At 42.9% G+C, this 55,439-nt stretch carries 45 protein-coding genes; 6 read left to right on the forward strand and 39 right to left on the reverse strand.

The window, feature by feature from the left end:
* Positions 1-262 precede the first annotated feature (262 nt).
* Positions 263-1,522 (forward strand): M16 family metallopeptidase, encoded by a 1,260-nt coding sequence (locus GQF01_RS02955; RefSeq protein ID WP_202556026.1) that lies wholly within the window; start codon positions 263-265, stop codon positions 1,520-1,522.
* 195 nt (positions 1,523-1,717) lie between these two features.
* Here the strand turns inward: GQF01_RS02955 and GQF01_RS02960 are convergent, their stop codons facing one another.
* The 11 genes from GQF01_RS02960 to GQF01_RS03010 form a co-directional block, all read right to left on the reverse strand.
* Positions 1,718-2,098: a VOC family protein gene (locus GQF01_RS02960; protein WP_161405399.1), complete on the reverse strand. Its 381-nt coding sequence runs from the start codon at positions 2,096-2,098 to the stop codon at positions 1,718-1,720.
* Between the two features lie 484 nt (positions 2,099-2,582).
* On the reverse strand, positions 2,583-3,482 hold the full coding sequence (locus GQF01_RS02965; RefSeq protein ID WP_161405400.1) for an alpha/beta fold hydrolase: 900 nt from the start codon (positions 3,480-3,482) through the stop codon (positions 2,583-2,585).
* A gap of 626 nt (positions 3,483-4,108) precedes the next feature.
* Positions 4,109-5,077 carry an aldo/keto reductase gene (locus tag GQF01_RS02970; RefSeq protein ID WP_161405401.1) on the reverse strand — a complete coding sequence of 323 codons (969 nt, stop codon included), beginning with the start codon at positions 5,075-5,077 and terminating at the stop codon, positions 4,109-4,111.
* Between the two features lie 695 nt (positions 5,078-5,772).
* Entirely contained in the window at positions 5,773-6,255 is a 483-nt protein-coding gene (locus GQF01_RS02975; protein WP_202556028.1) for a hypothetical protein, read from the reverse strand.
* Positions 6,256-6,505: 250 nt separating this feature from the next.
* Positions 6,506-7,300: a class I SAM-dependent methyltransferase gene (locus GQF01_RS02980; protein ID WP_161405403.1), complete on the reverse strand. Its 795-nt coding sequence runs from the start codon at positions 7,298-7,300 to the stop codon at positions 6,506-6,508.
* Between the two features lie 238 nt (positions 7,301-7,538).
* A complete protein-coding gene (locus GQF01_RS02985) occupies positions 7,539-8,315 on the reverse strand; it encodes a hypothetical protein (protein WP_161405404.1) in 777 nt (258 codons plus the stop codon).
* Between the two features lie 342 nt (positions 8,316-8,657).
* Positions 8,658-8,966, reverse strand: a complete 309-nt coding sequence (locus tag GQF01_RS02990) for a hypothetical protein (RefSeq protein WP_161405405.1) — start codon at positions 8,964-8,966, stop codon at positions 8,658-8,660.
* Positions 8,967-9,648: 682 nt separating this feature from the next.
* Entirely contained in the window at positions 9,649-10,086 is a 438-nt protein-coding gene (locus tag GQF01_RS02995; RefSeq protein ID WP_161405406.1) for a hypothetical protein, read from the reverse strand.
* Between the two features lie 207 nt (positions 10,087-10,293).
* Positions 10,294-10,806: an AAA family ATPase gene (locus tag GQF01_RS03000; RefSeq protein WP_161405407.1), complete on the reverse strand. Its 513-nt coding sequence runs from the start codon at positions 10,804-10,806 to the stop codon at positions 10,294-10,296.
* Positions 10,807-10,951: 145 nt separating this feature from the next.
* Positions 10,952-12,427 carry an amidase family protein gene (locus GQF01_RS03005; protein WP_161405408.1) on the reverse strand — a complete coding sequence of 492 codons (1,476 nt, stop codon included), beginning with the start codon at positions 12,425-12,427 and terminating at the stop codon, positions 10,952-10,954.
* 345 nt (positions 12,428-12,772) lie between these two features.
* Positions 12,773-13,174, reverse strand: coding sequence for a MerR family transcriptional regulator (locus GQF01_RS03010; RefSeq protein ID WP_202556030.1), 402 nt, complete (start codon positions 13,172-13,174; stop codon positions 12,773-12,775).
* Positions 13,175-13,279: 105 nt separating this feature from the next.
* On the opposite strand from GQF01_RS03010, the gene GQF01_RS03015 reads away from it, so the two are divergent.
* Positions 13,280-14,167: an SDR family oxidoreductase gene (locus GQF01_RS03015; protein WP_161405409.1), complete on the forward strand. Its 888-nt coding sequence runs from the start codon at positions 13,280-13,282 to the stop codon at positions 14,165-14,167.
* 157 nt (positions 14,168-14,324) lie between these two features.
* Here the strand turns inward: GQF01_RS03015 and GQF01_RS03020 are convergent, their stop codons facing one another.
* The 9 genes from GQF01_RS03020 to GQF01_RS03060 form a co-directional block, all read right to left on the reverse strand.
* A complete protein-coding gene (locus GQF01_RS03020; protein ID WP_161405410.1) occupies positions 14,325-15,560 on the reverse strand; it encodes a family 1 glycosylhydrolase in 1,236 nt (411 codons plus the stop codon).
* 35 nt (positions 15,561-15,595) lie between these two features.
* Positions 15,596-16,417 (reverse strand): carbohydrate ABC transporter permease, encoded by an 822-nt coding sequence (locus tag GQF01_RS03025; protein WP_161405411.1) that lies wholly within the window; start codon positions 16,415-16,417, stop codon positions 15,596-15,598.
* Positions 16,418-16,429: 12 nt separating this feature from the next.
* Positions 16,430-17,326, reverse strand: coding sequence for a carbohydrate ABC transporter permease (locus tag GQF01_RS03030; protein WP_161405412.1), 897 nt, complete (start codon positions 17,324-17,326; stop codon positions 16,430-16,432).
* Between the two features lie 110 nt (positions 17,327-17,436).
* Positions 17,437-18,699 (reverse strand): ABC transporter substrate-binding protein, encoded by a 1,263-nt coding sequence (locus tag GQF01_RS03035; RefSeq protein ID WP_161405413.1) that lies wholly within the window; start codon positions 18,697-18,699, stop codon positions 17,437-17,439.
* Between the two features lie 127 nt (positions 18,700-18,826).
* A complete protein-coding gene (locus GQF01_RS03040; RefSeq protein WP_161405414.1) occupies positions 18,827-19,855 on the reverse strand; it encodes a LacI family DNA-binding transcriptional regulator in 1,029 nt (342 codons plus the stop codon).
* 177 nt (positions 19,856-20,032) lie between these two features.
* A complete protein-coding gene (locus tag GQF01_RS03045; RefSeq protein ID WP_161405415.1) occupies positions 20,033-25,315 on the reverse strand; it encodes an S-layer homology domain-containing protein in 5,283 nt (1,760 codons plus the stop codon).
* A gap of 72 nt (positions 25,316-25,387) precedes the next feature.
* Positions 25,388-26,209, reverse strand: coding sequence for a carbohydrate ABC transporter permease (locus GQF01_RS03050; protein ID WP_202556032.1), 822 nt, complete (start codon positions 26,207-26,209; stop codon positions 25,388-25,390).
* A 23-nt stretch (positions 26,210-26,232) separates the two neighbouring features.
* On the reverse strand, positions 26,233-27,102 hold the full coding sequence (locus tag GQF01_RS03055) for a carbohydrate ABC transporter permease (protein WP_161405417.1): 870 nt from the start codon (positions 27,100-27,102) through the stop codon (positions 26,233-26,235).
* 84 nt (positions 27,103-27,186) lie between these two features.
* The gene (locus GQF01_RS03060; RefSeq protein ID WP_161405459.1) at positions 27,187-28,515 is read right to left on the reverse strand and encodes an ABC transporter substrate-binding protein; all 1,329 of its coding nucleotides are present in this window, start codon (positions 28,513-28,515) and stop codon (positions 27,187-27,189) included.
* 289 nt (positions 28,516-28,804) lie between these two features.
* Here GQF01_RS03060 and GQF01_RS03065 point away from each other — a divergent pair, with 289 nt between their 5' ends.
* A complete protein-coding gene (locus tag GQF01_RS03065; protein WP_161405418.1) occupies positions 28,805-30,595 on the forward strand; it encodes a sensor histidine kinase in 1,791 nt (596 codons plus the stop codon).
* Complete coding sequence (locus GQF01_RS03070; RefSeq protein ID WP_161405419.1) at positions 30,588-32,147, forward strand: response regulator; 1,560 nt, start codon at positions 30,588-30,590, stop codon at positions 32,145-32,147. The genes GQF01_RS03065 and GQF01_RS03070 overlap by 8 nt, the downstream gene beginning before the upstream one ends.
* Positions 32,148-32,333: 186 nt before the next feature.
* On the opposite strand, the gene GQF01_RS03075 is transcribed toward GQF01_RS03070, so the two are convergent.
* Genes GQF01_RS03075 through GQF01_RS03085 form a run of 3 tightly spaced genes read right to left on the reverse strand, consistent with a single transcriptional unit; the run spans position 32,334 to position 36,006 of the window.
* Positions 32,334-33,449 (reverse strand): Ger(x)C family spore germination C-terminal domain-containing protein, encoded by a 1,116-nt coding sequence (locus GQF01_RS03075; RefSeq protein WP_235958878.1) that lies wholly within the window; start codon positions 33,447-33,449, stop codon positions 32,334-32,336.
* A 20-nt stretch (positions 33,450-33,469) separates the two neighbouring features.
* Positions 33,470-34,567 (reverse strand): GerAB/ArcD/ProY family transporter, encoded by a 1,098-nt coding sequence (locus tag GQF01_RS03080; RefSeq protein WP_161405421.1) that lies wholly within the window; start codon positions 34,565-34,567, stop codon positions 33,470-33,472.
* Between the two features lie 20 nt (positions 34,568-34,587).
* On the reverse strand, positions 34,588-36,006 hold the full coding sequence (locus tag GQF01_RS03085; RefSeq protein ID WP_161405422.1) for a spore germination protein: 1,419 nt from the start codon (positions 36,004-36,006) through the stop codon (positions 34,588-34,590).
* A gap of 496 nt (positions 36,007-36,502) precedes the next feature.
* Here GQF01_RS03085 and GQF01_RS03090 point away from each other — a divergent pair, with 496 nt between their 5' ends.
* On the forward strand, positions 36,503-37,666 hold the full coding sequence (locus tag GQF01_RS03090; RefSeq protein WP_202556036.1) for an alpha/beta fold hydrolase: 1,164 nt from the start codon (positions 36,503-36,505) through the stop codon (positions 37,664-37,666).
* 118 nt (positions 37,667-37,784) lie between these two features.
* On the opposite strand, the gene GQF01_RS03095 is transcribed toward GQF01_RS03090, so the two are convergent.
* The 15 genes from GQF01_RS03095 to GQF01_RS03165 all read right to left on the reverse strand — a co-directional run bounded on the left by GQF01_RS03095 (position 37,785) and on the right by GQF01_RS03165 (position 52,903).
* On the reverse strand, positions 37,785-38,516 hold the full coding sequence (locus tag GQF01_RS03095) for a YheC/YheD family protein (protein ID WP_161405423.1): 732 nt from the start codon (positions 38,514-38,516) through the stop codon (positions 37,785-37,787).
* 29 nt (positions 38,517-38,545) lie between these two features.
* A complete protein-coding gene (locus GQF01_RS03100) occupies positions 38,546-39,469 on the reverse strand; it encodes a CapA family protein (protein ID WP_328803388.1) in 924 nt (307 codons plus the stop codon).
* Between the two features lie 66 nt (positions 39,470-39,535).
* Complete coding sequence (locus GQF01_RS03105; protein WP_161405425.1) at positions 39,536-40,264, reverse strand: GNAT family N-acetyltransferase; 729 nt, start codon at positions 40,262-40,264, stop codon at positions 39,536-39,538.
* 216 nt (positions 40,265-40,480) lie between these two features.
* Entirely contained in the window at positions 40,481-40,645 is a 165-nt protein-coding gene (locus tag GQF01_RS03110) for a hypothetical protein (protein WP_161405426.1), read from the reverse strand.
* A 460-nt stretch (positions 40,646-41,105) separates the two neighbouring features.
* The gene (locus GQF01_RS03115; protein ID WP_161405427.1) at positions 41,106-42,032 is read right to left on the reverse strand and encodes a phosphotransferase family protein; all 927 of its coding nucleotides are present in this window, start codon (positions 42,030-42,032) and stop codon (positions 41,106-41,108) included.
* Between the two features lie 168 nt (positions 42,033-42,200).
* Entirely contained in the window at positions 42,201-42,752 is a 552-nt protein-coding gene (locus GQF01_RS03120; RefSeq protein WP_161405428.1) for a GyrI-like domain-containing protein, read from the reverse strand.
* Positions 42,753-42,804: 52 nt separating this feature from the next.
* Positions 42,805-44,256: a serine hydrolase domain-containing protein gene (locus tag GQF01_RS03125; RefSeq protein ID WP_161405429.1), complete on the reverse strand. Its 1,452-nt coding sequence runs from the start codon at positions 44,254-44,256 to the stop codon at positions 42,805-42,807.
* A 328-nt stretch (positions 44,257-44,584) separates the two neighbouring features.
* On the reverse strand, positions 44,585-45,316 hold the full coding sequence (locus GQF01_RS03130) for a glycerophosphodiester phosphodiesterase (protein WP_161405430.1): 732 nt from the start codon (positions 45,314-45,316) through the stop codon (positions 44,585-44,587).
* A gap of 24 nt (positions 45,317-45,340) precedes the next feature.
* Positions 45,341-46,186, reverse strand: coding sequence for an ABC transporter permease (locus GQF01_RS03135; protein ID WP_161405431.1), 846 nt, complete (start codon positions 46,184-46,186; stop codon positions 45,341-45,343).
* 18 nt (positions 46,187-46,204) lie between these two features.
* Entirely contained in the window at positions 46,205-47,125 is a 921-nt protein-coding gene (locus tag GQF01_RS03140) for an ABC transporter permease (RefSeq protein ID WP_161405432.1), read from the reverse strand.
* Entirely contained in the window at positions 47,122-48,108 is a 987-nt protein-coding gene (locus tag GQF01_RS03145) for an ABC transporter ATP-binding protein (protein ID WP_161405433.1), read from the reverse strand. Before GQF01_RS03145 ends, GQF01_RS03140 begins: the two co-directional genes overlap by 4 nt.
* Positions 48,101-49,093, reverse strand: coding sequence for an ABC transporter ATP-binding protein (locus GQF01_RS03150; RefSeq protein WP_161405434.1), 993 nt, complete (start codon positions 49,091-49,093; stop codon positions 48,101-48,103). The genes GQF01_RS03145 and GQF01_RS03150 overlap by 8 nt, the downstream gene beginning before the upstream one ends.
* A gap of 29 nt (positions 49,094-49,122) precedes the next feature.
* Positions 49,123-50,676 (reverse strand): ABC transporter substrate-binding protein, encoded by a 1,554-nt coding sequence (locus GQF01_RS03155; RefSeq protein ID WP_161405435.1) that lies wholly within the window; start codon positions 50,674-50,676, stop codon positions 49,123-49,125.
* Positions 50,677-50,724: 48 nt separating this feature from the next.
* Positions 50,725-52,191, reverse strand: coding sequence for an alkaline phosphatase family protein (locus GQF01_RS03160; RefSeq protein WP_161405436.1), 1,467 nt, complete (start codon positions 52,189-52,191; stop codon positions 50,725-50,727).
* Positions 52,169-52,903, reverse strand: a complete 735-nt coding sequence (locus GQF01_RS03165; protein WP_161405437.1) for a 2-phosphosulfolactate phosphatase — start codon at positions 52,901-52,903, stop codon at positions 52,169-52,171. Before GQF01_RS03165 ends, GQF01_RS03160 begins: the two co-directional genes overlap by 23 nt.
* 169 nt (positions 52,904-53,072) lie before the next feature.
* Between GQF01_RS03165 and GQF01_RS03170 the strand changes: the two genes are divergently transcribed.
* Complete coding sequence (locus tag GQF01_RS03170; RefSeq protein WP_161405438.1) at positions 53,073-53,963, forward strand: LysR substrate-binding domain-containing protein; 891 nt, start codon at positions 53,073-53,075, stop codon at positions 53,961-53,963.
* 42 nt (positions 53,964-54,005) lie between these two features.
* Here the strand turns inward: GQF01_RS03170 and GQF01_RS03175 are convergent, their stop codons facing one another.
* Positions 54,006-54,152: a hypothetical protein gene (locus tag GQF01_RS03175; RefSeq protein ID WP_161405439.1), complete on the reverse strand. Its 147-nt coding sequence runs from the start codon at positions 54,150-54,152 to the stop codon at positions 54,006-54,008.
* Between the last annotated feature and the right edge of the window lie 1,287 nt (positions 54,153-55,439).

The raw sequence follows: 55,439 nt of genomic DNA on the forward strand, positions 1-55,439 counted from the left end.
GTTCAAACACCATTACAGGTTAACAAAAGACATTCCATAAAGTACACGACTTTATTATAAACTGAATAACGTCATGATGGGTATGTCCCCTTCGTAACGTCAACAATGTTTCGTAAACATCTATATTGAAGAGTGCATGATTCTGATTTCCTCATTCGACTCGAACATACCAACGCTCCTACAGGTATGAACCAAAATAGTGTAATATAGATATATATTAGCACGGAAGCCAGACACGAAGGTTCCCTCCGGAAAATTCATAATGAAAAAAGTAAAGGGGGATCTGCGCATGGAGACCATGACATTAAAAAATCATTTACAAGTCGTGCTGAAGCCAGATTCGTCTTCGCGCAGTGCGGTCTTTGCCTACGCGATTAAAGCAGGATGCAACACGGAAGTAGGCGTCCCTGCCGGGACTGCTCATTTTCTCGAACATATGCTCTTTAAAGGCAGTGCCACGAAAACGGCAAAAAAGATTAACCAGGACGCCGCGGACCTCGGCACGCTTCCCAATGCCTATACCTCGGAGGATGAAACCAAGTACTACATCCAGGTGCAAAGCAAGTACGGCATGGAGGCGCTGGACCTTCTATCGGACTTTTTTTGGCAACCGGCGCTCCCAGAAGAAGAAATCGAAAAAGAAAAGCAGGTCATCATTGAAGAAATTCATATGTATGCCGATCAACCGTCTTCGGTTTCCGGCGAGGTGCTCGAAGGTCTGTTGAAGCGAAGCTCGCTTCTGGGTACTAAGAAAAGCGTGCAGAAGATCCAGCGCTCACATCTCCTTCAGTTTTATAATTCGCACTATCACACAGGCGATGTGATCTTTGTAGCGACGGGCAATTTTGATGAATTTGCGGTGCTCTCTTATTTGGAACGCCTACAAGTTCATCAGCCGAAGGATCGTGCCGAGCAGGAGAGGCGTGAATATGATCTGCAGCAAAAAGAGGCGGTTGTCAAACGCAGCGTCAAACAGGCGCATATTTCATGGGCAATTCCCGTAGCAGGTTACGGGAGCAGCGACGAGCCGGCGCTTGAAATTATTGCCACGATTTTAGGAGCGCATGGGAATGCGTCTTCTCGTTTGTATGATGAGATTCGTGAAGAAAAGGGACTCGCGTATGCGGTCGATGTGGATTACGAGTCTTTTTATGACCACGGCTACCTTTTGGGATATATGGGACTGTCGGCAACTTATGTAAACGGGGCAAAGGAAATTCTGTTTAAGCACCTAGCGGATCTGGAGACAAGTCTCGTCAGTGCTGCGGAGCTCCGCCGCGCCATTGCCTGTTTGACCGGACAGCTGGTAATCGGTATGGATGATGTGCTCGCTCAAAATGATTCTCTGAGTTATAGCACACTGTATGGACTGGAGTTTGATGTTGATGCTTTCGTAGCCAAAGTAGAGGCGGTGACCGCGGATGAGGTACTGCGGGTGGCGCAGAAATATGCCTTGGCTGAGAATGTCTATGTGGCATCCGTGGTGCCGAAGACATGGAGCGCAATCGAACAACTTTCTTAAAACCCTGTTAAAATTCGGTGTGATTTTTCGCTCCCATCAAAATTGCCGACGATAAATAAAGTGAAAGATAGCTGTAGCAATTTTCTGGGTTCCATTTTCAAAGTGACGCTATGCCCATGACGAAACTGCCGAATCCTAGTCTATATAAAGAAGTTGACTCTCCGTAACGGAAGTCAACTTCTTTACTAATTTTATTTACTTATTAGGTCTTTGAAGAAACTCGATCCATTCCTTCTCGGGTCCGTAAATAAAGAAATATTTAATCCCCGACGGCATAATTGCGATCTCTTGGCTAATGAATTCTACGCCGTTATGCTTGAGCTTATCCCACTCCGCTTGTATGTCAGAAGAGGATAACGCCACGTGGTGCACGATGCCTTCGGACGGCAATCCGTCCTTAAAGCCGCTAATCAACTCTAGCTCTGCCTCGTTCTCGACGCCATAACCCAGAAAAGCCGCCTCAATTCCATAAGCTTGAACCCTATCTTTCAGCTCTAGCCCGATTATCTCCGTATAAAACCGTATGGAAACGTCTATGTCTTTCACCTGAAGTCCTACGTGATCGATCCTTTTCATGCGATGTTTTCCTCCAATTCATTCGTTATTGTATATAAATTTCGTTCGTCTGTAAGAGGCAGAAGCGGATGCGATCCTGAGCGCTCGCTATGCGGATATACCCTGGGAATTGCGTAACGTCTTCGTTGACAGGCAACACGCGGCATCAATAGCTCCGAAGGATTTGACCATCTTCCACCAGTACCCGTACCATAACGTGTCCCCGGAATGAATCATTTGCTTGTCGGCGGGGCCGTACGATTCCAAAGAAAAAAAGCTCGTTTGCCTCACATAACTTAGCGGTCAAATAATAAAGCAGATTGATGACGATGGCGATGTTCTCGAATTCAAATTTAATGCCCGCCCATGGCAGTTTAGGAATATTCACGAGAACATTTCCTTTCTATTTGAAGCGCTAAAGTGCATCAATGAAATTTTTGAACAGCTACGGCGTCCTCCTCACCTCCTCTCCCGATTATCTTTTTTATGTGAATCATATAGCAAATTAATTTAAGTTAATGAAATCTTTAATCGATCCGGCAAATTCGCGAGGTTTCTCGATATGACTCATGTGTCCACTCTGTTCGAAGATAATAAGCTGCGATCCGGAAATCGCTGCATGCATCTCCTTAGCCCACCTTGGACTGCAGATAAAATCGTATTCTCCGACAAGGATAAGTGTTGGTATACGAATCGAATTCATAACAGGTCGAATATCCCAGATCTCAGGTTTTCTATTCGGAACAATGGTAGCGTCCAAGCTGGCATGCCATGATGCGAATCCCTCCGGAGGATTCCGGTAGTCACCAAAATAGGCGGGTAGGAGCCGCTGCAAGACGCCCATGAACGATGCTCTGTCCCGAAGTGAAACGACTCCCGTCGCTACATCCATCCAGGCACGCTTGGCTTCCTGAGCTTCCGGACGATCGGGCCAACGCTGCGCAAAAAGCTCGATGCCCCGTGTGGCTTCCATACCATGTTCAGGTCCGGTAACCGGCGCCCCGTCATAGACGATCACCCCTCCGAGTTCATTGGGGTAATCCAAGGCAAATTGCAGACCAACGAAGGCGCCGTGCGAATGTCCCAGAAAGTAAGGACGCTTAGTCCCCATATGCTGAATCAGCTTGCGGGCAAAGCCAACATAGCGCGAAACGCTGTAATCTCCATCAGGTAATACACCCGATTGGCCCGTGCCGACAGGTTCGAGATAAACAACTTTCATGAACGTTTCCAACAAGGGCAAACGTAAATATTCCCAATGAAAACCTGGACCACCGGGATGGACAATGCAAACAGGTCCGCTGCCGGCAACGTGGTACTTCTGTAAAATGCCGTCAATCGTCACTTCATGCGAGCCTGGCGCGAGTGGTGAAGAACTTGGATGCTTGGATAATTGTTCGTTCAATGTTAGCCCTTCTCTCTTTGTTTATGATCGTAAGTAGATCCCCAATTTGCAAACTTCTCCCGTCCGCTACTCACAACATAAAATTCAGAAAACTTTAACCAACTCGTATTCTGACATTGATTGCAATTCACTTTCTTTACGCTATTAGATTAGCGTGTCCAGGACGTTTTGAACAGTACGCACAATTTTGTATGAACAGATACTTTTTGTGCGATAGGATAACTTTTGATCCTTCTGTTCATTCGTGTTGTGATGCCTCCAGTGACGATAAGTACCTGAATGTAATCTTTATTTTTTAGTGTTTCAGCTTCCCTATAAACTTCGAAACTAATTGATTCATCAGAACTCTTAGCATTATCAAGGTTATTAAAAAAAATTTTAACAGTGAAAAATACATTGCTTTTTCCATCATCAAATTCCAACTTTCAGAGGAAATCTATTTTCACTCAGATTGAACAAAGCTGCCCGTTAGGTGAGTACATGGCAACTGAATCGTCGGATATCATTTATCGGCACTAGATATTACTTGAAGCAATAGTCAGAGGCGATCGGCCCAAAGAGAATAGAAATAAGGCGTGATCATCCGATCCGCCTTAATCTTTCAGTCATATTAAAAATCGGGTTACTTATCTGTTGTATCCGAAACGTGTTCCTGCTAATGAACGCCATACATCTTCGCACTTCAACAGAGTCTCGGCATCCAGCGGTTGCCCCTCAATCGAGGCAATATTCTGCTCGATTTGGGCTAATCGGCTTACTCCAGAAATGATACTCGTCACGGATTCTTGCGCGGCGCACCACTTCATCGCAAGTTGCAGGATACTCAATCCACATTCCGCAGCAATTTGAGTAAGCTTGTCTACTGCGGCAAAATTCTCATCTGACCAGTACCGGTTAAAGTATGTTTCATTATTGGCAAATCGAGTATTTTCCGCAGGCTGACCCGGCTTATGTTTACCAGCCAGTAACCCCCCGGCAATAGGGTTATAGATGACCATGCCCACGTCATGCGCTTTTAAAAAAGGAACGAGTTCTGTCTCTATGCCGCGGGTAATAGGGTTATAGACATTCTGAGTGATTATGGGTGCGATATAATTACGTTTGTCGCAGATAGACAACATATCAGCGATTTGCCAAGCGGCATAGTTGCTGACACCAATATATCGAATTTTCCCCGCTTTTACCAAAGTAGACATCGTTTCAAGTGATTCTTCGAGGGTTGTATCGTTGTCAGGCGCATGCATATAGTAGATGTCGATATAATCAGTATCCAATCTCATTAAGCTAGCATCAACAGCAGATAGAATATTTCGGCGACTTAATCCCGCGTTATTAGGGTTTTTACCCATAGAACCGCGTACCTTTGTCGCAAGAATAATCTCATCACGCCTCCCTTTGAGACCTTTGCCGACGATCTTTTCGCTTTCACCCTGATTATACGAGTTTGCAGTATCAAAAAAATTAATGCCATGCTCAAATGAGTAATCCATGATTTTAAGACTATCAGCTTCGCTTGTTTGCCCTCCGAACATCATGGTTCCAAGACTTAACTTGGAAACTTTAAGACTTGTTTTCGACAAGTTATTATACTGCATAGGATAGCCTCCTTCATTTATCATCGATTTTAGAATACACCATATCCGGTGTTCCAAAAAGTAGTGATATTATTGTTACTTAGTTACTTTAACTTAACTAATTTCCCCGTCGTACAGTGAAGGGTTACAGCGCGTCACACCATTCGGTGTTTCAACTATTGTTCCCCCGTAGCATTAACCATTTCAAATTTAGTCCTTTCTACACTCCTTAGTGAATAATAAAAAAATTTCCTTTGCCGCCGCGGAAATAAGACGGCATAGGTTACTAAAAAATAGCAGCAGCTCCTTAGAGCCTGCTGCCGCGGTGTTCAAATTAAACTAATGTCTCCCGTTAGCGGAATAATTATTGCTTTTCTGTATGTTTCGTTCATCGCGCAGTCTGTAACGGCTAGATTAGCGAACGATTTCGAGCTTATCGACTAAAAGGTTCTGCAATCGAGGAAGAACACTTTTTTTAAATGAATCATTCGATCCAGGTGCTATGTAAAGGACCATTCCGTCATAATCATCACCGTGCTCTTCGGTATAATTGAGGAAAAAACTGTATTCCTCCACTGGAGTATCTGCATTTAGTATCACACATTTAAACCACCAGTCAGTGAGTTCAAATGACCGAATAATTTCCTCTTTCGAGCTGATCTTATACCACAAGATGTTTTTTAAGTTTACTGGGCGATCATATGTGAAAAGCCAGGTTATTTGGCGAACATCAAGCGACTGTTCACAAAAGCTTGAGTAGCCTCGTTTTGCTCTTCAAGAGTGAACACTGAATTCATATCGTGTACTGCAGTTCCAATTTTTAATAATAGTTCTTCATTGAGTTCTTCATAGGCAGCTTCTCTGAATTGAGCTAGAAGTTCATCCATGTAGGTCTGATTATCGTTGGGATCGAGCTTAGGTGCGTAATGATGCAACAGTATTTCCTTTACTCTTCGACTTATCGCTTGTTCTGGATCATAGATAACATCAGCATGAAAATACTGGGCATCATTTTGTATCATTTCGTCCCTATGTGGATCCAATCTTCTGTCCCAGTTTGTATATAAGAAAAGAATATTCTGATCCGGCTCACTGAAAGCAAGAATAAGTTCTGCCATAGTATCATAAACGCTTGGTCCAAATCCTAATTCGTAGCCTTGCTCCAACAGGTATGGCAAAGACTTCATTATTAGCCGCAAGATTGTTCCCCCTTAAATCAAATGAAACCATTCACATTTTAACACAAATCATTGAAGAAACCTGCCCGTTAACGTAATAAAGCCGCCGATCGTACCGGCAGCTTTATCCTAGGTGTAATTGAATTATCGTGTTCCGTTAGAGTTCAATAGTGCTACATTTGTATTGCATTAATCGGTAGCCGTCAGGGTCTTCAAAAATGAAGATATTGTTTTCTAATATCTCGTTATGAATCACAATTGGGACGCGATTTTACTTTCGGCAGATAAAGACAAGATCATGGTGGTCTGCGGTAGCTGGTTCATCTCTGAAGTCTCCAAAGATCTGGATGTCGCTGAAGCCCGCGCGCTCAAGCATCAACACCAACTCGTTCTTCGTAAAGTCTTCCACCATTTGCGTGTGAACTTCTTCCTTGATAAGGTTCTCTTCGTGCCACAGCCGAACTCGCATCTGACGGGTGGAGACGTTCTCCAAGGGATCTGTCTTAAGTGTCCGGGCAGCCATTTCCAGCTCCATGCCGTCGGCCAGGCGCTGGCGCTCGCTGGATGCGGGCCATTCCTGGGGTTCAGCCCGCCTGTACTCAGGCAACCTCGCCAGCCAAGCGGGCGGATCGTTCCATCGCACCGCATAGTTGAATGCGAACGTGCCGCCTGAACGTATATGCTCATAGCAGCGCTGCATGGCCTGCATAGTCAGACGATGCTCTCCGCCGAGACCAATCACTCCGCAGGCAATTATCGTCCTATAGCGCTGTGGCAGATCCAACTCATGCATTGCCTGCACATAGAGCCGGGGTGAAAGGCCATGCTTTGCTGCTCGCTCCTGGCAGACTGCAAGCATATCCTCAGAGTAGTCGCAGCCATCCACATCCAGACCAGCCTGCAAAAAGTTGAGCAACAAGCGTCCACTGCCGCAACCCAGGTCAAGCGCCGGTTGTCCGGACGTCTCAATCAGCTTCTTGTAGTACGCCCCTTCCGACCCAGCTTCCGTAGCATTCGCCCACGATTGCGCGACAAGGCCATAGTGCCATATTTGGGGTCGTTGCATACTTTGTTGACCTCCTTCTATTCCTCTTTGGGAAGTTGCTCTAATGAATCGCACCTTATTATCTCGCTGAGTAAAACAGGGAAAATTATACATACCTCAGTTTACTAAACAAATCACATTTGTTGCGGGTAAAAATCGCTATAAATTGAATTATCCTGCCTGATAACATAATGAGGCTGCCACATTTTCTCGGTGGTAGCCTCATTTGTAGTTTATTGAAGTAACGTTCTCCGATAACTTAACACGTCTCGTGAAAGGCTACTGGTTCATAACCATAAACTTTTATTTTGTTCTCATTAAAAACATCTCTGACTTTCTTGCTAACTACCAATTGCCTAGCATCATACGCGTTTAACCGTTCAGTGGTCAAATTGAAATCCAACACCAATTTAAGATCTGCTTTTTCATAAATCAATTCTGATCTCAAAACAGCACCGGCAATACACCGGGAACAATGTTTACGCTTTACTTTTTCCAGTCTAGTTCTCTCACTTAATAGAGGGAGAATATTATTTACTCTCATTTCAAACACTTGACCTAATTCACGTTCTTTATAATCATTGGCTGGGAGAAACTCACAGCCTGTTAATTCATTCTGAATACTGATATTTTTAGCATGCTCAGTAACGATCAACTGAGGGTAGATCGTGATAAGATGACTCTTTTTCATCTTCTTTACATCCAGTCTCAACTCAGATATCTGCTGTAATTGACAATCACAGTCTACTTCTAATGTTTCATAGACTGTGCCATAATAGGCTGCATTTTTTAACGGTTCATGTTCCCATGGAAATGGAACATTCACATGAAAGAAATAACTTGAGTCCATTTCTTTTTTTGTGTATTTCCGTCCTTCTGCAAAAGTATACTCGAGATTACGTTCCTCAAGCATTTTAAGTAACTCCTGATACCCTTCCCGAGCTTCATTGGTTTTTATTGTAATTAAACCATAAGCAATAGTACAAGAACTAATTTCGTCCACCTTACCAATTATTTTTTCTATGATATCGTTCAAGTCCGAAACAGTTCCCCTTATGTCTAATTGAGCATTCCTTTGCATTAAAGATTTTCCCCTTTGGCATTAGTATAACTAGCGCATTGTTAACCAGATTTATTGTAATCCTGCCAAAAATTTTTTTCTTAATAATACCATAATTGGAACTAAACTGCCCGTTAGTTGAGAAAAGGCAACCGATCACTAGGTCGGCTGCCTTCTCTTGTTGTTATTGTGCTATCGTATCCGTTAGCGTAACAAAGTTCTGCCGTTGAATGGATAACTTATTACCATAACACGAAACTATCCTACACTGATTAGACGTAAAGCCTCGCAAATAACAATACTTTTGTGGTCACACGGTTAGCCTTTTTTATCTGCATAATTTTCAAGATCTTCTCTAATTCCTTTTAAATCTGAGGATATTTCTTCAAACAGCACCTTATTCTTTGGATCATTTCTATCTTTAAAATTTGTACTGCCAAAAAAATCATACTCTACATTCATAATTAGTTTTTTGATGCGCTCTCCATCTTCGTCAAACTTACTCTCATAGAATGCATTTATTTTCTCTCTCTCAGAAAAAGGAAAACCCACATACTCTATACTCATTTCAAAAACCTTAACAATCTCTAGTGCAACATTTTTAAATTCACTCTTTTTTATCCTCATTTTTGAATCATCCTCTGGTATTGAACTATCGTTTCTCGTTAGCGCATTTGTCTATCACAAGTCAAAAGTTGACCATCCGTTTTCTTTTAGTTGAGTACACATAGTTCTGAAATGCCTATAACCCTTACGAGAGTGCATGTTTCGAAACCTTTCATAAAAAGTTCTCTTATAAGGAAATACGAATCGGGTTCTTGGTTCTGTGAAATATTCAATGTATGGCACCTTATCAAAAGCATCTCTCCAACCCACACAATTCGTTTCTTCTTCTTTTAACTCAGATGTTTCGAATTCAGTAGATGTGTTTACAAAATTAACCCAATTTCATCTACAATCATCGAATTTAATTTGAGCCTGATTACCATCAACATCAATGAAGACCAACTCAGCTTTATTTATATAAATCACAGATTGATGAAAAAATATTCTATTCACACTATCACCTCGAAAATCAACAATATAACCCAAATTATACCATGTAAGAATCAAGTATTGTTGAAGTAAACTTACTTTTGCTTATTCTCAATTGCTAGTCCGCTGCAATCCACTTCTCTACTGCCCGTCAGCACAAAAGGCTGCACGTGGCAGCCTATTAGGTTTGTTCAACTATAGTTCTTCGTTAGTGTAATGAAAAGTCCGCCGTTATACGATGCCACGAATATTCTGAACAATCTCTATTAATTTCTTATTTATTATGATTTCTCTCATACCATCCTATATAGTCAAAAAATTTCAATTCACGATATTTAGTTCCATTTTGAATCTCTTCAAGTGTCCATAAATGATCACTGTAATCATCCATTGCATACCCATTAAATTTGGATAAAAGTTCTTTTACAATTTGCAAAACTTCCTTGTCACCTGGATGTCTTCCAGAGATGTCGATTTGAAGTACTACATCTGATTTTATTCTTTCTAACAAGAATGCATTCTCGTCGGTATCCTCTATTTCGTTTAAAAAGCTCTTCTTCTCGTTGAACTCGATATATAATAAAGAGTCTTGGTGATTCTTATAAATCCATTGTAAGTCCTTATAATTAATACACATTGAATTTATAGTGTTAATTATAGAATCTCGACTATCTAAATCTAATAAAACAAAAACAGACCTGATAGTAATCACCCTATTCATTGGCGTTTTATCTTTCACTTTTTCGGTGTTCGTACATTGAAGTATTCGCGAAGTGATTAAGCAATCCTGCCCGTTACTTCAATAGACAACGGCAGCCGATCGGGTGACCAGCTGCCGCTATATGAGTATTCAACAAACGTTCTCCGTCAGCGCAGTGGTCGCATCCAGGTGCTGTCCGTGAGTGACCATAAGTTACTGTCATTGGCGTTCATTTGCTTCGATTTGATGGAGGATTTCGTCAACGACGTGCGCGATCGGTGCGGTGGCGTCGATTATAATTCCGTTTTTGGGAACACCTTCTTTCGTTTGATAAATTCGTGCACTGATTTCCCGTTCCTCTGGTCTACCACCCCAATCAGTTGGGTCCAATGCTACTCGCTCATCAATCCGCCGGAGACTGGTTTCCAAGTCGACTTCAAGGACAAACACGTCGTTGAAGAGATCGATGAATTTGGGGAAATTCCGCGAACCACCGCAGAAGAATGTTACCTCCTCATCCTGATTGGCGACCAAAGCTTTTACTTTATCTACATGCCAAATGTGGTGTTCGGGTTTAAAGACAACCGTTGGGGTACCAGTTTCCGGATCGCCTTGATAAGCCAATTCACGATCACCATGAATGGCATGGTAGCCGCGCCGCTGCAATTCGTTGCAGACCGTAGTTTTACCAGCGCCGGAAACGCCTCCAATCAGATAATTCCTAATGCCCAAGGTTAGACCCTCCATTCAAGTGGATAAGCACATTATATTAGATGTTTCTATCTGACGCTAAACTCCCGTTAGGTGAACGAAAGGCTGTCGCACATTGCCGGCAGCCTTGTTCTTGTTGAATGTTCAACTATCGTTCCTCGTTAGCTTAGCCCATTTCTGGTGGACGACGGAATAGTGTTGCCTGCTCAAAACTATAGGCGATGCTGATTAGCGTGGGCTCACTGAAAGCCCTCCCGGAAAAGACAACACCAAATGGACCCTGCGTCAAATCGCCATCAGCATCAATTGTTCCTTTTGCTGAATAACCGGCGGGCACCGTAATAAGGGGATACCCTAACCGGGCAGCAATGTACATGCCATCAACGTCACCGGGTAACATTAAAGCATCTAAGCCGTGTTGATCGAGTACATAGTCAATCCCTCGCGTTACAGCCGGATGGTTATATTCTTGTCGTTTAAGTTGATATGTTGTCTCGTTTAGCGCATTTTGTTCCGAGCGAATCAGATTATCTTGGCCAAACTTCAATGCGGATGCAGCGTGTTTCTGATTATAAGCTATCAGATCTTGAAGAGAATGCACGGGCATATCCGAGTTCAACTTTGATAAATAGCGATTCAGGCCTGTTTTGAATTCGTAGCAGATAACATCATTGTTCCATGGATGCTGTTCCAAATGGAGGTTCACAGTATCGATAACTGTAGCACCTTGCTCACGCAGAACATTAATGGCGGATTCCATGATGGAGAGTCTTTCTTCATCCAACGACCGATAGTAATGTCTGGGAATCCCAATGCGAGTTTTACGCAGAAAGTCTCGGTCGAGATACGATGTGTAGTCATGAAAAGTACGATGCGGGCTAGTCCAAGTTGCCTTATCGTTTTCGTCAATCCCGACGAGTGCCCCAAGTAGAATCGCTGCATCAGTGACTGTCTTTGAAATCGGTCCTGGCGTATCCTGACTTATAGAAATCGGGATAATGCCGCTGCGGCTCGCAAGCCCTACAGTAGGTTTTATTCCGACGAGAAAGTGTTGGCTGGCCGGCCCAATAATCGAACCTGCGGTTTCTGTTCCGATCGCTGCTGCTGTCAGGTTCGCCGCTACGGCTGCAGCCGATCCTGAACTTGATCCGCTGACGAAGAGCTTGCCAGGTCCATATGGATTCAACACATATCCTCCTCTGGAACTGTATCCAGCTGGCATACGATTGGACATAAAATTCGACCACTCGGTCATATTGGCCTTACCTAGAAGAACAGCGCCAGCAGCCCGGAGCTTTGCGGCCACGAACGCATCTTCAGGAGCAAACGACTCAGCCAATGCGATTGAACCAGCGCTCGTATGCATCCGGTCGTACGTATCGATGTTATCCTTGAGCAGGATTGGAATTCCGTGCAGCGGCCCCCTACTACCTGTTGTATTTCGCTCAAGGTCAAGATTCCTTGCTATTTCAAGCGCATCTGGATTGATCTCTAATAAGGCATTGATCAGAGGATTATACCTATGAATGCGTTCGATATATGCAAGCACGAGAGCTTCGGATGTACATTCACCCGAAGACATTGCCTTCTGCATGCTCACCAAGTCGGCTTCATGAATCCAATCTTCTAAGTTGATGCTCATATATTAAAATACCCCCGGTACTGGTAAATTTTCGGACAACAGTAATATGGTAACATGCTGCCTTGCCAAGGGTATAGGTAAAGTTTTGATTAGATAAGAATGTATCAGTTGGGCATCGCAGTAGAGCTTGTATTTTCCCGAAGGTCAATGTTGTAACTAAAGTAATCTACCCTTTCGTGGGCGAAGAGCCTGCTACTCGGCAGTAATGTGACTACGTCAGGAATGTTATCAGGTTCTTGTTTCCAATATTCAAAAAAACCATCATTCTAAAATGAATGATGGGTAGCTGTAGCGGCAACTCCTTTGTCATTTGTTTGGACTTGCTCCTCAAACGTGTCGACTAGCTCAGATCTCCTTCATTGGATTCTTTTGCAGCTTATCTGATTCCTCTAGATTTTTGAAAAAAATGATTTTTTCATCGACTTTCTCCAGTGTATTTTCAAGTTCCTTCATTTGATCAATAACCTTAATGCGATACGTTTCCATGAATTCTCGTCGAGCTGTTATCGGGGAGACTTGACTATCGTTCAAGGCGAAAAACTCCTGCATCTCCCGAATGGGCATCCCCATCGCTCGAAAGTAACTTAACACCTGAAACCATACGATATCGGATTGTGAATACTTGCGATATCCATTTACGTCCCGTTCTATGCCGTCAATTAATCCGATTTGCTCATAGTATCGTAAGGTATGGATGCTTAATCCCGTCTTTTCAGACACCTGTTTGCTTGAGAAATTGTTTTCCATAATCTTTATTATACCATCGATCCGAATGGTATTGCTATCGAGTGCACTCTATACTTTATCATTACACCTGTAAGCAATCATATTCATTTTTAGGAGGACTTCATTATGCGAATTTTTGTTACAGGAGCTACGGGCTTCATCGGTTCCGCCGTCGTCCGCGAACTTATCGATGCAGGGCATCAGGTTGTAGGTCTTGCCCGTTCAGACAAATCTGCTGCAGCATTGACAGCGGCGGGAGCGGACGTGCATCACGGCACCCTCGACGATCTCGACAGTCTGCGCAGCGGCGCAGCTGCAGCGGACGGCGTCATTCATCTGGCCTTCATACACGACTTCTCGAACTTTGCGGCCGCCGCCGAGACCGACAAGCTGGCGATCGAGGCGATCGGAGAAGCACTTGAGGGTTCCGGCAAACCTTTCGTGGTCACCTCCGGGACGCTTACGCTCACACCAGGACGCCTTAGTACGGAAGAGGACGCGCCTATGCCAACTGCGCACCGGCGCTCCGAAGAGGCGGCGATGGTAATGGTTAAGCGCGGGGTTCGATCATCAATCGTCCGTCTTTCACCATCCGTGCACGGTCCGAGCGATTATGGCTTCATCCCGACTCTGATCGACATCGCCCGCACCAAAGGTGTCTCCGCCTACATTGGCGACGGATCCAACAGGTGGCCGGCCGTGCATCGCCTCGATGCGGCGCGCCTCTTCCGTATGGCGGTGGAAAACGCACCGGCTGGCTCACGGCTGCACGCGGTCGGCGATGAAGGTGTGCCACTCCGTGATATCGCTGACGTCATCGGTCGCCACCTGAACCTGCCGGTGGTCAGTATTTCCCATGAAGAAGCAGCTGATCACTTCGGCTGGATTTCCTTCGCCGCATCTGTCGACAATCCGACTTCAAGTGCACGGACTCAGGAGCGCTTGGGCTGGCGGCCTGAGCACGCTTCACTGATCTCGGACCTTGAACAGGGTCACTATTTCAAAGTCCTTTAAATTGAAGGCGGCGCGATCCTTTCGTCATTCTGTCCGTCTAGTTCATTGAGATAATTGTGCACAATTGTTCATTAAAACAGCAGCAGACTCGGACTTTTTACTCGTCCATGACTGCTGCTGTTTCGTTTTTTTGGCTTGGCAGGATCGTTTTATCTGGCTAAATGAAGACTGACTTCTTTCTCAATTCTTCCTCGAATCTTTCGCCTGCCGCATTTTTAACTCTATGAATCGTTCCGTCAGGCTTCTCCTCCAAACTGTATAAACCGAAGGTAGCCAGATTCTCTTGAAACGATAACCCATTCGTCCGATAAGGCCAATCCACCATATCCAGAAAAGGAAACCACGTTACGCCATAAAGCTCAATTCCCTCCTCATTCATCTTCCAGCTTGCACGAATGAGTTCCTCCAACCAAGAAACACGTTGTTCTACGCTGCCATTATAGCTGGTTTCCGTAATGAAAATGGGCTTCTTGTATCGCTGATACAGATCTCTGGCAATATCGATCATATCCTTAGCTGAACCCATCACCGCACGTGGGATTTGTCCTTGCTCGGCCGTCTCTTTGCCAATCACATTCAAGGAAAATTGCGGATAATAATTGACTCCGACAATATCTAGATCAATCCGATTCTCTGCATACCATTCTAAATCATGATGGCTAAAATGGTGATCCAATACCCACGTATATAAAGGATGTCCCTGCTGAATGCGACCCTGTATAAGCTCCCACATGATAAACCGAATTTCATTCCATAAATGGGTTTCTTCGATATAAGATTCATCTGCGGCTATATACTTCTTTGAAGCCTCCACATGCACCATCACCGCATCTGGGTCGACTTGCTTTAGATGCTGAACCGTTAGGATGATTCCCTTACATAATTGATTCATAAGTAAACCAAAACCCAGCAAACCTGTTAGATATGGCGGCCAAGTCCCACTCCATCCACACCATTCCGCATTAACGAATGGCTCATTTAGTGGTGTGTAGTAAGAAGTTATTCCTTTGTACCTTTCCGCAAATGCCTTAGCATATCTAGCAACTAATTGCGGGTACTCCGCATTCATGAATTCATTCTTAAGCCATAGCGGTGTACCATAATGCATCAAGTCAATGATGGGCACTAATTCTCGATGCCGATCGAAGTAAGCCATCACCTTATCTGTCCATGACCAATCGAATACACCCTTGCTCGTTTCAATCCGATACCAGGGAACACCATAACGAATCATGGTAGCTCCCGATGCCCTCACTCGATCCAAGTCCTCTTCCCAGAATTGATAATGCTGCGTAATTTCGAATTCATCTAGAACCCTTTCGCCTCTGGCCGTTTGACCGATGAAAGTATTTTCGATTCCTACAGCCCAAACCCAAGGATGTAATTTGCCCATACAGTCGTTCTCTCCTTTTCCGTCAGATCTTTTCTCTATTCTTTCATGCCGGTAAATGCAACACCTTGAATGAAATACTTTTGTGCAAATAAAAAGGCAATAACAAGCGGTGCAGTAGCAATCGCTGCCCCAGCAGTTAGAATGCCATACTCAACAACATGCTGCCCCATAAATAATGCAAGTCCAGCAGGCAGCGTTCTCATGTCCTCGGTACTTGTAATAATTAATGGCCACAATAAATCATTCCAGTTGTACATTAAGTGGAACAGCGCCAAACTCGCGATAGCGGGCTTAGCAAGAGGTAATATGATTTGCCAATATAGTCTAAATTCAGAGCATCCGTCTATTCTCGCTGCTTCATCCAACTCTTTGGGCAAACCTACAAGAAACTGTCTTAACATAAAAATGCCGAATGCATTCGTTGCACGTGGGACAATTAAACCCACAAACGTATTGAGCCAACCAAAATGGCTAAGCATGATAAACAACGGAATAATTGTTACCTGGACGGGAATCATCAATGCAACCAGCACAAGAAGGAATAACTTATTTCTTCCTCTAAACGAAAGTCTGGCAAACGCATAACCGGCCATGGAGTCAAACAGGAGAGAGATCAAGGTAACACTGAACGAGAAAATAACGCTATTTTTGAAAAACACCAGAAAAGGAATCCTGCTCCATACATGGGTATAGGAGTCTAAGATCATTTTGGATGGAAGCAAAGTAGGTGGAAAATGCACAATTTCGTTCTCTGGTTTAAAGGATGTTAGCACCATCCATACGAAAGGAAAAGCGATGACGATTGCTGCCGCAATAAGCATAAGATACTGGAAATTGCGGGTTAAAGTTACCTTCATATCCAATACCCCCTAATCCGTTTCATTGTAGTTAAACAACTTAAGTTGAGTTAATGTAATTAAAAATACAAAAATAAACAAGATCCAAGCCGCTGATGAGGCATATCCCATATCGAGCAATTCAAAGCCTTGATGGTAAATGTAATAAACGATGGTTTCCGTACTGAACAAGGGACCTCCGTGCGTCATAACAAAGACCTGATCAAATACTTGGAATGAGGCAATGAGCGAGATAATGATCACAAACAGCGTAGTATGCCTTAAGGACGGCAATGTAATATGCCAAAATTTTTGGAACGTGTTAGCGCCGTCAATTTTTGCAGCTTCATACAAGGAAACAGAAATCCCTTGCAAGCCTGCCATGAAAATGACCATATTGAATCCGACATTTTTCCAAATAGCAATTAGAATAACAATGGGCATCGCCCATGTCGTATCCCGCAGCCAACCGGTCACGGAAAAGCCAATGAGATGTAAATAATAAGAGAGTAAGCCTATATCCGGATCCATCAAAAAAGACCAAATAATCGAAAGCACAGCAAACGAAGAGATCACGGGCAGGAAATAAATCGCTTTAAAGAAACTCATACCTTTAAGCGTTAAATTGCACAATAGAGCGAGCAGCAGCGAACAAATAATGCCCAGAGGTACAGATCCAACTGTAAAATAAGCGGTATTTCTCACTGAGTTCCAGAACCGTTCATCCTGCATCAATTTCATATAATTACTTAATCCAATAAATGGGCGGTCAGGTTCCAGCAGACTCCATTGATGAAGGCTCAACCAGAACGAATTTATAATAGGCCAAAATACAAATAACGATAATATCAGCCCAGTTGGCAATAAAAAGAAAAAGGCTGCCCGGCTTTGTTTGATCAAAGGCTTTCTGTTAGTGCGCGTGCTTGTCATAACTACCTCCTTAACCGGGTTACTCTTAAACATAAGCGGCATGTGAAGCACCCTGTCAAACTGGTGTTTTCACCCCCAGTCCGTAGGGTGCTTTTTCACACTGCTATGAACTATTTGCCTGATAAAAGGGCATCCAATTTCTTGCTTGCATCTGCCATTGTAGCTTCTACGGTACCTTTATTGTTGGTAATCGCTTGAATAGCCGGCGTAAAGATATCGCTGTCAATTTTGCTAAACTGTTCTAAGCCAGCTAGGTAAAATTTAGAATCATTTGCGACCGCTGCAAATTGAGGAATGAGCGGATTCGATTTTACCTGCGCATTATCATTTAAATCTGTTCTCGTTGGTGGGAATCCGCTTTTTGAAGATAGATAAGCTTGTGCATCCGCACTGTTCCAGAACTTCATGAACTCATAAACCTCATTTTTGTGCTTAGAGTTTTTCCCAATAACCATGGCAACTGCATTCGCAAGCGTAGCCTTGCCTGCAGGGCCAGCCGGAACTGGTGCAACGCCATAGTTCACGCCGTTTAATCCACCAGCCATCCAAGGACCATTAATTTCCATGGCTGCTTTGCCCGATGCGAAGATTTTATCAGCATCTCCACCCGTGAGATTAACAGGGGAAATCCCCTTGTTTGCGACTAGGTCAGCCCATATTTTAAGCGCTTCCACAGTTTTGCTGTCGTTTAACATGGATTTCTTGCGATCAGTTGAAAGAATATCTCCGCCATTACCCCAAATGAGAATTGGCCACATCGGAATTGTTGCATGGTCAGCGAGCACCAGCCCATATTGTTTATCAGTGCCGTTCGTTTTTGTTGTTTTAAGAATAGCATCCTGCCATTCGGCCCACGTCGTGGGAGGAGCGGCAATCCCTGCAGCTTTGAATAGGTCCTTGTTATAGTACATTAATAACGTTGCTGTATTGGCCGGCACTGCGTATAACTTGTCATTATATTTCATTGCATCAACTAAACTCTTCGCCATGACCTTTTGGTCGATCCCCTTCTCATAAATATCATCTACCGGAAGAATTAAGTTGCCTTTAGCATATTGCGGGATTAGCGATGAATCGAAAGAGGCGATATCAGGACCTTGCCCCGAAGCAAGTGATGTAGGTAATTTGGCAAGGAGTGCATCCCATGGAGAAATGTCCATCGTAATTTGAATATTGGGGTGTTTATCATTAAATTGTTTGACTAGCTCCTCATAGGCCGGACGATCCGGGCCCGTGAATCCATTCCAATAAGTTAACGTTACTTTTTGTCCAGAAGCTTCTTTACTTCCTCCACATGCTGTCAGAACAACGGACAAAGTTAAAACAGATACGAACGAAATCATCCATGATTTTTTCTTTAAAAGGTTGCTCATATTATTCCTCCTTTTGGTTAAATGCAAGAGACCCCTGTTATTGACACCTCGGACAGCCATTTCACGTTACATCTATATCACTTCCTTTCAAATTTAAATCGATTTAAATTTATCTTAAAAAAAACGCTTATGGCATATCTGCACCGCATGATTCGCGAATGATTAGATGTGTAGACATAATTGTTCTTTTTTCCTTTACTTCTTGGTTATTTAAGAAGGCGATTAATTTCTCCGCAGCCTTATAACCAATCTCTCGCATGGGCTGATGAATCGTCGTTAGCATGGGACTGACAACTGTTGCCATCTCAATATCATCAAAGCCTACAACGGATACATCACCTGGAACCGAAATCTTGTTTTCTTTATAAAATTTCAATGCACCGATTGCCATAAGATCATTTCCTGCGAACACTGCATCATAATCGATTTGTTTACGCATTAATTCCGCTGCAGCTTCGTAACCGGACTCTCTAGAGAAGTCCTTCTCAATGATTAAAGCTTCATCGTAGTGGATTTTATTATCCAAGAGAGCTTTCTTGTACCCTTCTAACCGATCAATGCCTTCTTGATGGTCTAATGGACCTGTAATATGTACAATTCTCCTTCGGCCAATCCGTATTAGATGCTCTGTAGCTGTATAAGCACCCCCTATATCATCTCTTTCGACCGTTAGCACATTGTCATGGTGCCATTTCCCCAAATATACAACAGGGAAGCCTGATTCGACCATTCTTAGAATGTTTCTATCATGTATGGAAGCGGATGAAAGTATGATCCCATCTGTGCGGCGATTTTTCAATATTTTGTTGTAAGCGGCAGACTCATCTTTTTCCGATGGGCTTGTCGATAGCATCAAATTATAATTATGATTATCGAGCACTTCGTTAATTCCTTCTAGCAGCTGAGCAAAGTAAGGATGAGTGAACACATGATGAGAGGTATTAGGGATGATAAATGAGATGGTTTCCGTTTTCTTAGCTCTGAGACTGCGGCCAATCTCGTTCGGAATATAATTCAGCTTCAAAGCTGCTTCTTCTACCAATTTTTTCGTTTTCACATTTACCCTTGGGTCTCCGGAGAGAGCTAAAGATACGGTCGCCGTTGAAACATTGGCGAGACTAGCAACGTCTTTTATTGTTACTGTAAAATTTTTCACTAGTTACCCCTTTTATCTTTTAAATCGATTTAAATTGTATACCCGAATAATAAAGCGTTCTCATTATTTTGTCAATACTTTCTTGTACTTAGATCTAATACCCTGCTCCTATTCATTATACATCAAAAACCGGAACTCCAACGGAGTCCCGGTCCTCATCCATATTGATTTCTCTTTTTACTTTTTGAACGACATTTTCAAAAGAACCGTAACCGCTTCTGCTCTTGTTGTATTGGCAGCAGGAGCGAATTCGTTCTCTCCCTTACCTTCGATAATGCCAAGTTGCTTTATTGCTGCCACTGCACCTTTGGCCCACTGTGGAATCTCTTGGTCATCTGCGAAGTTCGTTGTCGTATTCAGATCGATAGTTAAACTTAAGGCTTTCGCAATCATGGATGCCATTTCAGGGCGTGTAATTTCCGCATCAGGACGGAAAGAGCCGTCCTCATAGCCACTAATAATACCAGCCTGTACCGCTTGCGCTACCTCTTTCTGCGCCCAGATTCCAATCTTAGCTGTATCTGTGAACGACAGCGGAGCACCTTTTCCTTGCCGTTTAAGCGTATTTATCAGCATGACCGCAAACTCTGCACGAGTCACAGCAAGATCCGGCTTAAACGTTCCGTCTGAATAACCACTTACGATTCGATGGCTCACCGCTTGCTTAATACTTAACTCAGCCCAGTGTCCAGTGATGTCACTTAATTTAACAGTGCCTGTCGAAGGATCCTCTGTTGTTACATCTTTATTGTCTACGGCCAGAACAGCATACTTCGTAAAGTGATTGACTTCCACGGAAATGAAATTCCCGTTAACTTTGCCACCTGGAACTTCCACCCACAGTTTGTTCATCTCGTCATAATAAAATACAGCTGCCTTTTGATTACTCTTAACACTTTTGGGATCAAATGCAAAGGTTAGTGTTACTGCTTTACTAAAATTCTCCGAAAAGTTTTTCGAAATCTCATACACTTGACTCGCCAGAACCTCTTTATTCTTTAAAATGTTTTCAGTGTCCACTACTTTGTCTATCGTTACTTTTAATTCTTTATCCGATGCATCTTTTGGAATCGTGACTGTGATGGCATCTCCTCCAAAACTAACCTCACCTATTTTACCTAGAGGAACGGTTAGTTTACCATCTGTAGACGTAACCTTGTTGTTATCTGGAGTCGGTTGGGAAGGTGAATCCGGGTCCGATGTATGTGCCGGTGTCTCCGGTTGAGCTCTGTTCACTGTGATATTGTAGGTGCTAGTTGCCTTCCCATCCCCCGCAGTTACCACAATATGAAGGGAGTTGGTTCCTACTGCTAAATCGGATGAACGATACGAATAAACATGACCCGATTCAGAAGTTTTTACAGCACCTGAAACAGAAAGTGTTTCATTGGGCTCAGCTTTGGTCAAATTGAAATTAACACTTGAAGTTGTGTTGGGAATACTTACTGTATAGTTCATTGTCGATGACGAAAATGCGGGTGACAGCGTACCTTGATCAACCGTCAAATCAGCCAGCGCAGCATTATTACTCAAATCTGTTAAATAGATCGTCAAATTCTTAGTACTTACTGGAACGGTAACAATACCTTTCTCATGATTAATGACTCCAGCCGATGCATCTAACATATTGTTCACCATAATTGGTAATTGAACGCTGAAATTAGCCCCGCTTGCATCAATCTTTGCTTGATCCAGCTTCTTCGTATTAAATGTAAAAACAAGTTTGTTTTCATCTCTGACGACAGTATACCCCACTCTGCCTCCTTGTAGTGCAGGGTAGTTCTGCACATTTGCAACAACATTTGAATTTTTCGCAGCATCAACAACCCACTCATTCGGAATGCCGCGACCCACGATGATATCATATTTCTTGTTTTGGTCATAAATTCTTTCCGCGATCAGGGAATCAACCAATACTTTGGAGTTGACGGATTGCCCCCACATATGTGGAGCTGATCCACCGCCGCCTGGGGTATTATGAACATTCAGGTTATCATTTGTCTTCGCCCATGGACTGTTAGATTCCGGGTAAGCAATACCTTCCCACCAACTGAATGGCCCGCTCATTGAATTTTCAATCATGAATTCGTAGGCCTTAATTCCCATATCTCTATACTTCTCACCACGCAGCGCTGCACTTCCGTAACCAGCATTGTAAGCACTTGAATAGAATCCATGTGGATAGCCACCAAAGTTGTATGGAGAATCCGTTGTTTTTTCATTAACACGTCTGTTTATTCCATATGAATACGTATCATCCAACATAGTTAAATTGATATTGTCTTCGGGTTGATTAGCTCCATATAAGTATCCATCCCACTGCCATAAACCGAATAAGAACATCGAGGCCCAGTTCGCATCCCTGGAATCATGCATACGGTTTTCATCATTACTTTGTACGACAGATGCAGGAATATAATTCAGTCTTTTTTCTGTTATCGTTTGTTGCAGCCTTGTTGTGAATTTTGCTAAAAGATCTTCATATTGAGCCTTAGCCCATTCTGCTTCATTTAAATAATATTCGTCGTGCTCCATTCTATATAATTCACGTGCTATATATTCATAGGCTGTCAATCCTGTTAATGCCGAATAATTATCAATCGTCCAATTGCCATCAGAATCAATCGCAAGCGTATTTTTCATGATACCATTGACACGATCGGCTTCAATTCTCTTCGCACCATATTTGATTCTCTTTTCAAATACGGTACCTACCGTCCCATCTGCGGCAGTCATGGCTTCTTTAAAGATCGATGTATCGCCCGTTTTACTCAAATAAACAGCATATGCCCATGGCAGTTTCCAATTGGCATCCCAATATAGGTCTACGTCGGTTACACCTGTTTCTATATTGATTCCGCCAGTCAAAGGAACGCTTTTCAAGTAATCTTTGGCATGTTGAAAATCTCCACTTTGTATCAATTGGACTAAAATGCCAATCGTATCGTGAGAAAATAATCTTGCGTATCCATTCTCCCCAACGTGTAGAAAATTGCCATCTTTGATAATCATGGTATCGATATAACCAGCTTTAAATGCTTGAGCAAGTTCCTTGTTCGGTAAATCAAGATCCACCAAATCAGAAAGTCTTGTTTTCCAATATGTACTCATTTCACTGTAATTAGCGTCAAAGGAACCTTGACCAATTACTTGTTCCATTGTTAATGAAGTGAAATTCGTTACACTCTCATTAAAATAGTCATATTTATCCGCTTCAATGGCATAATCTCTGACAACGGACTCACCAGGGTCTACAACATACACATACTTCGCATCATCATTCAATGGAATCAAGTTGGATGATACGACTGGTAAAAGTCTAGTATCGCTCGAAACATTCGTTGCTGTAATGCGAGAATAGTCGATGACATAATCTTTGTTATCTACCGTATGTTTATTGGCAAAATTCTCAATCCTGTATTGCACATCATCTTTTGTAAATTCACTTATATAGGCTGGTAAATATCCTTCATTTAAAAACCAGTTAATATTGCTCGTATCCGTCACGCCAAATGTAATCATTTGTTTGGGTGCAATGGGTCCATGCTGCATCGGACGATTCCCGCCAATTTGATACGAACCGTCCAAGAACGCAATAGAAGCATTCTTATCTGATTCAAAACCAAAGGCTGCTGTCATGTTTGCATGCGTTTCATATTGATATTTTCCGGAAACTTGTAAAGCATCAATTGCGTTTAGCACCAAGGAAAGCGCTTTTATTTTTTCACTTTCTGAGGCGTCATTGCTTAATGCCTTCGCTGCTATAATGGCACGGTATAAAGCATTCACCGAATTATCTGTGTAGCCTTTTACAACTGCGCGACTAATTGCATCGATTTGGCTAACAAAGTTCGTTAAATCCCTGTTTAAAACCAGGTTATCAAAGGCCATCTGCAAATGATTTTGTGCACCGTCAAGTTCAACTTGCGTAGTATCAAAATTGTTCAACCATGCATTGGCGTTAGACAACTCGGTTTTCAATGCGGACCAAGACTGTACCGTATAAAGCTTACTATTGTACTTACTAATTTCCTGTATGAACGTTTGCAAGGTATTTCGATTTACAGTTGTCTTCTTAATAATCCTCAAAATTCCTGTACCTAATTGAGCCTCTGATATGAAATTCCCTGAAACGGTCTTGCCAAAGTACTCTGATCTTGATTCCTCATTCTTATCCATGACAACCCAGCGGTATTTTCCTGAAACAAGATTTGTTTGTGATAAAACAATGGCATAACGTGTATTATTCACGAGATTGTAATTGAAATTAACCGTTGTTAAACCACCGTCTATCACACTATCTTTACTGAGAGTGACTTCTTTAAGCGGCGAACCAATCGGCAACCCACTACTATTTGTATGATAAAGTTTTACAACCAAATCATTCGCATCGCTTGCCATTTGTTTAATAACAAATTGAACATACGCCATTTCATAGCCTTCATTAACTGTAAATGTTTGATACCTGGCTTGTTGATCAACCTCATCGCCAAAGGCATACTCATTTTTTTCAGTCCCTGTAAAATCGATCATTATATTCGTTTCTTTTTTGGTGAGCGCTGTTTTTGCTGCTAAAAGCGTATTTAACGCATTGTTAATTTCTGTTTGTGAAGCGTCTGCTTTCTCTAAAATGCTATTTGCGTTATCTCTAGCTGCGGCAAACACTTGCCATGATGCATCTGTATATAACTTTTGAGTCCAATCTTTCACATTGTTATACTCGTTGTGTAAATTAAGCTTATCCGCAATCTCCACGCTGCTGACAGCCAATCCGGAAAAAGACATGTTCCCCCATTGACTAATCGTCTCTGTTTGGAGACCTTCTACTTTTAACTGTACATTCGCGGGTACCTTGATCTGATACTTGTACACCTGTGATGTTCCGCCTGCACTAATTTTCTTCGTCTCAACAAGCGTATTATCTGCATAGATTTTCACATCTACTTTCGCTTGCCACATGCCAATGCCAAACACAATGGTCGATTCCTGAGGCTGCGGCGCTACCGTAAAATTCCAACCAACATTGTCATAGGTTCCAGGGGTCCTGTTATTAGGGAAAAACACCCCAAACCCTGTATCCTTATTGCCTGTCTCATATCCCGTCATTCCGTTATCCCAGGTATACGATAAATAATTGGCATCAGATCCTCTATCCATCTTGCCCTCAAAACCTGTCGTATTATCACCATATACACTAAATGTAACCACAGTTGAGTTTACTTTTTTAATTTGGGTCATATTATTGACGCCGTTTCCTTTTAGATGCAACCAGTCAACATTACCAAGTTGTGATAGATTAAGGGCATATTCCCCACTTACTTGGCTTTCTATGACATCAAGTGCAGAAGAATTTGCATTGAAATCTTCTGCAAATGCGAGATTGGCTTGGCCCGTTGTTGCTAGAACCATACAGCTTATCAATAATGCCGATGTGAATTTTTTAAATCTCATCTTAAACATGATATACGACCTCCATTACTTTTCTGATAGTTCCCCATTGACATAATCCCCAATCTTGTGTGCGCTTACAAACTATCCTTTAACTGCACCCGCTGTCAAACCGGAGACCACTTGTTCCTGCATAATGATGTACACAATAATGCTAGGAATGACAACGATAATTGTAGCTGCGAACATAACGCCGTAATCACTTCCGAACTGACTTTTAAAATAATATAACGCCAAAGGCAGTGTTCTGCTGTTACTACCAGTAGTTAGTGTAAGTGCAAATTGAAATTCATTCCAACATAATAAAAACTGTAACACGGCTGCCGTTGAGAAGCCCGGTTTTGAAAGAGGTAAAATGACTCGATAAAAGGTCTTTATGAAGCCGGCACCATCCAAATAGGCGGACTCTTCCAATGACTTAGGAATGGTGAGAAAAAAACTTGAAAGAATGAATAAGGATGTTGGCAGTCCGAAACCAGCATACACAAGAATTAATCCAAATAGATTATCATACAAGCCTAATGTCTTCACAGTAAGATACAGAGGCTGCAACAGCGCAGCACCAGGTATTAATAAAGATAAAGACAGTAGGCCAATTATGATATTTTTCCCTTTGAAATTGAATCGTGCAATGACATAAGATGACAATCCAAGAATAAACAGATTTAATAAGGTACCACCTACCGCAACAATGACACTATTCAGATAAAATCTAGCTAAAGGAGCAATCTTAAACGCCTTCTCGTAATTACTTAAATCGAAATGACTCGCTAAACTTAAGGAGGAAACCATGATTTCTAGATTGCTTTTAAATGAGGATAGAAACACCCACAAGAATGGCGCAACAGATAAAACAATAATTAAGCCTACAAACATATATTTAGTTAATAATACTAAGTATTTCATTATGTTCATCTCCACCATCCTACTTATTCCAAGGCGTCTCCGATTTTAAACACAGCTTTCGTTGTCATGACAAACACGATGCCAAGCAAAATCGCAAAAACCCCGATTGCATTCGCATAGCCAAAGTTATTGTCAATAAGCGCTGTTTTATATATATACATAGGCAAGTTCATTGTTTCGTTTCCTGGGCCTCCGCCTGTCGTCATCATAATAATGTCAAACTTCTGCAGAATGCTGGTTCCTGCCAAAAGAATGCAAGTTCCAATAATATTCCTCAGCATGGGGAGTACAATATATAAATTGATTTTGAGTTCACTGGCCCCATCGATTCTCGCCGATTCAAATACACTTTCAGAAATAGCTGCAATTTCAGCTAGTACTAGAATCGTAACAACAGCTGCATAAGGAAGCCAAGTCATCGTGACTGAGAAAAAAGCAGAGTTATAATCCATAAACCAGTTTTGTGAAAAACCCTCAAAACCGAAAAGCCTAATGATATGGTTCACAGCTCCGATTTCAGGATTAAGTATACTTAAAAAAAGCATGCCTATCGCGGCACCGGAAATAATATTGGGCAGCATATACACGGTTCTCGCGAATTTCCAATAGAACTCCTTCTTCAAAAGAATAAGAGCGAAACTGACACCAATCAGAATATGGACTGTCGATTGGAGCAGCATCCATAGGATCGTATTCCATACGCTTTTCCAGAAATCCGAGTCCAAGAACATGTCCGCATAGTTGTGTATCCCAATAAAAGACACTTTGGTACCTATTCGCCATTCTGTAAAAGAGGTGCCCAACAGAACTACACACGATGCGGCAAAAACCACAGTAAACAAGACTAGAGTTGGTAAGAGGAACAACGAAATATACACCTTATTTTTTGCCATCATGTGACTCCTTAGTTACTTGATCCGACTCCCCTAAACGAATTAGCTGAGAGGAGTCACATCCATTGTTTTATCCGGTATGTACTATTTGTTTTTCTCTCCTGTGGTACTTAGCTTCTTAGCTATTTCCTCAGCTGTAGCCTTATTAAAGTTAAGTTCAGGGTATAACGTTTTCCAAGCTTCCGTTACATTGGCAAAGTTTAGTGAGTCTAGGTTGGCGAATTTGTTTTTAGCCTGACCTCCGAGTTCAACATTTGCCATAAAAAGCGGATTCTTTTGCTTAAACTCATCACTAGGTTTTACATTTACAGTCAACGGCATTGTGCTGCTGAGCTCAAGATTAATCTGCTGCGCATGAGCATCTGTTAAAAACTTCAACAATTTGATCGCTGCATCTTTTGTTTCCTTATCTTTAGCCGTTAACATATAACCGACCTCATAGGATGAAAACATGCCGGAATTGGGGTACATCGCTACGCCAACCTTTTTATCAAAGCCTTCAAGTGCTTTGGTTTTATCACTGAAGTCACTGATCATCCATGGACCATTTGCAATAATAGCCGCCTTGCCTTGCAAGAAATTGTTGGCCGCATTGGCATAACCAGCACCAAGTGCATCCTTTGTCGTATATTTTTGAAGGATGGTTTGAATCTTCTTCAATCCTTCAATGAATTCAGGTGTTTCAAAGTTTTTTGGAAAAGGGGTATTCATGAACTTATTTCCTGCGTCTCCACTTGTCCCTACAATTGCCCCCAGGAGTAGATTGGTTGTCCATGCATTTTCGCCTGTCATCATAGCTAACGGGGCAATGCCAGTCGATGTTTTAATTTTTTCGAGATTGGCAAGAAATTCATCCCACGTAGCTGCTGGCTTCACTCCTGCTTTATCGAACAGCTCCCTATTGTAGAAATATCCAATAAGCTGTGCACCGTTGGCTATCGACCAAACTTTTCCATCTCGTGAGTTCGACTTGATTGCCTCATTGCCAACTTCCGCTTTCCACGCAGCATCCCCTTCCAAATATTCGTTTAACGGTGTGGCCAAATTCCCTTTTATGAGTAAATCATTAAGACCATTTTTCCCTTCAACAACATCGGGTAGGTCTTTTGAAGCCGCAAGCACCTTAATCTTGTCAACATAGGCTTGATCACCTGGAATTTCTTCAATTTGCAGGTCAATTTCTCCGTTATATTTCTTCTTAAACTCATCCAATATTTTCTTCTCTGCAGCTGCGGATACATGTGTGCCTACCCGATAAGTCGCGTATTTGATTTTCACAGGTGCCTTCTTTGGCTCTACCGTATTCTGTACGGCTGCCGGGCTCGGGCTCGGACTCTCTTTTGTTTCTATTGTCTTTACCGAGCTGCAGGCTACCAAAGATAGCGCTAACATACCACTTGTAATCATTGTCATTCCTTTACTTACATATCTCTTTCCCACGTTGTGAATCCCCTTTCAAGATGTTATTCAGCTAAAATACTTTACTTCATCATCTTATTACCTATAATTAGGAATGTTAATGAGAAAATGCAGCTATAACCTTGCATTATTTTTACTTATATCGATATTCAAGCGCTTCCAATCTGTCATATGGTAAGTTTTATTGTGATATTTTGACTTTTCTATAGAAATTTACACTCCCTTCATTGATTAAATAGCGCTTTCATCTATTCACGATTACAATGAATCTGGGAGGTTAATTATGTTCTCTTTTTTAAAAGCAATACCCATCCGGCATAAAATAATTGTCACTACTGTTTTTATGATGCTTTTCCCAATGTCCGTTTCAGGACTATATTTTTATTGGAGTATGTCTTCTGAATTGACTAAGAATGCGGAGTACAATTGGTCACAACTTATGGGGCAAACGAACGACAATATTGAAACCTCTTTCAGACTGATAACAGATACTTCCCTGCACATGCTTTCTACCAAATCGGTTAGAACCTGGCTTGCCGGCGATACTTCCGGAGAGAGTGACAATTACAGTCAATTTGTTAATAAAAGTGAAATGGAGGAGGAACTTAACTATAGTTTAATGTTTAATACAGCCTGGGTTAGCAAACTTATCTCAACCGTTTATATTTTTCAAAATGAATCCACCTTCTCCTCCACTTCCAGATCTACAAAAGATGTCAACATCGTTACTGCAAATAATATAAACATATATAATCAGCAGAAAGGGTTGAACATTGAGGGGATTGTTCCTGTTCCTGCCTTCTATAACGACAACGTGATTTATTATGCGAGGAACCTCTCCAACATTTATCATCCTGAACAACGGTTATATTTAATTATCGGCATTGATGAAAATCAAATCTTTAATAAATATGCTGCATTACTTGAGATTCCTGGCGCAATGGTGTATCTCCTCGATAAACAAGGCTTAATTTATTCAAGTTCGAATAAAACTCTAATTGGAAATAAAGTAGACTCATCCATTTTACAGTTAAGCGATAAATCAGATATCAATACGCTAACTTTGGACAATCGGACCTACATGGTAGCAGCGAAAAAAATTAGTGAGAGTGGACTAAGCTTTGTTGTCTGTATTCCGAAGAAACAAATTCTGGCCAAGCTGTCGGATCATATGAAAAATTACACACTCTTTTTACTCCTAATCTTGCTCGTATTCCTTGTATCAACTATCTTCCTATCTCTTCGATTTACTCGCTTTATCAAGGATTTGTTACGTAACATCAATCAGGTGAAGGTTGGAAACTACGAGGCCAAAATGCCCGCGTATGCTGATCTGGAGTTGAATCTGCTTAGTCACACCTTCAACAAAATGACAAGTGAGATCAAATATCTCTTTAAACAAGTATACGAAAAACAGCTCTTACTGAAAGAAACGGAATTGAAATTTTTGCAATCGCAAATGAATCCACACTTTTTATTCAATACGCTTATCACCATAGGGTATAAAGCACGGTTTTCCAAAGATGAGACTGTCTATAAAATGGTTATGTCTTTAACCGAGTTATTACAAGCAAGTATGTATACAGACAGTAAAACGAAAATAACAATTCGTGAGGAATTGGAGATTGTCAATTTTTACTTGTATCTACAGAAAATGCGGTTTGAAGATAAACTGGATTTTCGTATTGAAGTAAAAGACGAGGCCCTTTTGGACTTATATGTGCCTAAGTTTTGTCTAGAGCCTATCGTCGAAAATGCAGTCGTCCATGGTATTGAAAATAAAATGGATAAAGGCACCATCACCATTACAATCAGTGAAGTTTCTCATTCTATTTATTTCGAGATTGAAGATGACGGTCTAGGCTTTAAAACAGACCAAATCAATCAAGATTACGTGGTACATAGCGAGCGCCGAAGAAAAGGTCACAACCATATTGGATTACATAATACAAATCATAGAATTAAGCTAATCTATGGGGAACAATACGGGATTACCATCCAGAGTAAAGTAAACATAGGGACGAAGGTTGCCGTTCTTATTCCTGCCGATAAGGGAGAAAACAATGATGTATAAGGTGATGATTGTTGATGATGAATCCGTCATTAGGCAAGGTCTACAAAGTTTTGTAGACTGGAAGTCTCTTGACTGTGAACTGGTTGTGATGGCTTCAAATGGCATGGAAGCAAAAGAGTATTTGCAATCCGTTCAAATAGATATTGTGATAACAGATATAAAGATGCCCGGGATGGACGGCATTGAACTAGCCAAATATATGTACGAAAATCACTCTCATACCAAAGTCATTCTATTAACCGCTTATGCCGATTTTGCGTATGCACAATCCGCAATCAAGTATAACGTCGTTGACTTCCTTGTGAAAATTAACCCCACCGAGAAGATTCCTGAAGCTGTACAAAAAGCCAAGGAATTAATCGCTTTGCAGCAGAAACACTTATCCGAAATTCGGGATAAATTCATCAAAGAAGTTTACGACAACATGATTAGTCACCCTGAGGTCATTGCAAACAAAATGAAAGAACATGGCATCTTTCTTGATCATTATTTAATTGCGGTTTTTGAAATTAACGACCTTGCTGAAAATCATAGTGAAACGACTTCCAGAGAATACGACAGTTTGGTTAATCAAGTCAGACACTTTTCAAACCTTGCCTTCAAAGATTCCCAACATTACACTTCAATCATAAGTAGAAATCAACTTGTATCAATTGTATCCTTTGCGAATGAGAACGAATCCGAATACAAGCAGTTAATACCAAATAAATGTCGTGAAATTTTGAAAATGGTCGACAATTTCATGAACTTTACCGTACATGTTGGAATAAGTCTTCCACACATCTCTCCATTTGAACTATCCGAAGCATTTGGCGAAGCAAAGAAAGCGCTTACCGATGGTTTGTATCATGATATCGCGATTTCTTTCTATCATCCAAACGATACAACGTCTCTCGGTTTGAGATCTGTACAAACGCATACCTATATAGACGAAATCATTACCTATATCCAACAGGAAAACGCAGTTGAAGCTTCTTTGAAATTGACAAAGCTATTTGACTCCTATAAAGAAAACAATGCACCTATTGAACATATAAAAGCAGGCGGGTTACTCTTATGCTCCATGACTTTCAAATTATTCGCCGAACCTCAGTGGGCAGACTTATCTTTCGTAAACAATGAATCTAAGGCCTATGCTCAAATCCAGAACTGCAAGTCAATTCGTGATCTGTTCCAAATGTTAAGCAGCTTCATTCAATCGTCTATTCATATCCTTAGTTCGCAAGGAAATCATAGTAATTACCTCGTGAGGGAAGTAAACAAGTGTATCCGTGAACATTTCAATAAACAAATTAATCTGCAGTTCATTGCTGAATATGTCCATGTAAATAGCAGCTATTTAAGCCGACTATATAAAAAAGAAACAGGTGAAGCGCTAATGGACACGCTTAACAAATACCGCATTGATATGGCAAAAAGAATGCTCAAAAACTCAACATTGAAAATATTCGAAGTTGCCAGAGGGGTAGGGATCGAGGATCCAGCCTATTTCACTCATGTCTTTACGAAATATACAGGGGTGAGTCCAAGAGCTTTTAAGGAAAAAATATGATGGGTGGATAGAATGCAAGAAAGAAGGGCTGCTTCGCGGCAGCCCTTTTGAGATTGAACTATCGTCTTCCGTTCAATAAGAAAGGTTTATTTGTCCCAAGGAAACTTAAACCCACCTAATTCATAGCTTTAAGAAGATTTATTTTTTCGTTTTGAAAATTACGATATCAACTCCAATTGCAATTTGTCATTCAATCTCTGTATTCAAAATCCTAACTTCAAAATGTGGCTCGATCAACAATCGAGAATAATCCTTTCTCCACTCCAACGTTTTCCAAAGAGCTGGTTGAAATGCTTTTAACTCCTTTCCGATGCCAAGAACATCCGAATTCGCCTCTTGTATTTTTTTTATCGCGTCAATTGCCATTTCATTTAAATGATTACTTAGTGCTTTTTCCATTTCATTGACGTATTCCGTCTTAAGACCAGAAAGCTCTTCTCCAAGTTCGGTTGCATAAATGTTCATTCTTACCTTAATCGTAATATCCGGAGGTCCACTCAACTGTTGACGTGCGATGATTTTGCTGTTTATTTTCTTAATAAAAAAAGCGTAATCCTTGTCATCCAAGTGGCCCGTCCTTGCAACCCGCCCATAATTATATTTTGATGAAAATCCCTTTAATTTCTGTATAACATTCCCGTTCCCTACGAGAAACATTATGCTTTGAACTTGTTCATTATTAAGTTTAATACCTGTGCTTTCGCTCTGACGAAATAATAAAGCCCCATTTAATTCCATCCGAGAATTGGCATGTTTGATTACAGGTAATACAAAATCATTTAATGGCTCTTCCTTAGATAAAAGAAAATCCATCATCGTAACGTTGGGAACAATACCGTATGTTTCTAAAGATTTCACAAAGTCATTTAACAGTTTCGTTTTATCAGTGATTGTGCTGCTATTAAACTGCTTGAAAAATGGCGAATCTTGATCGTCAAGAATGACTACCGGCGAATTAATTGTTGTAAATGGCGTATCAAGCAAAAAGGAAAGCTCACGAACTGGTTGATGTGCTGCAAAACTTTCGCTTAATAAAAACAATCTAGTATTAATCCCAATAAAAGGACCCTGTTCTTTATATAACCCCTGCCCAACCGCTTCGATTACATTTGAATCTGAAATCTCTGTTGATTCCGATACAGAAATACCGCTTCCTTGCCCGGCCTTACTTAATTTGGTAACAACAAAGTTCAGCAATACTTTGCGACTCTTCTCATCATAATCAATCCCAGTTATATCAACTATTTTAAGGTTTCGCAGCGGTAATCGGTCCCAGCAACCGGTAAGAAGTAACAAGATCATTATGCTTACTACAACCCTCTTCATCTTGCCCCCACCTTCCCCCGCGTTATCGAAGTTATCAGAAGGAGTGACGGTATTATGGCAATAACAACAAGTGTAGCAAAACTATGATAGCTGGAAAATTGAAAGATAACTTTGCGGTCCGATCCAAATACACCTAATCCGAAACATAAGATCCCTAATAACCAGACGATGACCGCATGGTTCCCCTTCTCTTTTCCAAAAGTAAAAGAAAGGTATCGGGCTGCCAAAAACAAATATACATAGGCTGTTACAGTCGTAACCGAAAGCCAAATTGTCATGAATACGATATCTAAACTTTGCACGACAGGCCATCTAAATTGGCGGAGTATAAAGACCATAGGCTCAGGGATTACTTTAAGCTGATTTTCACTGAAATTAAACGTTACAATTAAGGAAATTAACATATAAAAGAGAGTGGTACATCCATTGGCGGCAGTCATTACAATAAAGACATCTTTCTTTTTTCGGTAACTTAATGTTGGAAAGACATACAGAAGGAGCTCATAACCAGCATATGCCCAAAAGGCAGGAAGAGCATCCTTCATGATGGCTCCCATCCCATGACTGCCGATTGGAAAAAAATGACGAATATCCCCTTTTCCTATCCCACTGATAAAAATAATGACCGTGGCAATAAAAAACATAATCATTATGTTCTGTGTAATTACAGCAATAGACCGGAGTGAAGAAGAAGCGATGAACGCAGCGATTCCGACTGAGATACCAACTAGAACTAACCAGGGCGTTCTAATCAATACCCATCGACTTAACACATCGGAATAAGAAACAATGACCATAAGACTGGACTCGGCACAATATAACCCTATGATCATATTCAGAATAGATCCCATTACTTTTCCAACAATGTTATTCATATATTGAGGCAACGCCCGATCGGCGTATCTCGCACTAAGGCAATAGATAATCGTGATAATCGCTTGCGCAATAACCCCTCCGATGCATACAGATATCCATGAGTCATAACCTGAGTGTTTGGACTCTGCAAAGGGAATGGATAAGACGGATACTCCCACTTGAGTTAAAATAATGAGATTAAAAAGCTGTGTTAGAGAAAGCTTCTTAAGGTGAATCATTCATTTTTACCCCTTTGCATTTAAATTCTCGTTTTATCTTTGGACAAGCTTTCTTTCGTACGATTCCTTAGACTCTTAATAGGCCCTCGGAAAAAGGTATCCATAATTGTACTTTTGTTGAGTCCACTGTAAAAGTAGGGGAGTCCCATCGTGTTTAAACGCGCTAAATGCGTCAGCACAATCAGGTATGATAATTCCAAGCCAATTAATCCAAAGGTTGCGGCCATTAAAATGAATGGAAATGACAATAAACGTGCGGCACTGCTCATTTCATAAGACGGAATACTAAAGGACGCAACAGCCGTAAAGGCAACGATGATGACCATCATGGTAGAAACCAGATTTGACTGAACAACAACAGTTCCGATGACTATACCGCCAACAACACCAATGGTTTGACCAATAGGACTTGCTAACCTTACAGTCGCTTCTCTTAATATTTCGAGCGTGACCAACATGAATATCGCTTCGAGTACTGGAGGCATGGCAACGTACTGCATAGAGCTTTGAAGAGTTAATGAAATTTCAAAAGGAAGCATACGCGGATCAAATGTGACTAACGCAACATACATGCCAGGCAAGCTCATTGCTATAATAAAGCTTAATATGCGAAGAAACCTGAAAGCACTGCCAAGCAACCAACCTATTTGATAATCATCAGGGGATTGCAAGAATGCCCAGAAGGAGACGGGAGTAATGATGCAATCCGGTGAACCATCGGTTAGAATCCCTATTTTTCCATTCATTAAATATGATCTAACGCGATCTGGTCTCTCCGTAATCATCAATTGTGGAAATAGGGAGAATTTCCGGTCCTCAATAAGTTCTTGAATAAAGCCTGGTGCTTCAACATAATCGATGTCGATAAGGCCAATTCTACGCTCAAATTCTTGGATAACTTGTTCGTTAGCGAGCTCTTGCAAGTACAGTAAGGCGACTTTCGTATTCGATCGTCTGCCAATACGATAGTATTTGACAACGAGATCTGGTGTGACAATCATTTTGCGCAGCAAATTAATATTTGTAATCACATTTTCTATCAACGCTTCATTAGATCCGCGCAGTACTCGTTCATTTACGGGCAGGTTAACTGCGCGTTCTTTTTTCGCTTCCGTTCCAAGTAAGTAAAGCTTCGCTTCTCCATCGACTTGGAGCACCGTTTTACCTTCCACAAGTGCATTCACCGCATCGCTCAGTAACTCCGTCTCCTTAAATTCCAATACAGACACAGTTTCACGAAGATTGAGGACTTCCGTTTGCTGCAGCAAGGGTCGAATGACGTGCTCCTGCACTACTGCAAGTTCAATCATTGTATCTAAATAAAAGAGCCGATAACTGCTGTTACCGATTTGAAAGGTACTCGATTTAAAGTCAGCGCTATTGAAAAGCATATTTTGCAGCGACTTTTCGTTTACGTTTAGAGACGGATCGACTTTCATTTGAGCTCCCTCTTCTTTGAATGGAAAGTTTCGGTTACTTTTCCCTTTTACAGCTTCTTATATTCCAATTTTTAGTAAGGAGAAGTTGAACTTCCCTATTTTAGTCCTAAAATAGTTTAATTTATATTTGGTGTACTATATATGTGAATTAGCCAATACCAATCCCCTTACATAAACGATATCAAAGTACAGACATCACTGTTTAGCAGTAAATACAACTGATAGCTAGCTAGCTTGCTCATTAAGTACTACACAAAATGTAATAAGCGTTCATCCAGTGGTTGGATGAACGCTTATTAATTTACTGATAATGAAGCTTCAAATATTAAGTCAAACCTAGATAACTCATTTGAACTATGCCGGTTGAGCTTGACTCGCATCTTCTTATTTATCGTTGTATTAATTTGGATAATAGATACTCCTTTGGACAATATATCAAACAATCTCAACTCTTTTTTACCATGATGCATTCACCAATATGGAGGTGGTTATAACTATGCTACAGATCATCTGTCTACTTTGTGGGATAATGACACATACAGCAATGTTTTCAGAAGAAAAATCCGCACAAGCAATATCACAAACTTCTGGATTACAAGCCTTGCCTAGATTAACCGCATCATGGGATGTACAGAACAGTAGTCAGGCTATACAAGGAGATGCTTGGTTTAAAAATTATACGTTTCGAAGTGGAGAAACACTTGAACGTCTCCGCATCCATTATGTTGTAATGGGATCACCGCACCGTAACGCAGAAGGTGTCATTGATAATGCTGTCCTCATGCTTCATTGGACGGGAGCTGACAGTCAGGCACTTTTATCACCAGCATTCAAGAAGGCATTTTATGATCATGGAAAACCTCTCGATACCAAGCGTAACTACTTAATATTTATGGATAACGTTGGGCACGGGCAATCAAGCAAGCCGAGCGATGGCCTTAAAGCTAAATTCCCCAATTACAGCTATGGTGATCTTGTGGATCTTCAGCATAAGCTCGTGACTGAAACTCTAGGCATTAAACGTCTCCATGCCATCATTGGCATGTCGATGGGCGGTATGAACGCCTGGCAATGGGCTGAAGCATATCCTGATGCGATGGATGGAGTAATGCCGGTTGTATCTTTTCCTATTAAGGTCTCTGGGCGCAATCTCATATGGCGTCAAATCGTAACCAATGCAATTCACTCCGACCCAGAATGGATGGAAGGAAATTATTCAAAACAGCCGCGTGGCTGGCTGCAAAGCTATGCAGTGCTAAGAATGATGATTGACAGCGTCATCCATCTGCAAAAAACGGTACCAGATGGAGCTTCAGCAAACAGATTTATTATGGAGACTAGTGAGCAAGCGGCCAACATTGATGCCAATGATATTCTATACTCCTTGAAATCGTCAGCAGATTATGACCCCGAGCTAGGGCTAGGAGCAATCAAAGCGAAGCTTTTAGCGCTGAATTTTTCCGATGACGAGTTCAATCCTGAAGAACTTCACGTTCTCGAAAGACTCATTCCTAAAGTTAAGCATGGCCGGTACATTATACAGCCAGGAACGTCCGTTTCGAGAGGACACTTAACGATGGCACAACCCGAATTATGGTCAAAGCATGTAGATGAGTTCATGAAATGGCTCGACCAGACACCTTCAATCGAACCAAGATGAACTAAAGAATGCTTATGAAATAACCTGTAACTTTAGATCAGAGCCTTAATGTTGGCAGATGTATCCGTTGCAGCTGGCATCCTGTGCCATGGTGTAATCTTTGAGCTATCGTTTTTCGTTAGTTTGTGAATCTTTCGTAACGTATGATTTTGCGATACATCCGCTTATCGGAAAGGGCATTAAAAATGTATTTATCCGGCCGCGTATTGACCTCTATGATCCAAGGCTTCATCTCTTTATCAATGCCTATATCCACCCCATAGGACCTAAAATTCGGGTAAATTCCACTCATATGTTTACTAATCTTAAGGCCTAGCACCTTAAGCGAATCAACATAGGAAACCTGTTCCTTTTTAGATATAAAAGGGGTAAGTAGCCTACCTACCGGCATTGGCCTCCCACCGCTATGGTAGTTCGTCACGACCTTATGAGGCAAGGCTAATCGTCCTACAATGCCGGTAACCTCCCACTTACGCTGGCGGTTTCTCTGCACCATAATACGCAGATCAAACGGACGTCCCTTATATTTGAGTAAAGGGATGCCCTTCTGCACCAAGTAGGTTTTCTTCCTTTTTGCTTTCTGGAAAGCGACGTACGTTCCCTTAAAGGTTGAGAATGAACGGGACTGTGTGCCGTTCTCCAACCGATAACCGGAATCAGTGCGAGACAACTTAAAAATGCCATAGCCTCCGGTGCCATTACTCGGTTTAAGATAGACGACATGATATTTTTCTACCATCCCCTCCACTTTTGCAACGGTTGCAAGGATTGTTGGCGGTAGATTAAACGCTAGTTCCTCATTCGTTAATAACGCCTTGTATTTGCCTAACTTGTTATTCCGGTAAACCATACCTTCACCCCAATTTGTAGATAACCGTTCTACCTATCCGGTACAACCCGATAAACGTTTTTCTTCCCTGCATTTTGCAAAATGCGGGTTGGTACATTTGACATTTTCAACACGTCCGTTGTTCCTTTTGCATTTTTCGTTACTTTTAACATCAAGATTGTTCCTCGCAGTCTAGCAGTATGCCGGGGAAGTTCCGTGGATACGAAATTTCCCAGAGAAGACGCCGCTACCCGATTTCTAATGACTCCGTCGAAGTCCTTCACCTTAAACATTCTTATCGGATGCAGAACATGGGGATGCGCTCCCAGGACTACATTAACACCTTGTTTAAACAGCAGCTGCATGAGCCTGATTTGGTTGCGGTCGGGATATGTCCGAAATTCTTTCCCGAAATGTAGGCAAGCGATGATAAAATCTGTTCTACTCTTCAAACTTCGTACGTCCGCTATTATTTTTTGATGGTTTATCCGGTTGACTAACCATGGTTCTGGCACTGAGATCCCATTCGTGCCTTTCGTATAAGCCAATATTCCGATGTTTATTCCTTTTACATTAAAAATTAGTTTCTGGTGGGCTTCCTGTGCAGAGCGATACGTTCCCGTATGTCGCAGGCCATGTCGATCGAGGACATCTAATGTTCGTTTCAAACCGGACTGTTTCCCGTCCATACAATGGTTATTGGCTGTGCCTACCACATCAAAGCCCAAGTTCCGGAGCGTAGCAGCGAATTCGTCAGGGGTATTGAACAATAGCTTTCCAGGCTCTTCGCGAAAATCTTTGCCGGAGAATGTCGTCTCCAGATTGCCTATGGTTAAGTCAGCTTTCTGCAGATAAGGTTTTACTTTGGAAAAAATAGGGTCAAATCCGCCTTCCCGTGCGGCTGATGCGATCATCTTCTTTTTCATCAACAAATCCCCGACTGCAGCGATTGTGATTGTCGTCAATCCACCCACTCCTTCCATGATTACACCTTATGCGTTAGAAAAGCGAAATGCTTGAAAGTTGGGCGCCTTTAAGAATTACTCAAAGATCCTTATAGCCAAAGTACAAGCTAATTTTTCATATCCCAGCGATTTAGCAATTGCTACTGACGAACGATTGGACATTAATGTTTGATAATGCATCGTGAAACCATCTCCTAACCCTTTCCTAGTTAAAGCACTTACAACTGCTTTTGCATGACCTTTACCACGATAATCTGGGTGACTTAAAATACCTACACTAAGAAAACCAGATTCCTCTACTCTCCAAGAACCTGCTGCTACAATTCTTTCATCAGATATCCTTGCAAGTATTGGTTGTCTATTGATTTCTATGGAGCTATGCTCCCATTCTGTTTCAGTGCAAGATTTACTTAAATCATTCAGTAGAGATAGTTGATTTGTAGTTACAAGTTCTACAACTTCAAGGGAAGATGCTTCAAGAAATGAAGCCCTGTCAATGTATCCCTGAAATGCAGGACCAATAACCTTATATTTATCTATATCAATTGACTTTATAAGAAAATTCGCATCAAAGGATTCCATTGGATGTCTGCCACTGATGGCCCTTTTTATAGATGAGGTATATTTAGTTGGAGACGATATAATGGTTGTCGTTCCATTGAAAAAGCAATAAATCCCATTATATCCTTCCAAAGTCTTGGAGTGTTCACGAACTATGACGTTCGGAATGGTCATTGATGAAATATTACAATCAAATCGCTCTGCCCAATCCTTATAAACCTTAACTCTGGTTTCTTCATCCAACTAACATACCCCCATCTGCTATAGTGTTTTGGCTCTTCCATCAAATCTACAAATTGTATTATTTATACATACACAAAGAAGTGTTCATGATTGCACAATTAAACAAATCTGCCCTTTAACGTAATGGAGGCCGCCGATTATGCCGGCAGCCTCCATTAGTTGTGTTTATTGAGCTATAGTCTCCCGTTTCTTCAATGAATCCTGAAGCATTGTTTCCTAACTTTTCTCTAATATAACAAGTGAATAAACTGTTGCACCCATCTCACCGCCTGACATAGCACTCTGAGATACAACCTTCCATCCCTCTTGTAAAAGCTGATTTAAATCATTTAAGTTATTCTTTTTATCGCTACAATAATGAACTACAATCGCCTTTTGCATGAATGCACCTCCAGAACACCATTGTAACATACATATTATTCCATTAAACTGCCCGTTGTTGAACAAAGACAATTGTTTTATACCGATAGCTATATGTCTCCATGTAGCCCGTTTTATGCATTCCACCTATAAAGGATAATTCGTTCGACTGTATACCCTCATTGATTTGAAGATTGTAAAAGATACTCATTTGACACCCCAAAACCAATTTTTTACCTACTTATATTTATCAAGGTATTGATTGGAAGAATCCTGCCCTTTCGTTGAATAGCAAAAAAGAGACCCACAGCAACGGGCTGAGAGTCTAAGGTTTATATATTTAAAAGGGGGTCGAGTTTTATTATAGGCTTAATTCATTAATATCACATGAAAATAAGATTTCAATTATGTTACATTCACTTAACTCTCGTTCATTCGTTAGTTGAACGCCGTAAAAGTAACTCCATTTCCCCTTTTCCGTTCAACTCTCGAGGTTAAGAAGAAATTGCCGTGTGCCTTGATAGGCGTCTTTCCATCCCATCTTCGCGTAGAATCGTAGGCCATCAAGTCCCTTGAAATAATAAGCGCCAATTAGCCGAGCTTTGAAGTTCGGTATCGTGATGCCACATTTGGTTTGGAAATCTTGGTACGCCTTAATGACACCACTCCACGGCATATGCAGATCGAGAATCGCAAGGTCCACGAGGGGGTCGCCGTATATACAGTTGCCGTCAATGATGCCAGTAATACACTCGCCATCCGACAAGATATTCCACTGTTGAAAGTCCCCGTGGATAAAACCTCTATGCGGTTCGTTATACGAGATGCAGCTCATCAAGCGGTTATAGATTTCTTCATAAACGCTTCGCTCTAAGTAAGAAGTTCGAAATAGGTCATGCCAGTTCTCCCAAAATGTCCCGGTCTGATCTTCCGCGCTGCAGGCAATGACGAAGTCTTTCCAAGATGCGTAAGTTCCGTTGCCATCAGGTCCAATCCACCCAAATCCGTTCGTTGATCCGACGTCCACGGCAGCCAGTTTGGTCAAGATGCTGATAAGCTCAGGTAAATGAGCGGCCTGTTGCTCTACTGTATAATCAGCTAGATTGCGTCCGCCAATCCGTTCAGTGATGATATATGCCAACGAACCGGTTTTCCCTAGCACCAAGCATTTCGGAAAAGCAATGCCTTGACGCGACAGCAAGTTAGAGACAAAGCTTTCCGTCTGATATGCGCCTTCCAAATCGCTGAATTTTACGACGTAACCATTGCCTTCATGAACAAAGGAAAACACGCTACTCAAGTTTCCCCCGGTCAATGGCGTTAGTTCGGCCGCACCAGGTCCAAAATGATTCCGCAACACTACCTCGATTTCACTCACGGCCAAACTTGGTTTTTGATACGCGGTCATGGACCCAGCCCCCGTTCACAGTAGCAATATATTGTCATCTTAGCACCACTCAACAGTCATAAGGTTTTCTGCATTGTCTGTAACGGCAAGTTTTAAGGCCATCATTTGCGGGATGGCCTTTTCTTTGTAGATAACATAGATTTACTAAACAAAATGCTTCTTATATATCTACGAAGACTTCTTACGAACAGGGTATAACATTTTAAAGTTAAATGTTTCGATTTCCGAATAAGGAATTGATAGAGCGTTCAACGGTTCAAGCGGAACTGTCTCCATCCCGAGTACGCCATGACGCGGATCAATCTCATAGTCAGGCGACTGCTCAAGCCACGCAAATATCGCATCATATACACGCCACATATGGGCCTCATTCCCGTTGACTCGGGCGCTCACACATAGCCCTCCGCTTACCTCCAAAGGCTCGATGCCATTTGGTACATCTCCAAACTCACGAACCGCCAATCCGACCCAAAGCGTATCGACGTTCTTGCTCCATTGCTCTTGCGGAATGAACACATACGCTGAAGGCACTTCCGTAAGTCGCGTATCATCAAGCGGGACCTGCGCAGTAAGCTTGCTCCAGGCCACCCGCGTCCCGCTCTTGTCTGGTGTCATTCCTGTTCTTACTGCCAATGTCTTGAAAGGCGCTACTTCAACCAATTCTATCACGATTGTTTCCTGCAGAAATACCCACTCCAATCCGACTTGAATGTGAATCACTACACTGTTGAAAACCTTATTAATTTATTCGATATTTCCTTCGATTCGAGATTCACCTTGATGCGGCTTGGCCGCGAATCGTCAAAATGCGTCCCGCCTCCCAGGCAACGTTTGCTGAGAAATCCAGCTCGAGGACTTCTCCGTCCGGACGGAGCGTCAGAGTATACGTGAATGGCGTCTCAACGAATAGCAACTGGATTTCCAGCGTATTGCCGTTCTTCCATGTGAAACTGCCCTCCGCGTTCTGCTCGGCGCCCCGTTTGACGCTTTCGATACGAATCCGGCTCTCTTTCCACGCGCCTCGGCCCAATTGCACGTTCTGATCGCCGATGCGTTTGTTGCCGATCAAGAGCTCGGCACCTTGCTCTGAGAAGCGAAGGGCAATCGTTTCGAGCTGCAGCTCGTTTGGCTCCAAATGAAAGACGCGGCCCTCCAATTGCACTTCGTTCGGCGAAGACAGCTCCACCTGCGGCGCGTCGATTCGAAGAGATGCCAGACGCTCAGCGAGCACCGCTTGAATCGCTTCGTTCGGCTCCGTGACTTCAGCGGCGGACAGAGCAGGAAGCAGTTCGGCCCATACAACGTCCAGCACGGCTTGCATATCGCCAACGCCGGATGTGATGGCAATCACGGCTTCTTGCTCCGGCATGACGATGCAAAATTGACCGAACGCCCCGTCGCCCCGATACGCGTCATGACGGCAGCGCCAGAATTGATAACCGTAGCCCTGCGTCCAATCATTCGCGCGTCCGTCGTCGTTGTCAATCTGATACGCGGTAGCTTCATCGATCCATGCGGCCGGCAGAATCTGCTTCCCGGCCCATTCGCCGCGTTGCAAGTACAGCTGACCGAATTTAGCGATGTCCTCCGTTGTTACGTTCAGCCCCCAGCCGCCGATCGCAATGCCACGCGGACAAGTCTCCCAAGTGGCCTCGGACAAGCCAAGCGGCGTGAACAGGCGTGGCTTCAGGAACGCAAGCAGGGACTGGCCAGTTATCCGATGGAGAATAGCGGACAGCATATACGTGGCTGCGCTGTTGTAGGCGAAATGCGTGCCCGGGACGAAATCGACAGGTTCTGCCAGAAAGCTCTGGACCCAATTCTCGTTCTTTTGCATGCTTCTCGTGACGTCTGCGGCATGGCCGGTGCCCATCATAAGCAGATGTCGCACCTGCATCGCAGCGAGATTCTCCGATATCGCCTCGGGGACCTCTTCGGGAAAGAAACCGATGACGGAATCCTCCACTGACAGTAGCCCTTCCGCTGCGGCAAATCCGATTGCTGTCGACGCGAAGCTTTTGCTAAGCGAAAACAGCATATGTGGGTATTCAGGCCGATATGGCGCCCACCAGCCCTCCGAAACTACCTCTCCCCGCCGGAGGAGCATGAAGCTATGCAGCTCCAACTTTTTATCTCGGATGGCATCCAGGAACGCGATTACCGCTTGTGATGAAATCCCCTGCCCCTCCGGCGCCACTCTCGGCAGATGAGCTCGATTTTTCATAATTTCGATTCCTCCTAAATTGTTAATAAACTATGAAACATTTAAAATGAATGCGTTATCATTTCTTGTGATTGCGAGCTGGCAACGAACGTTTCCTACCGTGCATGCGGATTTCGTTGTGTTCTCAGTTAACATTTTATAGTAGTTGGATAATTGTGTAAATCGGTCCAAGGAAGGGATTTTGACACTGCGGGTAATGACGAATTAACAATCTTGTTTCTGAACATTTCTGCCCGTTTCATCCCAAAGCTATAATAACAAAAATAAAGATCCGGAACCCAAAAGGGCTCCGGACTGTTTCCGTCTATTCAACCTCACTCTGTCTAAATTACATAGGTAAATCACTCTGAAATTCCGTCATGGCATTCATCAGCAAAGACTTGGTCTCTTCAACTTTATCAATCAATACCCCGTTAATCCCCATTCTCTTCCATCCCAACAAGTTTTCTGGAGATGTATAGCCGACAGTGCCTTTATAGCCAGCCATAACCCACACTTGTTTTCCAGCTTCGTGAATGATGCGTACCGCTTCCTCGTCCACCCATCTTTCCCAAAGACGAATAACATCTGCATCATTTGTGATGAATTCCGAAGCAAGATCCTTAGATGGCATAAACGCAAGGACTTGGACATTCCGGTTAAATTGTTTCACACTACGGACATCCTCGCTGGTCATGACCCCCATAATCACCTTATCCTCGTACCCATATTTACGAATGCATGCTAGAATCTGTGTAAGACGCTCGCCTCCCTCTTTAATATGGAACAAGATCGGCGCCACGTCGCTGGAAAGCACTTCCTCCAGCGTATGTGGATGCAATTGGTGATCATCAACATAACAAAGGGATGAAAATTGCTCTGCCGATAGTTCATTTATTTTAGCCGGATTACCGAACAATCTTAAAGCATCTTCGTCATGGCTGATAACAGGGACGTTGTCTTTTGTAAAGCGAATATCCATTTCGACGTAATCCGCTCCGAGTTCTAATGAAAGCTTCGACGATTCAAGACTCAATTCAGGATAGCGATCCGTTCCGCATCTATGTGCAATCAACAACATCTGAAGTATCACCTGCACCTTTTATTATGAGTTTTTATATTTGGGATCCAGTACGTCCCGTAGCCAATCACCTATCAGAGACACCAAAACTACAATCACGACAATGACCACGCTTGGTGCGATGCTTAACCACCATGAGTTAATCAAGTAGTTGCGCCCAGCGCTGACCAGCAAACCAAGCGAAACATCCGGAGGCTGAATGCCAATTCCTAAGAACGACAGCGAACTTTCCAATAGAATAAACGAGCTGAAGCGCATCGTTGCATGAACAATCAAAGGCGAGGAAATATTGGTAAATACATGCTCGAATAGAATTCGCATTTTGGAAGCGCCAAGAGCACGGCTGCATTCCATAAAATTGGCTTCTTTAAGCTGAATGGTCTGACCGCGCACCAGCCGTGTAAAGGTAGGATAACCGGTTAATCCAATGATGAGCACCAGGATCCACTTGCCTGAGCCAAAAACGGCGGCGCATACAATTGCGATAATAATGGAAGGTACGGAAAGTTTGACGTCCGTCAAAAAGGACACGATCGTGTCAAATGGACCTTTGTACAATCCGGCCAAAACCCCTAATACCGTACCGACAAAGGTGGCTATCAACAAACTGCCTAAAGCGACAAGCAGTGAGTTTTTCGTTCCGTAAAACAGTCGAATCATAAAATCCCTTCCAAGATGGTCGGTTCCCAGAAAATTCTGTGGCTTTCCACCATCTAAAAAAGAGGGAGGAATCAATCGTGCGCCTAAATCAGTAGCTCCCAAATCGATAGGGAATAGCAGCGGACTTAGCGAAGTGAACAAGGTAATCAACAGGAACATAATGGTCAACACCATGATGAAGGGCGGAATACGTAAGTTTAAAATTCTCATTCTCGTCTCCTCCCCCTCCTAAAAATTATCCCGAATGCGCGGATCCAGGAAACCATAACTCAAATCAACGAGTAAATTCACCAGAATAACCGTCGTTGAAACGAGCATCACGCCGTATTGAATAACAGGAAAATCCCGATATTGTGCAGCTTGAACAATTAACATACCGATACCTGGAAAAGCAAACACGGTCTCTACAACCACCGCGCCTCCTATCAACGTACCCAAATGTAAGCCAATAATGGTCACCACCGGAATCAGAGCATTGCGTAATGCATGCTTATAAATGACCATCCGCTCTCTGACGCCTTTGGCCCGGGCACTATCCAAATAATCCTGACGCAGAACATCCAGCATGGAGCCACGGGTTAAACGCGCAATACCGGCAACAGAATCAACGGTCAATGCGAGCAGCGGCATTATATAGTGCAAAGGTGAGCTCAAGCCGCCGCTTGGCAGCAGCCTCAGCTTGAGGCTGAACAGAAAAATCAGCAATATGGCGAACACAAAGTTGGGAATTGTATAGCCTGCTATTGAAATCCCCATCGTTATTCGATCCAGTATGGAATTTCGGTTAACCGCAGCAAATACACCGATTGGGACGCCAATTAAGATGGCCAATACAAAGGAAATGGTGCCTAGAGCTATAGTAGGACCTGCACGTTCAGCGAATAATTCGCCCACCGGGCGTAAATAGTGATAGCTCTTACCCATATCACCGGTAAATAACGAGCTAAGATATTGGACATATTGCGCGCCTAACGGCTTGTCCAAACCGAGTGAGACGCGCAGTTGGTCTCTTACCGTTGCCGTAGCATCATCGGGCACCAGCCACTGAGTCGGATCGCCTGACAATCGGGTAATCATAAAAACCAGAGTCAGGATAAACCAGATTGTGATGAGTGCCTTGATTATCCGAGTCGTGATAAAACGGGTCATTGCACTCCCTCCTTACCGGCAAACAAATGACAAGCAACGAAATGGCCTGGTTCCACTTCATTAAGCGATGGCATTTCAATGCTGCATTCCGGCTTGACATGCGGACAGCGACTTTGAAACGGGCAACCTGCAGGCGGGTTGATCGGACTGGGCAGTTCTCCCTCTAAGAGCGTCTTGCTGCGGACAGACTCTGGATTCGGTATGGGAATCGCATTCATCAGGGCAATGGAATAAGGATGCAGCGTATTGCTAAAGAACTCATGCTTGGAAGCAAGCTCAACGACCTTGCCCAAATACATAACCATAATGCGATCGCTAATATGCTTGACCACACTCATGTCATGAGAAACGAACAAATAGGTCAGGTGAAATTCCTTTTGCATTTGCTTAAACAAATTTAATATCTGTGCCTGTACCGACATATCCAGAGCGGAAACCGGCTCGTCGCAAATGACAAATTCGGGACCTAACACCAGTGCTCGGGCAATGCCGATACGCTGCCTCTGTCCACCGCTGAACTCATGCGGATACTTGCCGAGCGCATCCTCCGGGATGCTGACCTTTTCCAGCAGTGGCAACACCAATTCCCGCTTTTGCTTGGCATTATACTTCGTATGAATCCGAAGCGGCTCCTCGATGATTCGCCGAATTGTCATACGGGGGTCCAGGGATGAGTACGGATCTTGAAATATCATCTGGGCTTCCTTCCGGAAGCTTTGGGAGCCCTTGGTTCCCACCTGTTGTCCTTTAAACAAAATTTGCCCATCGGTTGCGTCCATTAGACCGATCAGCATGCGGGACAGCGTCGATTTTCCACAGCCTGATTCACCGATCAGCCCCAGCGTCTCTCCTTTGTAGATGGTAAAGCTGACATCATCAACCGCTTTGACAGTACCGACGGTCTTATGACTAAGCATCCCTTTGTTGACCGGGAAATGTTTTTTTAAGTTTTTGACTTCTACCAATGCTTCCTTATCATTCATGATGAGCTCTCCCCGCTTTATCCTCGAGCAGCCAGCACTTTGCTTTATGTCCATTTCCCAAATCCAGCAATGGAGGTTCACTTTCCTCGCACTTGCTAAACGTATGAGGGCAACGACCTGCGAAACGGCAATGTGTGACAGGAGCGGTTAATCGAGGAACTGAGCCCGGTATCGAATACAGCTCCTCCTTGTCTTCCTCGATGCTCGGAATGGAAGCAAGCAAGCCTTGGGTGTACGGATGGGAAGGAGAAGCGAATATTTCCGCTGTCGCTCCTTCTTCCACTACCACACCGCCGTACATGACCATCATTCTGTCGCACATCTCGGCAACAACACCCATGTTGTGCGTAATCAGAATCATTCCCATCTGAAATTGCCGTTTAATACGGGTCATGAGATCCAGAATCTGCGCTTGAATGGTGACATCCAACGCCGTTGTCGGCTCATCGGCGATCACAACCTCAGGGTTGCAGGCCAAAGCGATCGCAATCAGGATCCTTTGCTGCATACCACCAGACATCTGGTGAGGATAATCATTCAGCCGCGTTTCCGGCGCTGGTATGCCCACCAGACGTAAAAGTTCGATGACTCTCGCTTTTACTTCCTTCTTCGATATATTTTCATGAATCTGCAGCACCTCTGCGATTTGATCACCAACCGTATAGACCGGATTCAAGGCTGCCTGAGGATTTTGGAAAATCATAGAGATTTTTTTCCCTTTTATCCGGTCTAAATCTTTCGCTTTCAGCTTTAACAGATTGCTGCCGTGAAACAGAATTTCGCCGTCCTCAATCTTCGTATAAGACTTGTCCAACAGATTGAGAATGGAACGGGCGATAGTGCTTTTGCCACAGCCGGATTCGCCGACAATCCCCAGCACCTCGCCTTTATACAGACGGAAGCTTACGCCATCCACCGCCGGGACCTTCTTGTTGTTGGAATAATAGTAGGTTTTCAGGTTATTCACGGTTAATACGTCTTCCAATATGGTTCCACCCCCTCAAAACTGGATTATTAGTTCAACACTTTGAAATTTTCCGCTCTAAAGTCCATTGCTTGCGAAGAATATGGCGCCCACTCCAGACCTTTACGGATTCCCCAGCCTTCGTATGGATAGTAAAGCACCGTGCCTGGTACTTCATCGTCGAAGATTTGCATCTGCTTTTTAGCCAGTTCCTTCCGTTTAGCTGGATCGAGGATAGAAGCCAGCTCCTTAGCATTTTTAAGGAACTCAGGAGTCATGTCCTTCCAGTAGATCTTCTCAGCATCCGTTCCCGGACCCCATAGCAACGACAAACCCCCAGACGGATCTGGAAAACGCATCGTATTTGACCAGTTTGCAACCGATTTTCGCTCAACTTTATCGCTAAACTTGACTTTGGCGTTAATACCGACTTTTTTCCACATGTCCACAATGGCTTCAGCCGCTTCATTGCCAAACGTGTAGTAATTGGATTTCAATTCGTATTCAATCAATTCACCTTTATAGGAAGACTCTGCGAGCAATTTTTTGGCTTTTTCCACGTTATATTCAGGTGTAGGATAATCGCTCAGGTAAAAATCGTTGAACTCCGAGTATTGATGGCCTTTTGGAATAACGGCTTTGCCTTGCCACAGCTTATCGACGAGCATTTGACGGTCAATGGACAAACTTAGCGCCTGGCGCACCTTTTTGTCGGCAAGCGGGCCGCTCGTTGTGTTAAACGTCAACACATGCATATTGCTAATATTAAGTCCTTTTACGCTGAGATTTTTGTTACTCTCAATAACGGATACTTGATCAAGAGGCACTTGCGTGATGAGATCTACCTCTCCAGTAATAAGTGCTGTAATACGGGTGGACGTTTCGTTATACACAATGAACTCGATTCTTTTCGCTGCCGGTTTCGCACCCCAATAATCGTCAAATCGCTCTAAAACTACTTTTTCCGGAGAATAGGAAACAACTTTATATGGACCGGTACCAACCGGTTTTGCAGCGAAGGCTTCATCGCCGACTTTCGTGAGATAATCGGCTGGGACGATCCATGAGCCCCAGCTTGAAGCGATACGTTGCTCCAACAGTGGGTCGACTACATTCGTAATGATTCGGAACTTGTAGTCATCGATTACCTGTACTTCCTTTACGACAGAGAGCATATTCGTCGCATCTGCCATTCCCGGCAGATTTTGGTGCAAACGGTTGAAGCTGAAGACAACATCCTTGGATTTCAACTCGTCTCCATTGTGAAATTTGACACCTTTCCTAAGCGTTACATCCAATGTGTAATCGTCAACACGTTTCCATTCCGTTGCAAGCATCGGCTTCAAAGACCATTTATCTTTCGGATCGGAAAGTAGAATCGTTTCGAAGATGTCATAGAGAATACGTATACTTGTGTTACCGCTGGTACGTTGCGGATCCAACAGTTGAGGAAGCTCGGTCACACCGATTTTCAGAACATCGAGTTCCTTGGAACCTGACGCTTGAGTACCTGATGCTTCATTCGTGGGCGGTGTGTTGCTACATGCCGAGAGCACGATAACAAGAAGCATGCTAATAATAAGTAAGATTGCTGTTTTCTTCATTCAAAATTCCCTTCTTTCTGTTTTTGTTTTTTTCACTTACACCTTCCGTTATTTTTTATATCCTTCTATATAAGTGGTTCCATTAACATCGATAAGCCGTATGCCTGCACGATTTTGTTGATTTTCAATTTCTTTGGTCACAACTTCAAGTTGGGTTAATGACATGTCTATCTGCTCAGGCTCAATTCCTTCAGCTAACACTCTTCCATCAAAGCCCGACTCTGCGCTTAGCCCAATTAATTGGCAAACCGTTGGTGCTATATCGACGATGCCGCAAGTTATATCACTGACATGGCCCTTCTTAAAGCTGCTGCCAACCCCCAGACAAAAAGCATGCATGTCATAAGGAGAAACTGTACCATGAGAAGATTGCAGCTTGGAAGATGAAGTTAATGCTCCAGTTATTCCCGGCACACCATATTCATTGGGTTCATTGTCCCATTTCGGTTGGATCACAAGAAGCGGTGCTCGCTCATGCGTGATCGATCCCAGTAACATTTCGAGGGAGAGCACATCGGGCAAATCCGAATACTTCGTATCCCTTGCAAAAACGAGCTCGCACCAATCCTGTGATTGCATCCAGCCGATTAAAGCCTTAACCTCTGCAGGGGTCTCTTCCACTTCTTCAGCCACATAGATATAACACCCGGTGACAATAAACCTAGTTTGAAGCTTTAGTTCTTGGGCAGCGCTTTGCATGTGCCCTTGAAGCGAGCCTTTAGCTTGTATCGTGGAATGTCCGTGATCGCTGATCCACAAAATATCGATCGCTTCACTTAGACTTTCCCGCTCAATAGCTTGCAGAACCTCCTTTACACAATCATCTACTACTTGTAACGCTTCATGATGTTCGGGAGATCCAATTCCATAATCATGCTGGCTTGCATCCGGTTCAGAAAGCCATAAAACCATTACTTGATTCTGATCATTTTTCAAGTGGTTATTTATCAATGAACGAGTTGCCCATAAAGCCCGTTCCTTTTTAATTTTGGTTTGTTCTTCAGGAACATGGCCCAATTGGCGATGCAGCTCTTCCAATTCGACTTTCCCATATACAGAGGAAGGATTAATGACCAGTTCGGGATGATTCAGGTTCCATAGAAGTGAAGCACCCGGTGAACTGGAAGCGGCAACTGCCAGATGCTTTCCGTATTGATGCAATCGGTCTCCTAACGTAGGGTGCAGGATGAAAGGCTCCGACTTGGCCTGACTATAGGCCAATAAGTGCTTGTCGTTTCCGGTTTGGAGTAAACCATCCTCACCAAATCCCTGCACATACATCAAATTGCTGACAACTCCATGACGTCCCGGGTAAACGCCGGTTGTCAAAGTTGTCATACTAACCCTTGTTTCAGATGGGTAAGCCGCATGAAAAGAGGTGAATAAAGTACCACGTTCCATCAGCTTGGCGCATGTCGGCATAAGTGCGGGGTCCACGCTATCCGGTCGTAATCCGTCCGTACCAATAATCAGTACCCTCCGTTTAGAAAGATCATGCTTGCTCGATAGTGTCATAGCGCTCTACCCCTCTCGTAATTTCGTTGATTCTTTGCAGTCGTACCAAGGATTCCCCGAATGGCTCTACTCTCAAAACGAAATGAAACCGATCCAAGCTCATGCATAAATCAAAGTCCTCAGGCGGAGCGGAAGCATCACGCACATCCAAAAATTTCCCTGTCTTACTTTCGTTAAGCATGTAATGCAGAATGGCGTTAAAATCCACTGAATTTCCTTCCAAAACGTTCTTTATATATTCGGCAAGGAGGGTATCTTCATCCGCCTCTTCCGTTGCTTCCCAGCCCATGCAGACCAACGACACGATCTCCGGATTCTTCATGCGGATGTAATCGATAATGGCCTGTGCATTTACAAAGCTGCCCGTAATAATTTCATCCGCTCCAACAGCATTCACAATTCCTTGTGTACCTGCGCTTGTCGTATGCACAATCGTTTTGCCCGAAAAGTCTACAAATTCAATAGACGAAGGGGAATTCCCGTAATCAAATCCGGGTTGAATGATTCCTCCTCTTTCACCCATCAGAATAAATTCTGGGTTGTCCTTCTTCAGCCTGTACGCAGTCTCCATATCACCAACGGGAATCAAATCCTTGACTCCATTTTCCATTGCATAGCAGGCTACTGAAAAAGCGCGGAAAACGTCGATAATAACGGTCAGGCCCTTGGCTTTGCGAGCCCCTTCGATTAACTGGTAAATATTAATTTCCATAAGCATAGATTCCTTCCTGTGACGTGAAACCATCGTCAATATCGTTATGTATTCATCCTAACTCCCGATTGTCATGATGAAATTAACTGCAAATTAATATAAATTTAACGAAGTCATGACATTTTCGCAGTATTATATAGATAACATCTATACTTGAGGAGCTGGAGTTATGTTTAATTTGCAGCAATTGAAAATTTTAGTCTTACTCGCGGAATATAAGAGATTGACGCTCGTCGCGAAAAAACTGAAAATCAAACAGCCTTCCGTTACATTTCATATGAAGAAGTTGGAACAATCAACAGGTGTTCGTCTTTTTATTCACAAGCATAAGTTGGTCCTTTTCACGGATGAAGGCAAAGCCCTTCTGCATTACGCCACCCGAATCGTTTCGTTGTCCGAGGAAGCGGAGCAAGTATTAACCGACTATCTGCAATTTAAAAAAGGGAAAATTATCATTGGATCGAGCAATACCCCAGCAACCTACTTTCTTCCAAAACTGCTTGGGGAAATGCGCCAGGCTTACCCACATGTAAACATTGCCATCCAAGTGCATAATTCTCCTCAGATTATAGATTTGGTTAAAAAGTTGGAAATCGATTTTGGGCTGGTAGCCGAGCATCAAGTGAGCGATCCTGAACTTGTCGCCATCCCGATGGTTAACGATGAGCTTGGCTTGGTCATGTATCCCGATCATCCACTGGCACTTGCAGACACAATTGAGTCAGAGCTTTTGCAAAACGAGTTATGGATTTTGCGGGAACAAGACTCGGCTTCACGCAGAATGATGGAGCTTTGGGCTGATCGGAACAATATTAGCTGTAAGGACGGGCTGGAACTTGGAACAACGGAAGCAATCAAACGAGCGATTCAGTGTCGATTGGGGATTTCCATCTTGTCCCGATTAGCTGTTGAGGATGAAGTGCGAGGAGGACAATTGATTTTTAAAAGTTTAAACTCTGAGACGATGAGTCGCAGCCTGTTTTTCATCTATAGCCGAAATCGTTTTGTAACGCCAATTCTTCAGGAATGGATTCATTTCTTCAAAACCATGCGGTTTTAAAACTTGTTCAAAGAGGTAACCTTATAGATATCCTTTGTTTAATCACATGCCTGAATCAAAATACAACAAACCGGAACCCCAACGGAGTTCTGGTTCATATGCCGAATTCTTCGCCAAGAGCCCACCAGACAACTCCGAGGGCAGATCCCATCTGCGTTCCACTAAGTCAACCGCTTCCAAGGCCTGCATGACAACAGGCTCCCTTTCAGACTCTCTACTTAGCATTTTCTAATACTATATCTGTAGTAATTGCAATAGCTCCGAAGATCGCCAGTCATGCCAGTAGCCTCTATCTTAGTACATGAAACGTTATCCGCTAGCTTTGATACCCTTTCTCAGTATATTCTGAAGTGCTTTAGAAATCATATAAACAGCTACCATATAGTGAACGCGCATTCGTAATTTAATTGATTTTTAGAAATACAAAAACTCCCACCAACCTGCTTTATCCAGTGGGAGTATACCTATCGAAACGAAATCTTTACTAATTTGTATTCTAGTTGATTTAAAGAAGGCCAAACATAGTAATACTGTTAGATCAAATCTATAAGTCATCTTCCATCTAGCACCTAGTAAACTAGAATTGATATAGCAGTCTCTATAATCAAGTAAACCAATAAACTTGGGAGTAGTATTTATTATGAATATTGTTGTCAAGCTAAGTGCCGGTTCCACCAAGCAAGCACCCATTTTTTGGTAAATGGTTTTTAGTCTACATAAATCCGGTTACTAGTCCATTCCTAAAATAAACTACTCACGTACAATGAACCAACTATGTAGGGAGGTGTCATTATTGAGTTGCTTAGATAATAAGAAACGATGCAAAAAGAAAACAATAATTGTTTGCCCTCCGAAAACAAAAAAAAAGAAGCGTCGACTTCGAGTTGTTAAAAAAATTGTACAGGTATCATGTCCCCCACCTAAAGTGAATGTGACAACTCCGACAGTTGTTGGTCCTCAGGGACCTCAAGGACCTGTTGGTCCTGCCGGTGGACCTCCGGGACCTCAAGGACAGATAGGACCCCCGGGACCTCAAGGACCTGCCGGTACACCAGGTGGACCTCCGGGACCTCAAGGACCAAGAGGACCTGCGGGGCCTGCTGGTGGCCCTCAGGGACCAATAGGACCGGCAGGACCGCAAGGAATACCTGGACCTGCTGGAGCAATGGGAGCACAAGGGGCTCCTGGATTGGTTGGCCCAATGGGACCACAAGGTCCAGCGGGCTCAGAAGGACCTGCTGGACCAAGAGGACCGGCTGGAGGAGAAACTGGACCAAGAGGACCTGTGGGTCCAGCCGGACCAAGAGGATTTGAAGGTCCAGTGGGACCAAGAGGACCTGCAGGGGCGCAAGGACCTCGAGGAGACCAAGGAGACGAAGGACCACAAGGAGACCAAGGGATACAAGGGATACAAGGACCAGCAGGAACGCCTGGAGCTCAAGGAGCAACTGGAGCACCAGGAGCTGCAGGAGCACC

Source organism: Paenibacillus silvestris (genome assembly GCF_009882985.1).
In the GTDB taxonomy this organism is placed as follows: domain Bacteria; phylum Bacillota; class Bacilli; order Paenibacillales; family NBRC-103111; genus Paenibacillus_E; species Paenibacillus_E silvestris.

What these genes read in the sequence shown, in the direction of transcription:
- GQF01_RS02955 (WP_202556026.1), top strand. Translation starts at nt 263, where the DNA reads ATGAAAAAAGTAAAGGGGGATCTGCGCATGGAGACCATGACATTAAAA.
- GQF01_RS02960 (WP_161405399.1), bottom strand. Translation starts at nt 2,098, where the DNA reads ATGAAAAGGATCGATCACGTAGGACTTCAGGTGAAAGACATAGACGTT.
- GQF01_RS02970 (WP_161405401.1), bottom strand. Translation starts at nt 5,077, where the DNA reads ATGCAGTATAATAACTTGTCGAAAACAAGTCTTAAAGTTTCCAAGTTA.
- GQF01_RS02980 (WP_161405403.1), bottom strand. Translation starts at nt 7,300, where the DNA reads ATGCAACGACCCCAAATATGGCACTATGGCCTTGTCGCGCAATCGTGG.
- GQF01_RS02990 (WP_161405405.1), bottom strand. Translation starts at nt 8,966, where the DNA reads ATGAGGATAAAAAAGAGTGAATTTAAAAATGTTGCACTAGAGATTGTT.
- GQF01_RS03005 (WP_161405408.1), bottom strand. Translation starts at nt 12,427, where the DNA reads ATGAGCATCAACTTAGAAGATTGGATTCATGAAGCCGACTTGGTGAGC.
- GQF01_RS03010 (WP_202556030.1), bottom strand. Translation starts at nt 13,174, where the DNA reads ATGGAAAACAATTTCTCAAGCAAACAGGTGTCTGAAAAGACGGGATTA.
- GQF01_RS03015 (WP_161405409.1), top strand. Translation starts at nt 13,280, where the DNA reads ATGCGAATTTTTGTTACAGGAGCTACGGGCTTCATCGGTTCCGCCGTC.
- GQF01_RS03020 (WP_161405410.1), bottom strand. Translation starts at nt 15,560, where the DNA reads ATGGGCAAATTACATCCTTGGGTTTGGGCTGTAGGAATCGAAAATACT.
- GQF01_RS03025 (WP_161405411.1), bottom strand. Translation starts at nt 16,417, where the DNA reads ATGAAGGTAACTTTAACCCGCAATTTCCAGTATCTTATGCTTATTGCG.
- GQF01_RS03030 (WP_161405412.1), bottom strand. Translation starts at nt 17,326, where the DNA reads ATGACAAGCACGCGCACTAACAGAAAGCCTTTGATCAAACAAAGCCGG.
- GQF01_RS03035 (WP_161405413.1), bottom strand. Translation starts at nt 18,699, where the DNA reads ATGAGCAACCTTTTAAAGAAAAAATCATGGATGATTTCGTTCGTATCT.
- GQF01_RS03045 (WP_161405415.1), bottom strand. Translation starts at nt 25,315, where the DNA reads ATGTTTAAGATGAGATTTAAAAAATTCACATCGGCATTATTGATAAGC.
- GQF01_RS03050 (WP_202556032.1), bottom strand. Translation starts at nt 26,209, where the DNA reads ATGAAATACTTAGTATTATTAACTAAATATATGTTTGTAGGCTTAATT.
- GQF01_RS03055 (WP_161405417.1), bottom strand. Translation starts at nt 27,102, where the DNA reads ATGGCAAAAAATAAGGTGTATATTTCGTTGTTCCTCTTACCAACTCTA.
- GQF01_RS03060 (WP_161405459.1), bottom strand. Translation starts at nt 28,515, where the DNA reads ATGACAATGATTACAAGTGGTATGTTAGCGCTATCTTTGGTAGCCTGC.
- GQF01_RS03065 (WP_161405418.1), top strand. Translation starts at nt 28,805, where the DNA reads ATGTTCTCTTTTTTAAAAGCAATACCCATCCGGCATAAAATAATTGTC.
- GQF01_RS03070 (WP_161405419.1), top strand. Translation starts at nt 30,588, where the DNA reads ATGTATAAGGTGATGATTGTTGATGATGAATCCGTCATTAGGCAAGGT.
- GQF01_RS03075 (WP_235958878.1), bottom strand. Translation starts at nt 33,449, where the DNA reads ATGATCTTGTTACTTCTTACCGGTTGCTGGGACCGATTACCGCTGCGA.
- GQF01_RS03080 (WP_161405421.1), bottom strand. Translation starts at nt 34,567, where the DNA reads ATGATTCACCTTAAGAAGCTTTCTCTAACACAGCTTTTTAATCTCATT.
- GQF01_RS03085 (WP_161405422.1), bottom strand. Translation starts at nt 36,006, where the DNA reads ATGAAAGTCGATCCGTCTCTAAACGTAAACGAAAAGTCGCTGCAAAAT.
- GQF01_RS03090 (WP_202556036.1), top strand. Translation starts at nt 36,503, where the DNA reads ATGCTACAGATCATCTGTCTACTTTGTGGGATAATGACACATACAGCA.
- GQF01_RS03095 (WP_161405423.1), bottom strand. Translation starts at nt 38,516, where the DNA reads ATGGTTTACCGGAATAACAAGTTAGGCAAATACAAGGCGTTATTAACG.
- GQF01_RS03110 (WP_161405426.1), bottom strand. Translation starts at nt 40,645, where the DNA reads ATGCAAAAGGCGATTGTAGTTCATTATTGTAGCGATAAAAAGAATAAC.
- GQF01_RS03115 (WP_161405427.1), bottom strand. Translation starts at nt 42,032, where the DNA reads ATGACCGCGTATCAAAAACCAAGTTTGGCCGTGAGTGAAATCGAGGTA.
- GQF01_RS03125 (WP_161405429.1), bottom strand. Translation starts at nt 44,256, where the DNA reads ATGAAAAATCGAGCTCATCTGCCGAGAGTGGCGCCGGAGGGGCAGGGG.
- GQF01_RS03130 (WP_161405430.1), bottom strand. Translation starts at nt 45,316, where the DNA reads ATGTTGTTGATTGCACATAGATGCGGAACGGATCGCTATCCTGAATTG.
- GQF01_RS03135 (WP_161405431.1), bottom strand. Translation starts at nt 46,186, where the DNA reads ATGAGAATTTTAAACTTACGTATTCCGCCCTTCATCATGGTGTTGACC.
- GQF01_RS03140 (WP_161405432.1), bottom strand. Translation starts at nt 47,125, where the DNA reads ATGACCCGTTTTATCACGACTCGGATAATCAAGGCACTCATCACAATC.
- GQF01_RS03145 (WP_161405433.1), bottom strand. Translation starts at nt 48,108, where the DNA reads ATGAATGATAAGGAAGCATTGGTAGAAGTCAAAAACTTAAAAAAACAT.
- GQF01_RS03155 (WP_161405435.1), bottom strand. Translation starts at nt 50,676, where the DNA reads ATGAAGAAAACAGCAATCTTACTTATTATTAGCATGCTTCTTGTTATC.
- GQF01_RS03160 (WP_161405436.1), bottom strand. Translation starts at nt 52,191, where the DNA reads ATGACACTATCGAGCAAGCATGATCTTTCTAAACGGAGGGTACTGATT.
- GQF01_RS03165 (WP_161405437.1), bottom strand. Translation starts at nt 52,903, where the DNA reads ATGGAAATTAATATTTACCAGTTAATCGAAGGGGCTCGCAAAGCCAAG.
- GQF01_RS03170 (WP_161405438.1), top strand. Translation starts at nt 53,073, where the DNA reads ATGTTTAATTTGCAGCAATTGAAAATTTTAGTCTTACTCGCGGAATAT.
- GQF01_RS03175 (WP_161405439.1), bottom strand. Translation starts at nt 54,152, where the DNA reads ATGCAGGCCTTGGAAGCGGTTGACTTAGTGGAACGCAGATGGGATCTG.